The organism is Adlercreutzia shanghongiae, from assembly GCF_035830635.1.
Taxonomy (GTDB): domain Bacteria; phylum Actinomycetota; class Coriobacteriia; order Coriobacteriales; family Eggerthellaceae; genus Adlercreutzia; species Adlercreutzia shanghongiae.
In genome coordinates this window covers 1-48,950 of sequence record NZ_JAYMFI010000035.1, presented here as the reverse complement: position 1 = coordinate 48,950, position 48,950 = coordinate 1, and the positions used below count along the sequence as shown (strand labels likewise).

Below are 48,950 nucleotides of genomic sequence, written 5' to 3'. Positions count from 1 at the left end.
GGCTACGCCGAGCTACGCCGAAAGCGCCTGCGACCGTGCCTTCGAGGCCGTGTCCGACTTGACCGATTCCGTGGTGGATGCGGTGTGCGACGGCGCCTCGCTGGAGGCATCCCTCTCGGCGCTCATGGGCGACATCAACCGCGCCTGCAACAAGGGCCTCGTGGAGCGCTTCGACTCCACCATCGGTGCCGCCACGGTGCTCATGCCCTTCGGCGGCGCGCGCCAGCTCACGCCGGCGCTGGCCATGGTGGCGAAGCTGCCGGTGCTCGGCGGGAAGACCACCACGGTCTCGGGCCTGTCCTGGGGCTTCAACCCGTACCTGTCGTCGTTCGACCCCTATGCGGGCGCTTATATGGCTGTGCTCGACTCGGTGGCGAAGCTGGTGGCCACGGGCTTCGAGCGTAAGAACATGTACCTCACCTTCCAGGAGTACTTCGAGAAGCTGCGCCAGGATCCCGAGCGCTGGGGCAAGCCCATGCGCGCGGTGCTCGGCGCGCTCATGGCCCAGATCGACTTCGGCGTGGGCGCTATCGGCGGCAAGGACTCCATGTCCGGCTCCTTCGAGGACTTGGACGTGCCGCCGACGCTGGTGTCCTTCGCCACGGCCATCGGGTCGGTTGATCGCGTCACGTCGCCGGAGCTGAAGGAGGCGGGCAGCGCCCTTGTGTGGCTCACGCCCGAAGACGCGCTCGCTTCCAGCTTGTGCGCCACCTTCGACGCCGTGGAGCACCTCATCGGCGCCGGCGTGGTGCGCGCTTGCGCGAGCGGCGCCTACGGCGGCTTGGCTGAGACGCTTGTTAAGATGGCCGTGGGCAACGGCCTGGGTGTGGCTATCGCCTCCGACGAGGTGGATATGGGCGTGCTGTTCGAGCCGGCCCACGGCTCCTTCGTGCTGGAGCTGGCCGCCGGTGAGGATGCCCAGTCGGTGGTTACCCGCCTGGAGGATGCCGGGCTCGACGCGAATGTGGACGTGCTGGACTTGGGCCGCGTGACCGAGGCCTACGAGCTGACCTGCGACGGCCAGGTGGCCGATCTGGCCGTGGTGCAAGAGGCCTGGGAGCGCGGAAACGGCCTGGAGGGCGTGTTCCCCTACCGTACGTCGCCCGAGGAAGCGGCGGCTGCCGAGAAGGTGCCCGCTCTGAGCTTCGAAGGCGAACCGGCTGCGGCTTACCATGGCCCGGCGTTGCTCGGCGGCGCTTCCGGTGCCCCGCGCGTGGTCATTCCGGTGTTCCCCGGCAACAACTGCGAGTACGATTCCGCCGCCGCCTTCGAGCGCGCTGGCGCTATCCCTACGGTGTACGTGGTGAACAACCTCACGCCCGAGGCTGTGGCCGAGTCCACCCGCGAGCTGGCGCGTCTCATTCGCGCGTCGCAGATCGTCATGATTCCCGGCGGCTTCTCCGGCGGCGATGAGCCCGACGGCTCGGCGAAGTTCATCACGGCGTTCTTCCGCGCGCCGCAGGTGACCGAGGCCGTGCGTGATCTGCTGCAGGCCCGCGACGGGCTCATGCTCGGCATCTGCAACGGCTTCCAGGCCCTCGTGAAGCTGGGGCTCGTGCCCTTCGGCGACATCCGTCCCATGGACGGCGACTGTGCCACCCTCACCTTCAACAACATCGGCCGTCACCAGAGCACGCTCGTGCGCACCCGCGTGGCCAGCACGATGTCTCCCTGGATGAGCAAGATGGAGGTGGGCGACGTGCACACGGTGGCCATTAGCCACGGCGAGGGTCGCTTCGTGGCGCCGCAGCCGCTGCTGGACCAGATGATCGCGAACGGGCAAATCGCCACTCAGTACGTGGACGCGGCCGGGGTGCCCTCCATGGACCTGTCGGTGAACCCCAACGGCTCGGTGCTCGCCATCGAGGGCATCACGAGCCCCGACGGCCGCGTGCTCGGCAAGATGGGCCACACCGAGCGTTCCGGCGCGGGCCTGTACAAGAACGCCTTCGGCAACACCTACCAGCCCCTCTTCGAAGGCGGTGTGGACTACTTCCGCACGAAGTAGACGGTCGAAAACGGTGCCCGATGCTTTGCGCGAGGTAGCGGCTTCGCGCAAAGCTTTTGCGCAATAGGTCACACAACGGTATGAGCGGGGCGAGCCTGTCCATAACGGTTCTTTTTGCCACCTCGTTTTGAAAAGAGGGCAAATATGGCCGAAATGGACAGGCTCATTTCTCGTTTTGGGCCGAAATCTGTCCATAACGCCCATATTTGGCAGTTGAACGGCCTATTTTGGGCTGCGCTCGTTGGCTGGCTTGTCCATATCGGCCTTTTTTGCCCTATTTACATCTGGCTGTGCCAAATATGGTCGATATGGACAACCTGAGGGCAGCGTGAGCGTGCGAGTACGAGCGGGCACGGGCAAAGGCGCATGGGTGCGAGTGCGAGCGGTCCGAGTGGGTCCGGGCGCGTGGGTGCGAGCGGGCGCGGACGCGTGAGCGTGGATGCACGCTCACGCGCGGCTCACGAAGTGCTTAAGGTCATGGAGACTGACGGCGTGAGCGAGCATGGGCGCGTGCGGATGTGGGTGTCCGCGTGTGCCCGCGCGACTACGAGCGCGAGCGGGCACGGGCGCGGGCACGGGCACGAGCGCGCGGGGCAATTTACTGCCACAGCCTTACTTCGGGCTCCAGTTGCACGCCGGCGTCTTCCATGACGCGCTCTTGCACGAGGGCGATAAGGGCCAGCACGTCGGCGGCGGTGGCGCCTCCGGTGTTTACGACGAAGCCGGCGTGCTTGGTGGACACCTGCGCTCCACCCACGGACGTTCCTTGCAAGCCCGCCTCTTGAATGAGCTTGCCGGCGAAATAGCCCTCAGGGCGTTTGAACGTAGAGCCGGCAGAAGCCATCTCGAGGGGCTGCTTTTCCTCGCGGCGCTCGCGCAGGTCGTCCATGCGCGCAGTAATGGCCTCACGAGAATCGGGACGCAGCAGCAACGTGGCGGCCAGCACGATAAGCCCCTCGCGCATCATGCGGCTTGTGCGGTAGCCCCAGGCGGCTTCGCTTGCCGGGAGGTCAGCTAGGGCGCCGTCGGGCATAAGGCAGCGCACTTCCACGGCCACATCGGAAAACTGCCCCTCGTAGGCGCCGGCGTTCATGATGGCCGCGCCCCCAATGGTGCCGGGAATGCCGCTGGCGAATTCGTAGCCGGCCAGACCCGCATCGCGCGCCCAGGCTGCCACGGCCTCATTGGTGGCGCCAGCTTGGGCGCGCACCATCCCGCCGGGCAGCACCTCAACGCCCGCGTAGTTCTGCGCCATCAGCAACGTAACGCCGGAAAGCCCCTCATCAGGCGCCAGCACATTGGAGCCCGCGCCCAGCACGCGCAGCGGCACGTCAGCTGCGCGACACGCCGCCGCCACGGCGACAACCTCGCTTTCGCCGTGAGGCATTACCAGCCATTGCGCCGGTCCCCCGATGCGAAACGTCGTATGCCCGGCCAGCGGCTCATCGGGCATTACGTTGGTCTGACCGACGATATCCTGAAGGCTCTTTTCGAACTTCTGCGCGTCCACTGCTTGTTCCTCCTCAGCTGAGTGACGGCTTAGAGGAGACACGGGGCACCTTGACCGAGCGAGTTCCGCAGCGACTGAAACAGCCCTGTGGGCTGTTTCACAAAGCGAGGACTGTCTGAGCGAATCAAGGTGCCCCGTGTCTCCGACGGGCGACGAGCCGCAGCTCCTGCTCGTCATGCCATGTGGGTGACCGTTGATGACCCTTTTGCCCCATTGTACTAGAATACGCCCCTGACGAATTCGCTCACATACGGACGCGGGCCAGCAAGCGCGCGCCGCCTTCCCGCCGCGCGCGCGGCGCAGCTGATGCCGAAAGCGGGCCGCTAGCCTATGGCGCGCAAGCTTCCGGACATAAAACCCGCCTCTCCGTCCAAGGCCATCGCCCTGGTGCTGCTGTTTATCGCCTGTCTCATTATCGGACTGTGGACGCTCATGGCGCTCACACGCATTCTGTTCGGCTAGGGGCGCGCTATGTGGCAGCGATTTACTCTGTACGATTTGCGGGTCATCGGTCATTACCTGGGAACGCTCATCCTGTTTTTCGCCGTGCTTATGGCGCTGCCCTTCGCGACGGCGCTCGTTTTCCAGGAATGGGAGCCGGCCGCGCGCTATCTGGTGGCCATCGGCATTGCCATGGTGGCCGGCTGCTCGCTGCGATTTCTGCGCATCGAGCCGGGCCGCCTCGATCGGCGTCAGGCGCTGGCGGTCACGGGCTTCGCATGGGTGGTGCTCGCCCTGTTCGCGTCAATCCCGCTGTATTTCTCTGGCCACTACACCACGTACCTTGATGCGGTGTTCGACGGCGTGTCCGGCCTCACCACCACCGGCGCCTCGCTCATCGTCGATTTGGACCATCTCTCCTATGCCGACAACATGTTCCGCTTCGCCATGCACGCCTTAGGCGGCCTCGGCCTTATCGTGGTGGCGCTGTCGTTCGGCCTGTTCGGTCGGGGCGGCGGCGCTTCGCTGTTCTCTTCGGAAGGCCGCAGCGAGCATGTGGTGCCCAACGTAGTGCAAACGACGCAGTTCATCGCGCGCATCACATTTATCATCATCGCCATCGCCACGGTCGTTATCACCGCGCTGTGCCTGGCTATGGGCATGGAGCCCACCCGAGCCTTCCTCAATGCGCTGTGGGTTTCCACCTCGGGTTTTGTGACCGGCGGCTTTGCGCCCATGCAGCTGTCCGTCATGTACTACCACTCTTTCCCCCTCGAGGTCATTCTCATGGTGCTCATGATTTTGGGCTCCATCAGCTTCGTCATTCATTCCGAAGTGTGGAAGGGCCGCGCTAGCGCGTTCTTCAGGGATATCGAGACCAAGACCATGCTCTTGTGGCTTGCGGTCATGGCCTTCGTCTTCACGGTTACCCTGGCCTCGTCGCCCTTCAACGATATTCTGGCGATCCTGCGCCGGGGCTTGTTCATGATCATCTCGGCCTTCACCACCACGGGCTTTCAAGTGGTCACCACCAACCAGATCACCACGTCGTTCAGCAACGGCGCCTTTCTCACGCTGGCCTTCATCATGGCGGTCGGCGGCGCTTCGGGCTCTACGGCCGGCGGCATCAAGTTCTCGCGCATGGGCATCATCTTCAAGTCCATTGTGTCGAATGTGAAGGAGGCCCTTGCACCCGACTCCGCCCGCGTTGTCGTTTCCTACAATCATGTGGGCAAGCGCGTGCTGACGCCCGAGGTGGTGAAAGAGGCCATGACGGTGTTCATCCTGTTCGTCATTACCTACGTTATCGGCGCGCTGGTGGGCATCGCCCACAACGCCGAGGCCATTCCGGCCATCTTCGAGTCGGTGGCCATGACGTCCAACGGCGGCATCGTCACGTCGCTCGCCACGCCGGGCATGCCGGCCACGCTCGAGCTGTTCTACATCTTCCAAATGTGGGCCGGCCGTCTTGAATTCGTCACGCTGCTCGCGCTGGTAGTGGAAATCGTCGCCTCCGCGATTCCGCGGCCTCGTCCGAAGGACCGCTTATGAGGCGGCGGTGGATGGCGGTCGCTTTAACCGTGGCGCTGGCCGGGGCTTTGGGCGCGCCGGGCCTTGCGGCCTGGGCCGATGCTAAGGGCAAGGAAGCGGCAGCGTTGGGGGGCAGCGTAACCAACGAGGATGTTCCCACCGACGACACGGGCGTGGTGAACACCGCTGCGCGCGAGGAGTCGGCGGGCCAAGAGGCCGCGGGGAAAGACGCCGCCGCGTCCGATGGCCAAAAGCCCGCCTTGGCATCCCAGCCCGGCGACGAGGCCGAGGCTGAAGAGGGGCCCATTAACGAGGACGTGCCCACCGACGAGACCGGTGTGGTGGAGGGCGACGCCGAAGGTGCCGAAGGCGGGGAAGACGGCGAGTCCGCGCCGGCTTCCAAGCCCGCGCGCCCGGCCCTGCCCGACCCGGTGTTCGGCGAGGGCGTGAACGAGGACAACCTCGTGAACCCCCAGCAGAAGCCCGACAGCTCCTTTATCTACGACACGGCCATCTCGGCTCTGCAGGAGGCCGAGTCCTACCTGAACAACCAGACGGTGCAAGTTACCGGCGAGGTGGTGGGCGACCGCATCGTGGCCGAGTTCGATCCGGGCTTCTACTGGATCGTGCTGCAGGGCTCCGATAAGGCCCATTCCGAAATTCCCGTGTTCATGGCCGGCGACTTCACCGAGCTCATCGACACCTACGGCGCCTACGGCCGCAAGGGCACGACGTTGCAGGTGCGCGGCATCTTCCACCTGACCTGCCCCCAGCACGAGGGCCTTACCGATTTGCACGCCGATGCGGTTACCTTCGTGGAAAAGGGCTCCATCACCGAGCGGCCCTTCGACATCGGCACGTTTATGCCCGGGATTGTGCTGGTAGCGGTAGGTTTCATCATGCTCATCGTGTTCCATCGGATGCGAGAGGGCCAGCGCTAATGACCGATTCGCTCAAGCACGGGGAAGTGGTGAAACTCGACCGGGGATACCCCTTGGTGCGCCTCACCGACGGCGAGCTGTTGCGCTGCGAGCATGCCACCGCGTTGGTGAAGGGCGCTGACAAGCGGGCCGTCATCGGCGATGTGGTAGAGGTGGCTGTGCCCGATTCCCACGACAAGGGCGTCATTGTCTCCATCGCGCCGCGCACCCGCGAGTTCGTGCGCAAAGACCCCACCGAGCGCGCTCTGCCCCAGGTGCTCGCCGCCAACTTCGAGCGGGTTATCGTGGCCCAGCCTGTGGGGGAGGTGAACCTGCGCCGCCTGGAGCGCGAGCTTGTGCTCGCCTTCGAGACGGGGGCTGCGGTTGCCGTGGTGCTCACCAAGGCCGACCTGTCCGACGATGCTGCCACCGAGGCCATCTGCGAGGCGGTGCGCGCCTTGGCCGCCCCGGCTGCCGAGGTGCTCGTGGTGTCCGAGGCCGACCCCGCTTCGGTGGAGGCGGTGAGGGCGCTTTTAGTCCCCGGCACCACCACGGTGCTCATCGGACGCTCGGGCGTGGGGAAGTCGAGTTTGGTGAACATGCTCGTCGGCGCCGAGCTTTTGGATGTGGGCGCCGTGCGCGAGGGCGACGGCAAGGGCCGCCACACCACGGTGAGCCGCGAGATTGTAGAGGTGCCCGGCGCGGGCCGCATCGTGGACATGCCCGGCGTGCGCGGCTTGGGGCTGTGGGACGCCGAGGCGGGCATCGGCGCCGCCTTCCCCGACGTGGAGGAGCTGGCCGGCGCGTGCCGCTTCCGCGATTGCACCCATCACGGCGAGCCCGGTTGCGCCGTGCGCGCTGCCGTGGATTCCGGCGCGCTGGCGCCCGAGCGCTACGCTTCCTATCAGGCGTTGCAGCAGGAGATGGCCACGGTGCGCGACCGCCGCGAAGAGGCGCGCCGCATGAACAAGGAGAAGGCGAGCGACGCCAAGCGCCGCCGCGGGTCGCCGCCCAAGGGCAAGCGCCGCCGCGGCTAGGCGCGCCCGCGCGCGTTGTTACCCCTGCGTCCTGTGACGTTTTCCGCACGGTGAGCGCAGGGGTGCCCAGACGCGCTAAAATGATGTGACACCGTTCGACTGAACTCGAAAGGAACCCCATGAACCCCGTCGTTGTCATTCCCACGTTCATCTACCCCCGCCGTCACCGCGGAGGGGCCGATGTGGTGAGCACCTACGACCATCCCACCGCGCCCAATCAGGAAGGCGAGCTTGGCCGCTGTCTGGAATCGCTGGCGAAGGTGGAAGGGCTGGGGCTCGTGGTCATCCTCGTGTCCGCCGACGTGTCGCTGGAGGTGCAGGCCGCCGAGAAGGTGCAGGCTATCGCGAGCCGCCATTCCGATGTGACGACGCTCGTCATCGGCGCGGCGGAGCTTGCGCTCATCGAGCAGCGCATGGCCCAGCAGAACATTGAGCGGCTTTCCAAGGAAATCGGCCTGCAGGGCTACGGTGCCATTCGCAATTTGGGCCTGCTCGTGGCCAACGTCCTCGGTTTCGATGCGGTGGTGTTCCTCGATGACGACGAGGTCGTCGACGATCCGAAGTTTCTGCAGAAAGCCATGTACGGCCTGGGAAAACTTACGCGTCAGGGCGTGCCCATCGTGGCGAAGACGGGCTACTACCTCAACGACCAGAACTCTTATCTCTCGAAGTGGGAAGATAAGTGGTACAACCGCTTCTGGCAGCAGGGCCGCGCCTTCAACGAGTGGATCACCAAGGCCATGCGAGGCCCGCGCCTGTCCCGTTCCAACCACGTGTGCGGCGGTTGTTTGGCCATCCACAAGGAGGCCTTCCGCCGTTTGGCCTTCGACCCGTGGATTACCCGCGGCGAGGATTTGGACTACATGCTGAACCTGCGCATGTACGGCTCCGATATCTGGTTCGACAACCAGTGGGTGCTGCGCCATCTGCCCCCGCGCACCACAAGCGAGGGCACGCGCTTTCGCCAGGACATCTTCCGCTGGCTCTACGAGTACCGCAAGCTGGAGTACTCCCGCGCGCTCATCGATCTTCAGCAGGTGAAGCCAGCCTCGCTGGAACCCTACCCGGGGCCGTTTCTGGAGCCCGGGCTTTTGCGCCGCATTCGCCTGACCGCCTGGATGCGCAGCTTCGGCCGTCCCGACAAGAAGGCCTATCGCCTGGCTGCCAAGGCGGCGACGGGCGCTGCGTCGGCCTACGCCGAGGCCAATTGTGCCAAGTACTTCGAGTTCCAGTACGTGTGGCCCGAGGCCATGAGCCGTTTGGAAAGCGACCAGCTGCTCTCTGAGGCTTTGGTGCGCTCGGCGATGCTGCGGGCCCAGGACGTGGCGGCTGCGAACGCCGATGCGCCGGCGCCGACGCCGACGCCGACGGCAGCACAGAGCGCTCCCGCGGACGCAGCACCCGCAGTACCTGCGGGCGTGACGGCCGCGGCGTCTGGGGCCCCCGTCCCCGAGGGCGCACCTGGGGCCGCCCCGGCCGTGCCCTACGGCAACATCGATGCCGGCATGACCACCCAAATCCGCCTGGATATGGAGGACTAGCCCCGTGGAGGCCATGATTATCCTGTTCGTCATTTCGCTGATCGTGGGCTTCGCCATCGGCATTTTGGCAGGCCTTTTGGGCGTGGGGGGCGGCACCCTGCTCGTTCCCGCTTTCAAGTTGGGCTATGCCATGGATTCCCTCATGTGCACGGCCACCTCGCTGTTCACCATTATTCCCACATCGGTCTCCGGCGCCATTTCCCATATCCGGAACAAAACCTGCCTGCCCAAGCTCGGCTTGGCCGCCGGCCTCGGCGGGGCGTGCCTGTCGCCGGTGGGCGTGTGGCTGGCTACTATTTCCCCTGATTGGGCGGTCATGGGAGCTGCGGCGCTCATCATCGGCTACTCGGCCATCACTATGTTTCGCAAGGCCCTGAAGGCCCCGAAGGCCCCGAAGGCCCCGAAGGTTCTGAGGGCTGCTAAGGCTGCGTCGTCTTCGCGTCGCCGCGAGCACGCCGCCGCGAACGCGGAGTCGAAGGAACTCGCCGCGGAGAATCGTGCCGCCGCCGAGGACCGCGACGCTCTCGCGCGGGCGTGGAAGGAGGCCCCTGCCGTCGGCGCGCGGGAGGTGGCCATTGGCTGCGGCATCGGCCTTGTTGCCGGCCTGGCCTCCGGATACGTGGGCGTGGGAGGCGGGTTCATCATGGTGCCGCTCATGATGTCGGTGCTGCGCGTTCCCATGAAGCTCACTTCGGGCACGTCGCTCATCGCCGTGATGATCCTCGCCGTTCCCGGCGTCATCACCCAGGCGGTTCTCGGCAACATCAACTGGGTGGCCGGCATCGCCGTGGCCTGCGGGTCCATTCCCGGCGCTCAGCTGGGAGCCAGGCTCATCCCGAAGGTTCCCGAGCGCACGCTGCGCTTCACCTTCGCCGGATTCCTCGTCGTGGCCGCCGTCATGCTCGTCGTGAACCAACTCGGTCTTTGGGGCTAGCGCGCTCCTCGGCGGCTTTCGGTGCTGGCGTGCTCTAGAACCTTGGCCTGGCCGGCGCATTTGCTATACTGGCGACTGTTCTTGAGACGACCAGGGGGTGCGCCATGGCAAAGCGGGAAACGGAAGCGGCGTCGACGCGGGGCATTGGCGTGCCCAAGTTCAACCAGGAGATGATAGCGGCCACCATTGCGGCCTTGGCGGCCATCACGCTCGTGTGGACGTTCTCCCAGCCGGAATTCCCCGTGCCGGTGCTCGTAGCGGCCGGTGCGGTGTTCACCGTGTCCATCGTGGTGGTCATCCGGCTCATGATGGACCCCGATTCCGTGCGCGCCCTTCAGTCCGACGCCATGCTGCAGCTGGCCTCGTCCATGATCGACGCCATGGGCGAGGGCCTCACCGAAGAGGCCTCCCAGGAGATTTGCGAGCTGCTGCTGCCGAACACCTCGGCCATCGCCGTAGCGCTGACTGACAGGGACATCGTGCTCGGCTATGCGGGCTATCAGGAGGCCCACAACCCCGCGGGCATCCCCATCCGCACAAGTGCCACCCACGAGTGTATCCGCGAGGGGAAGACGCTCGTGCTGCTTACCCCCGAGGAAATCGGCTTGCCCGCGCCTGCGACCACCAACCGCATCAAAGCCGCCATCGTGGAGCCGCTGTTCTTGGGCGGTCGCGTGGAGGGCACGCTGAAGTTCTACTACCGCGATGCCGGCAAGATCACCGAGACCCAGCGCTCCATCGCCCACGGGTTCGCCCAGCTGCTCGCCACGCAGATGGCCGCTTTGGAGATGGAAACCCAGCGCAAGCTCGCCACCTCCATGGAGTTGAAGATGCTCCAGACCCAGATCAACCCGCACTTCCTGTTCAACACCATCAACACCATCGCCTCGTTCATCCGCACCGACCCCATGAAGGCCCGCACGCTTCTGCGCGAGTTCGCCGTGTTCTACCGCCGCACGTTGGAGGATTCCACGGAACGCATCTCACTGGCCCGCGAGCTCGATCAGGTGCAGCGCTACTTCAACTTCGAGCTGGCTCGCTTCGGCGATGCTCGCCTGGGCTTTGAGGTGGACGCGAGTCCGGCGCTGCTCGACATGATGGTGCCGCCGTTCCTCGTGCAGCCCCTGGTGGAAAACGCCATCAAGCACGCCATGCCCACCGAAGGAAAGCTCGTCATCACGGTGAAGACGGAGGCCGATGGCGATGACGTGGTCATCGTGGTGGAGGACAACGGCGTGGGCATGAGCGAGGAAACCTGCGCCAACATCACCCAGGTTGAGTCTTCCACGGGCCTTGGCATCGCCGTAAAGAACGTGCACGATCGCATGATCGGCTTCTTCGGCCCTGATGCCCAAATGGTGTACACGAGCGAGCTGGGCGTCGGCACCCAGGTGACCCTGCGCTGCCCCGGCTGCGCCAAGGCCTCGGCTTCTGCGGCGCTGCAGGACACTGTAGCGGGAGAGCCTGAAAAGGGTCCTTTCGAAGAAGTCGCGCGCAACGATGCCACTGTTGCCGAACTCGCGGAATTAGTTGCCCAGGTATCGGAGTAGCCCTGGAAGCTTCGCCGGCGTGCGATTTGCGGGCGCATTGGCGTGGGGGAGCGGTGACGCTGTGACGATAATGGCCGCTTCTTGCAGGTAAATCGCCTCTTTTCATATCGACAATAGCGAGTTGGTCGTATATCATCCCATTCATTGATTGATACGATGTTTTGGGAGGGCACGCCCGTGTTCGAGTTCTTGTCTTCACCGTTTGGCCTGGTGGCTGTTGGTCTTGGTGTGCTAGCGGTGGCAGTGCTCGCGTTGTGCCTGTGGATCACCACGCTCGATCGCCGCATGCGCGGCATGGCCGACGGTCTGGAGGCCGAGCGTCGCAAGGTGGCCGAGATGCAGATGGTGATCGGTCGTCGCAGCAATGCCGCTCGCAGCTATGGCGGGCGAGGCCGCGCGGCGGCTCCTGCCCCGGCGCCGGCTGCGGCTCCCATGGGGCAGGTGGCTCCTGTTGCAGGCGTGGCAGGTGCTCCGGGCGCTGGCGCTCCGGCCGCTACCCAGGCGGCTTATGCCGCCCAGCCGGCCGCTCGCGGTCGGGCGACGCGTCCCGCGTCGGCGCCTGGCGCCGGTTGGACGCCGAGCAGCATCCCCATGCCCGCCTCCAACGAGGTTGACGCTTGGGTTGGCGGTGCGCCGGCTCAGCAGCCCATCATCATGCCCGATCGCAAAATGTCCCGCAAGGCCCGTCGTGAGGCCGAGCGCGCCTTTGCTGCTCGGGCCGCTGCCGAGCTCGAGGCCCGTCAGGCCCGTCGCGCTCAGGAGGCCGCTTCAGTGCAGCGCGCCGCCGCCCAGCCGGGCGCTCGCGCCGGCTATGCGGCTCCCCGCGCCGCTGGCCAAGCTCCGCGCGCAGGCGCTCAGACTGGTCGCCCCGGTACGCCGGCGGCTCGCGTTGCCGCCCAGCCTGTCGGCGTTCCCGCCCAGGCGCAAGGCTTCGCGCCGGTTCAGCCCGCCTACGGGGCTGTTTCCCAAGGGGCTCGTGCCCGCCACGCCCGCTAAGGTTGCCGAGCTAGAAGAACGATGGAAGTCGCAGAGTCCGCGCCGGCCTTACGGCCGGCGCGGATTTTTCTTGTTAGTTGGCGGTGCTAGCCGCGGTAAGCCTCGCGGAAGCGCGCAATGTCGTGCGCGTAGGTGGCGAGGGCGGCATCGGGCTCTTCCAAATAGAATGGCACGGCAGCTAGCTTCGGGTGGTTGATCATGGCGGCCAAGGCTTCAAAGCCGATGAGCCCTTCGCCGATACGCGTGTGTCGGTCCACATGGCTGCCGCGCTCGTGGGCGGCGTCGTTCAGATGAACGGCGCGCAGCTTGTCCAGTCCGATGACGCGGTCAAACTGGTCCAGCACGCCGTCAAGGTCGCCCACGATGTCGTAGCCTTCGGCCCATACGCTGGCGCAATCGAGGCAAACGCCCACGTGCTCAGGGTGGTCAACCTGGTCGATGATGGCCGCCAGCTGCTCGAAGCTCGTTCCCACGTGGGTGCCCTCGCCGGCCATGGTGTCTAGCAGCACGCAGGTTTTCATGCCAGGAGTTACGACGTTGTTTAAGGCGTCGGCTACTTCGGCCAGGCCATCTTCCACGCTGGCGCTCAGGCGACTGCCCGGACGGATGAGGTAGAGCGGTCCTTCCACCTCTGCCAAGCGCGCCAGGTCCTCGGCGTACACCATGAGGGTGAAGTCGCGCTCGCTCGTCTTGTCGGTCGCCGGGTTGGCATCGTAGGGTGCGTAGGCCAGCACGTCGCGAATGCCGTGCTCTTTGGTATAGGCCAGGTAGGCAGCTACGTCCTTCTCGTCGACCTTCGCGCTCGCGCCGCCGCGCGGGTTGCGCGTGAAGTACTGAAACGTGTTCGCCTGAATGGAGACGGCTTCCTCGGCCATTTCGAGAAACCCCTTTTTGCGAGATAAGTGACAGCCGATGGTGAGCATGATGGTTCCTTCCGAACGTAAACTTATTTCCGTGGCCCCAAAAGCCTTCGAGTGAACTTTTGCTCGCGAAAAATCATAGACCTGAGGGCTTTTGATGGTCCCAAATGGGCTATTTCGTTCATGGATTCGTTGATTTAAGCGGGTATTGGCTCCTTCAGCTCAGGCTTGAGGCGTTTCAAGAGTTCATTCGGCGACTTTTGGGGCCACAAAACGAAAACGAGGCCGCCTCGCGCTCCCCGTCGCCCCATGCGTCTGCGGATGCTGCGCGTTTCACGCCGCTGGACGGTTGCGCGAAAGCGGACCGTGGTAGAATTGCCGCACCTCAAAAACGCACCCGAAATCCACTAGGAGAGGCTCGCCTTATGGCTCGATCCCCCCTCATACTCGATCGCTATCGCGTCATCGGCCAGGCCGGCTCTGGCGGCTATGGCACCGTTGTGCACGCCTTTGACACCCACCTTAAGCGCGATGTGGCCATCAAGTGCATCGAGCTTTCCGAAGATGAGCTGGCCGCGGCTCGCCTCGAGGCGCTTGAGGCCCGCATGGCGGCAGATTTAGAAGATGTTGTTGAGTCGCAGCGTGACGGCGCGCGCTCCGCAGGGCCACGGTCTGCCGTTTCGCGGGCTACTGGATCGCAACCCGTCACGTCTGAAGAAGTGCCCCCGTGGGAGGATTGGGAAGAGCCGCACGACGCTGCGACCGACGGAGCCGACGAGGGGGAGTGGGAGGACTCCATGATTCCCTGGGGCTCGGCCACGGCCGATTTTGCCGGTCGTCGACAGGGTCCGGCTCGCTTGGAGGGCCGCGTGAGCCGCAAGACGCGTCACGCCCCCGAGATTCCCTGCGAGCCCCAGGCCGTAGTGGAAGAGGCCCCCGCTGAGACGGCGGCAACCGACGCCCAATCGGTGGACGTGCGCCACTTGCGCGGCGTGCGCGCTTCCCGCACGCTTACCGACAACGCCGATGCTGAGCCCGAGCTGGACGAGACCGACCTGTTCGAGCATATACCCGGCTTGGAAGAGGCCCGCTCTGTTGCGAAGCTGTCCGATTCGAACATCGTCACGGTGTATGACTGCGCCGTGGAGGGCACCTGTGCCTACGTGATCATGGAATACGTGGAGGGCAAGACCCTCGCGCAGATTATCGATGAGGTCGACGACGACATTACCCTGGACGTTGTGGCTGCGGTGTTCGCGGCGGTCTCTCATGCGTTGGAAGTGGCCCATGGCGAGAACACGCTGCATCTGGATATCAAGCCCGAAAATGTCATCGTGAACGGCAAGGGCGTGGCCAAGGTGACTGACTTCGGCCTGGCCGCCCTCATGGACGCCACGGGCTCGGGCACCACCGGCGGCGGCACCATCGGGTACATGCCTCTGGAGCAGATGCGCCAAGAGCCGCTTGATGTGCGCACCGACGAGTGGGCCCTGGCGAGCCTTACCTACGAGATGCTCACGGGGTCGAACCCGTTTTTCGCCGACGACTTAGATACCGCCGAGGAAGCCATCGAAGAGGCCGAGCTCGTGCTGCCGTCGCTGTGTTGGGACGAGCTGGATGCCGAGGCCGACGACATCATGTTCACGGCATTGGACCCGGACATGGACGAGCGCTACGACGATATTGCCGCGTTCTTTGGGGCGCTGGCGCCGCATTTGGGCAATGCTAAGAAGGGCAAGCGCGTGCTGGCTGATATCGTCAACGGCAAGATTGACGAGCCCGTCGAGGAAGAGCCTGTGAAAGTGTGGGAGCCCTTGCCGCCTTTGGTGGATCGCTTGGGACTACGTGGTGCCGCGATTGTCGGGCGCATGCTGGCCGCCGCCGCAGTGGCGCTGCTTGCCGCTGCAGGCATGGCGAATCTGCATTTGGTTCCCGATTCGGCCATGGGGCTGGCGACCGATGCCCCCATTGCCTACGGAGTGGTTATCGCGGTGTGCGCCCTTGTGGCGTTGATCAGGCCTTCCATCGGCGCGCTGTTTGGCTATGGCGCCTTTGTGGTGGGCTTGGCCGGTGCGGGCGCCTGGGTGCCAGCGGTGCTATTCGTCGCGGCGACGGCAGCGTGGTGGTACTTCGTTGGCCGACGTGGAACGGCCCAGGCCGTGGCGGCGCTTATGCAGCCGCTGTTCGGCTCCGTCGGCTTCGCGGCGGCGTCGCCCGTGACCTGCGGCGTGCTGCTGCCCGTCTTCCAATCGGTTATCACGGCCGCCTTCGCGTTCGTCGCGGCCCTTATCATGGCCGGTTGCGGCTCGGTGGACCTCATGAACTGGGATGCCGTCATGCACCTGGGCTTCTCAAGCAACCCGACAGCGGGCGTGATGGCCGTGGCCTCCCAGCCGGCAACCTGGGTGATGGGCGCAAGCTGGATCGCGGCGGCGGGCGTTTACAGCCTGTGCTGTGTGCGGGGCACGCGCGCCTTCGATATCGCGGGCTCCGTTGCCTGTGCGGTCGTGCTCATGGTCGGGGTGTGCTCGGCGGCCCACCTCACCTCTTTCGGCGGCTCGTGGCTGCCTGCTCCTGCGGCGCTGCTCGGGGCGCTCGTGCCCGGCCTGCTCGGCATCCTCGCTGCCCTCATGAACATCCCCGACCGCGCCCGCTGGGCCGAGGAGGAATGGTACGCCGACCACGAAGAGGACGTGATTTAGCGGAGGAGACCGTCATCGACTACGTTATGCAAGTTGAGGGAGGCAGCCTGACCAAGACCTTGGAGACCTACTCTGAGGAAGACGGGGTCTTTCCGAATTGCCAGATTTATGCTCAGGGCGGTCAGGTGATCGAGGTGAACGAGGACGCGGGCGCCATCGACATGACCCAGGTCCTCGAGCCCTCCGAGCCGGTCGTGAGCGAAGAGGACGTTTACCGGGCTCTTCTGGTTCACGCCACGGACGTGTAGGTGCGCGAGGAGGGCGGCGACACGTTGTATATGGTTGCGGCCCAGGGTGAAGAGATGGGCCTGGTGAACCAGGTGGACAACGCCACCGACCTTACGGCCACGTACCGCTTTAATGGCGAGGGCGTTCTTCTGGAGACGACGGCGTCCATCAAGGGCACGACGGGCGAGGGCGCCGATGCGCTGCCCGCTTCCGAGGACTTTACGGTCGCGTATTCCGATTGGGGAGCGACTACCGTGCCCTTTGCTCCGCCCGCCACCGGCATCTATGAGGTGGGCGACGGCCTCTCCTTCGACGAGGATCTCGCTGAGGTGCTCGCGAAGATGCCGAAGAACTTTACGTGCATCATGGAGACGGCGGTCACGCTGTTTGAGGGCGATGTGTCCCTATCCCGGGATATGCGCCTCGAGACCTATGTGGACGAAAGCGACGGGTTGCGGGCCCTAGTCTATCTGGAGGCGCCCGATGGTGGCATCGATGAGATGTACACGTATTTGGACGACGGCCGCGTGACCGCTTCAGTCAATGGCGAGGTGGTCTCCGCGGACTACAACTACGAGTCGGAAGACCCCACTGGTTTGGGCCAGGCTGCCCAGCTGGTGGGCTGCGCCGAGGTTGTCGGTTGCATCACCTACGGAAATGGCGAGGTTGAGTACGTCCTGTTCACCGACCCGCAGAAGGTGAGCGACGCGGTTGATATGGATGGCTGGGGCGAGTTGGCGCTTTGCGAGGCCCATTACATGGTGAGTGCCGAGGGCGAGCTCGTGTATATGACGCTGAACGTCGAGGGCGTGCCCGAGAATGCCGATATGGCCGACTATATGGCCGCGGAGACCGTCGCCCAGTACAGCGACTTCAACAGCACCGAGGTGTTCAACCCCTTCGCCTAAACGCGCAGGGCCTGTGGCGCTGTTAGTTTTACGCCGCCTGTGAATCTTGCGTTTCTCGGGGCGGGTCATAGTATACTGACACCACTTGAAACGAACCTCTCGTCACTGCCCGTGCGGCGGTGCTTTCCGAAGAAGGCGAGACAACAACTTATGAACTTCGAAGAGCTGTACCATTTCCTGTTCGAGACCATGCCGGGCATCGGCATTCTGATTGGCGGCGGTCTCGTCATCAGCATCATCGTGTGCTTCATCCTGGAGCGCAAGACGCGCAAGCAGTTCAAGAACCACGAGAAGACCGAGGACGACTGGTCGCTGTTCGATGACGACGACGAGGACGAGGGCAACTAGCTCTCGTCCGCGCCGCCTGGAAACCGCGGGCGTTGACCCTCGCCCTTCAGCGTGCGCCACACCCAAAGACCTCCCGCCCGCGCCAGCGGGCGGTGCTATACTGGGCCGAACCCCAACACCGGCGCTGACGCCGGCGCTTTAGGCAACCAATCATTGTGAAAGAGAGCCGCCCCATGCTGGACATCAAGTACGTACGCGAGCACCTCGACGAGGTCGCCGAAACGATGAAGAACCGCCACGCCTCCTTCGATCCGGAGCAGTTCGCTTCCCTTGATGTGCAGCGCCGCGAAGTTATCGCTGAGGAAGAGGCCCTGCAGGCCGAGCGCAACAAGCTTTCCAAGGAGATCGGCGCGCTCATGGGCCAAGGCAAGACTGATGAGGCCAACGCCACCAAGGAGACGGTACGCCAGATCAACGAGAAGCTCACCGCCCTCAGCGACGCCCGCGCCGAGGCCGAGGCCGCCATGGACGCGCTCATGCTGTCCCTTCCCAACATGGTGGATGCCTCCACGCCCGTGGGCGAAGACGAGAACGACAACCCCGAGGTGCGCCGCTGGGGCACTCCGCGCGATTTCGCCGCCGAGGGCTTCGAGGCCCAGGCGCACTGGGATTTGGGCCCGGCCCTGAACATCATCGACTTCGAGCGCGGCGTGAAGCTGGCCGAGAGCCGCTTCTACGTGCTGGGCGGCGCCGGCGCCCGTCTGGAGCGCGCGCTCATCTCCTTCATGCTGGATCAGCACACTGCCCGCGGCTACAAGGAGTGGTGGGTACCGGCCATGGCCAACGCCGCCACGCTCACGGGCACCGGTCAGCTGCCGAAGTTCGAGGAAGATCTCTTCCACACCACCGAGGGGCTCTACCTCATCCCTACGGCCGAGGTGCAGCTGACGAACCTGCACGCCGGGGAAGTGCTCGACGCCGACCAGCTGCCGCTGCACTACTGCGCCTTCACCCCGTGCTTCCGCGAGGAGGCGGGAAGCGCCGGCCGTGACACCCGCGGCATCATCCGCGTGCACCAGTTCTCCAAGGTGGAGATGGTGAAGTTCGCCACGCCCGAGACCGGTTTCGCCGAGCTGGAGTCCATGGTGGAAGACGCCGAGAATATCCTGCAGAAGCTGGAGCTGCCCTACCGCGTCATCAGCCTGTGCACCGGCGACATCGGCTTCTCCTCCGCGAAGACCTATGACGTGGAGGTGTGGCTGCCCAGCTACAACGCCTACAAGGAAATCTCCTCGTGCAGCTGCTGCACCGACTTCCAGGCCCGTCGCGCGAACATCAAGTACCGTGACCCGGCCAACTTCAAGGGCACGCGCTTTGCCTATACGCTGAACGGCTCCGGTTTGGCCGTGGGCCGCACCATGGCCGCGGTTATCGAGAACTACCAGAACCCCGACGGTACCATCACGGTGCCCGAGATGCTCGTTCCCTATATGGGCGGCAAGACGGTGATTGGGCCGGAAGAGGTCTAAGGAACCATGGAAGAGCAGTCGCCGGCGGCGGGCGCGCCGTCTGGCACCGTGGGGGGCACTCGCCCTGTCGCTGAGGATGCGCATTTTGCCGCAGAGAGCCCGCGCCCTGGCGCGGAGGGCTCACGTCCTGCCGTGGAGGACTCGCGTCCTGATGCGGAGGGCTCCCGACCTGGCGCGGACAGCCCGCGTCCTGATGCGGAAGCCCCCGTTGCGGAGGTCCGAGGGGCAGCGTCTTCGGCGCCGAAGGTTCGTAAGACGCGCGCCGAGCGACCGGCACCGTCGCCGTCGAAGAAGGCGCGCCGGCGTCATCCTGCTCGCGCCGCGATTATTGCCGCGCTCGTTGCCGTGGTGCTGATTTCTGGCGCGGCGATGGGCGGCTTTTCATGGCTGCGCTGGTTCTCGGAAAACGATGCGGCTGACCTTCAGGGCACCTGGTATTTGGCAGGCACGGCCACGCCGATCGAGATTACCGAAGACCGCATCCAGCTGACCGACGATGTGTCCTATCGCTATACCCTCAACGACGGCGACAAGACCTTCGAGCTGTCTTTCGGCAATTTGAACGGCGGTGGCCGCTACCGCTTTTCCCTCGATCGCAACCAGGTGGCTCTGGTCGATGGCGACTTCTCGGGGGCCGACACGCTGGGAGATGATTTCGGCTGGACGCTTCGCGCGCTCGTCGAAGCTGCTCAGGGCCGTGTTCTGCCGCCTGAGGAGAAGGCCGCCAAGGGGGTGACACTGCTCTCGCGCACCCCAACCGGCTCCCCGGTTCGTCCCGAAGCGTCGGATGTGGCGGATAAGCCCGAAGCATCGGATGTGCCGGAAAAGCCCGAATCGGACGCCGTGCCCGAGAAGACCGATGGGCGCGCCTAGGCTCGCCGTCGAGCGCGTGACGTTCGAGCGCGACCGCATGGTGCTCCTTGTCCGTGTGCCCGAAGGCCCCGCGGCATCCCTGGGCGACGACGGCGCGGCCCGGCTGCTCGCCGCGCGGCCGTCTTTGGCCTCCCATGTCTGCCTGAATGCCGAGGGTGCTCCTTTCGGCGGCATTCTTTCGCGCACGTCGCTTCCCCATGTGCTGGAGCATCTCGTCATAGACCTTCAGGCCCAAGACCCCGCCTGCGCCCCCGACGTTACGTTTGTGGGTACAACAGAGTGGCTCGCCGCGCACGACGGCCTGGCCCGTGTTACAGTAGCCTATACCGATGACCTTATCGCCTTGGGCGCGCTAAAGGCGGCCTTGGCGCTTATGGAAGGGACGGTTGAATAACATGTCGTCTGCCCACATCACGTTCGACACCACCGGCGACAAGATCGCCCGCCGCGTGCGCAAGATGCGCTCTTCGGCCGTGCGCGACTTGTTCGCCGCCGCCACCCGCGACGATGTCATCTCGCTTTCGGGCGGCATGCCCGCCGTGTCGCTTCTTCCCGTAGAAGATGTGCGCGCCGCCACGCTGGCCGCTGTGGAAAGCCCCGAGGCCCGCGCGGTGTCGCTGCAGTACGGCCCCACCAACGGCGCCCCCGGTCTGCGCGCGGTGCTGGCCGACATGATGCGCGACCTGGGCATTCGCGTGAAGCCCGACCAAATTCTCGTCACCACGGGCGCTCAGGAGGCCCTAAGCCTCATCGCCGAGGCCTTCATCGACCCGGGCGACATCATCATCACCGAGGGCCCCACCTATCTGGGCGCCCTGCAGGCATTCTCCGCCTTCGAGCCCGACGTGCGTGCCATCCCCTTCGATGACGAGGGCATGCGCATGGATCTGTTGGAAGAGGAGCTCAAGCGCATCGGCAAGGGCAACCCGCGCCTGAAGTACTGCTACGTCATCCCGAACTTCCAGAACCCGGGCGGTGTCACCATGGTGGCCGAGCGTCGCCGCCGTTTGCTGGAGCTTGCCCGCGAGTACGACTTCATGGTGGTGGAAGACGACCCTTACGGACGCCTGCGCTACGACGGCGGCCACCAGGTGCCGCTGAAGGCCATGGACGAAAACGTCATCTACCTGGGCACTATTTCGAAGATGCTCGGCCCGGGTCTGCGCACCGGCTGGATTGCCGCGCCGGAAAGCGTGCTTGCGCGCATCAACTTGGTGAAGCAGGGCGCCGACTTGTGCGGCAGCTCCTTCGACCAGATCATCGTCGAGCACTATTTCAAAGACATCCCCTGGCAGAAGACGCTGCAGAAGTTCGTGGCCGTGTACAAGGAGCGTCGCGACACCATGCTCGCCGCCCTGGAGGAGTTCTTCCCGCCTGAGGCCACGTGGACGCATCCCGAAGGCGGCATGTTCCTCTGGATTACGCTGCCCGACTATATGGATACCGATTCGATGCTTGCCGAGGCGCTGGAGGCGGGCGTAACCTATGTGCCGGGGAACTCGTTTTTCCCCGATGGGAAGACTGGGCGCAACTCCATGCGCGTGAATTTCAGCTTCGAGACGCCCGAGTCTATCACAGAGGCCATCCGTCGTTTGGCGAAGGTCATCGAGGATCGCCTCGAGCTGTACCGCGTGTTCATCGAGGCCGGCGCGCTGCCCGGCTACGACAGAAAGGAAGCAGCCATGACTGACGAGAAGACGCCGACTCCGTGGGAGGAGGTCGTCGCCGATTCCGAGCAGAACGAGGAAGCGGTGATGCAGGCCCGCGAGGGCAACGCCGAGCAGATCGACATCGCTGAGGAGGCCGTGCGCGACGCCCAGCAAGCTGCTGCTCCGGCTGAGGAAGCTGCGGAATAGCTGGTCCGTTCGGCGCGAGGTGCGGGGCGCATCCCCGTGCTCAAGCAATGGCTCGCTCGGCGGAACAGTCCACTGGACTGTTCCGTTCGCTGCGCAACCTGCGCGCGGGGACACGCCCCGCCCCTCGCGCCTGCTCAACCATGGTTGAGTGAAGCGGAAACGGCGGGTGCCTTGACCGAGCGAGTTCCGCAGCGACTGAAACAGCCCAGTGGGCTGTTTCGCAAAGCGAGGACTGTTTGAGCGAATCAAGGTACCCGGCGGTTCCGCCCCCCAAGGATTTTCAACACGAAGGAGAACGTATGAAGGTAGCAGTGCTCATGGGAGGCAAGTCCTTCGAGCGCGAGGTGTCGCTGGCATCTGGCAAGGTGGTGTGCGCGGCGCTGGAGGAGGCGGGCCACAAGGTGGTGCCGCTGGACACGAACGCCGATTTGGTGCCCACGCTGCGCAGCGAGCGGCCCGATGTGGTCTACAACGCCCTGCACGGCAAGCACGGCGAAGACGGCACTATCCAAAGCCTGCTGGAGTTCCTCGGCATTCCGTTCGTGGGTTCGCCGGCCAGTGTCTGCCATCGCTCCTGGAACAAGGATGCGCTGCACTCGTCGCTGGCGAAGTACCGCGACATCACCGGCGAGGAAGGCTGCGCCTCGTGGCCCCAGGGCGTGTACATCACCCGCGACGCGTTCAAGGACATGGGCGCCGCCACGGCGCTCGATATGGTGGCCGACCGCGTTATCGGCGGTTATCCGGTATGCGTGAAGCCGGCTCACGGCGGAAGCGCTTTGGGCGTTCACAAGGTGGAAAGCCAGGAGGCGCTCGGCGAGGCGGTGCTGGATGCGCTGTCCTACGACGAGGCCGTGAACATCGAGCAGTGGGTCGATGGCGTGGAGCTTTCCGTGGCCATTCTCGGCACCGGCTGGGATGCCCATGCTCTGCCTCCGGTGGAAATCGTGGCCCGCGAGGGCTTCTACGATGCCGCCGCCCGCATGGCCGACGATGCCGTGGAGTTCTTCTGCCCGGTGCGCAACGAATCGCTTTCTCCCAACGAGGCCGACGCCCAGGCCATCCGTGCGGAAATCGAGCGCGCGGCGTTGGAGGTCTACCGCGCCTATGGCGTGCGCGATCTGGGCCGCATCGATCTTGTCTGGGACGGCGGCGCGGCCCGCTGCTTCGAGGTGGACGTGTCTCCGGGCATGACCGACCGCTCCCTGTTCCCCGTGGCCTGCGAGGCTGCTGGCTTGTCGCTTCCGGCCATGCTCGACTCGCTCGTGAACGAGGCCTACGCCCGCGGCGCCTGCTTCTAGGGCCGCAGAGAGGCGCGGCCGGCGCAGGTAGGCGAGGGCGTTGAAAGCGTCTTTTGTGCGTTGGGCGAACCGACTCAAGTTTTTTATGAGAGATTCGCTCATCCATGATGAATAACGGCTTGTTTACCGTAAGGTGAGCAATGAGCAGCGAGAGCCCTCACGCGAGGGCTCTCCCCATATAATGGGCCGACATTGATATTCCGTCGATAAAGGAGGCAATCATGGCCAACAAATTCGGAATGTTCCTCATTGGTGGCGTCGTGGGCGCCGTCGCCGCACTTCTGGCCGCCCCTCGCTCTGGCGTGGAGACCCGCGCTCTGGTGGCAGACAAGGCCGGCGACATGCTCGGCAATGCCCAGCAGTGGGGCGACCAAGCCGCAACGGGCGCCCAGCACATCTATCAGGAGGCCGCCACGAAGGGTGCCGAGGTCGTGAACAACGTGACCGCCCGTGGGCAGGAAATCGCCTCCGAGGCCGCCGCGCGCGGCGCTGACGTGGCCGCGTCCATCCAGGAAGCCGCCAGCAACCTCACTCCCACCATCAACGAGAAGGGCGACGAGCTGCGCGAGAAGATCGAGGCCGCCCGCCAGCGCATCGCCGATCAGGTGGCCAAGAACGCCGACGCCGATGCCGATCCGGCCGAGGCGGTCGCCGATGTCGTCGATGCCGCCAAGGAAGGTGCCCAAAAGACCGCCGAGACGGCCAAGGACGCCGCCAAGGAAACGGCCGCCGAGGTGAAGGAGGCTGCCGCCGAGGTTGCCGACGCCGCTAAGAAGGACGACAAGAAGAAGGATGAAAAGTAGTCCATGGCTAGCAAGCTGATAACTGCCTCCGAGCTGGTCGGCAAACGCGTGTTTGCCGACCGCAGCTCGGCTAAAAAGCCTGATGCCGCCAAGAAACTGGGGAAGGTGCGCTACTGCGTGTTCCACCCGACCCAGCGTCGCTGCATCGGGTTTATCGTCAAGCGACCCGATCTGCTGTGGATGTTCCACCGTAAGGATATGTTCGTGGCCCTGAACGGCTACAACATGGTGGACGGCCGCGTGCTCGTCAAGCGCGATCCCGAGGCGACGGACAAGGGTGCCTGCAAGGCGCTCGGCGTCAACTGGGACGACTGCGTGCTCTGGGAGGGGCTGCCCGTCATCGCCGAGGACGGCACCGTGTTCGGCACCGTGGGCGACGTCACCTTCGAGCGCAAGGGCGGCGAGGTGGAGTCCATCCAGGTGACCCAGGGCGCCACGGCCAACGCGCTGCTCGGCGTTCGCGAAATTCCCGGCTCCCTCATCCGCGGCTTCAAGCGCGGCATCGGCACGGCTTTGTCCGTGAGCGGCCAAGGAGGGGAGGAGCCCGTTCTCGGCGCCATTCTCGTAGCCGACGAGGCGGCTGATCTTAGCGTGGAGGGCGGCCTTGCCGCCAAGGCCGGCGAGGCCACGGCGGTAGTCGCCGACCGCGCTCGCGAGACCGTGGAATCGGTGAAGCCGGCCGTGTCCAGCGCCACCAAGGCCGCGGGCAAGGCCGTGAACAAGGGCGCTTATGCCACGGGCCGCCAAATCAAGCGCGCCAGCGGCATGTTCTCCGCCTTCAAGGAGGAATACGACAAGGCCCGCAAGGAAGACGACTAGACAGGGCGCTTTACCGGCGTCCTGCGACTTTGAGGATTATGAGCGAACACGACAACAAGCACCATTCCGAGCGTCTTCAAAAGCTGGAGGCGAAAGCCCACGCGGAGAAAGTTGTTGCAGGGCGCGAGATGCCTGCGGCCAACATCTTCAAGTTCGCGGGGCTTATTGCCTTTTTCCTCATTATGATTGTCGTGGTCGTGGCCCTGTGGCCCTACATCCACGAGCTTTTTGAGCCCGGCGGCATCGAGCGGGTCACTGCCGATGTGCGCAACGCCGGTCCCTGGGGCTTCCTCATTCTGCTGGCCATCCAGTTCCTGCAGATCGTCGTCGCCTTCATTCCCGGCGAGGTCGTGCAGGTGGCTGCCGGCATGATTTACGGCCCTTGGGTGGGCGCGCTCATCATCTGGCTCGGCTGCATCATTTCCAGCGCCTTCATCTTCGTGCTCGTCCACAAGCTGGGCGCTCCGTTCGTGCAGGCCATGGTGCCCGAGAAGTACATGAGCACCTTCCGCAAATGGGAGACTTCCGAGAAGTTCAACGCCATCGTCTTCATTCTGTTTCTCATCCCGGGTCTGCCCAAGGATGTGTTCACGTACCTCACGCCGCTCACCCATATGAGCCTGCGCAACTTCGTGATCATCTCCAACGTCGCGCGCATTCCCGGCATCGTGCTTTCCACGTACGCTGCTGCCGGCCTGGTCAGCGGCGATATTGTGCAGAGCGTCATCATCTTCGCCGTTACCGCGGTGGTGGCCATCGTGGCCCTCGTCGTCTACAGCCGCGTTACCAAGAAGAGCAAATAGCTCGCGTTCTACGGCCCCTGCAGTCAACCCTGCGACCCTCCGAGACCGCGACCCCGCGGCCCTCCAGCGCTTTCCCTGCTCTCGCCGCTTTCTTTGTGAAAGAAGGCGCGGTCACGCATGGTTTTAAGTACAATGGTGAGCGTTGATTATTTACCAAGCCAAGGAGGATACCCATGCCGAAGATCACCCGTGATCAGGTGCGCGTTCCCGCCGACGTCATGCCCGATATGCGTGACGAGTACATCTCCAACTACATGAAGGCCACGCGCGAGACGGGCCGCCTCATGCTGTTCGCCTGCGATCAGAAGATCGAGCACTTGAACAAGGACTTCTACGGCGAGGGCATCGACATCGCCGACCTCGACCCGGAGCACCTGTTCAAGATCGGCAACGAGGGCGTCTGCGGCGTGCTCGCCGGTCAGCGCGGTCTGGTGGCCCAGTACGCCGCCGACTACCCGGAGATCAACTACCTCGTGAAGATGAACTCCAAGACCAACATCGTGGGCACCAAGCAGGAGGATCCCTATTCTCCGCAGCTGTACGATCTGGATGCCGTGCTGGCCATGAAGGAGGCCGGCGTGAACGTGGTGGGCCTCGGCTACACCATCTACCTCGGCTCCGAGTACGAGGCCACCATGATGGCCGAGGCCGGCGAGCTCATCGCCCAGGCCCATGCCAACGGCCTCATCGTGGTGCTGTGGATCTATCCTCGCGGCAAGGCCGTGACCGCCGAGAAGGACCCGGACCTCATCGCCGGCGCTGCTGGCGTGGCCCTGTGCCTGGGTGCCGACTTCGTGAAGGTGAACCCGCCGAAGCCCGAGGACGGCCGCACCCCGGCCGAGGCCCTGAAGATCGCCTCCACCGCCGCCGGTCGCTGCGGCCTGGTGTGCGCGGGCGGCTCCACGGTTGATGCCGAGACCTTCCTCACCCAGCTGTACGACCAGATTCACGTGGGCGGCGCCTGCGGCAACGCCACGGGCCGCAACATCCACCAGCGCTCGCTGGACGAGGCAGTGCGCCTGACCAAGGCCATCAGCGCCATCACCCTGGCCGACTGGACGGTGGCCGACGCCCTGGCTGTGTTCAACGGCGAGAAGGACTTCACCCTGGCCGACATCTAGGCCGTGGGCAGAACGTTGACGGGAAAGGCTTCCGCGAGGGAGCCTTTCTTTATGGGAAGATGCCGGGGAGCAAGCTGTGAGGAAGAAGGAGGCGCCGATGAGCGCGCTTGAAGGATTGACGATGCGAGTTACGCGCCCGTATCGCGAGGAAGATGTGCCGGCCATGACGGAGATTTGGAACGCCGTGGTGGAGGCGGGGCGCGCTTTTCCGCAGGAGAACACCATGACGGTGGAGGAGGCGCGCGTCTTCTTCGCGGAGCAGTCCCATGCGGCCGTGGCCACAGTGAACGGGCGCGTGGCCGGACTGTACATACTGCACCCCAACAACGTGGGGCGTTGCGGTCATGTGTCGAACGCCAGCTACGCGGTGTCGTCGGAGGTACGCGGGCATGGGCTCGGCCGCCTGCTGGTGGAGGACTCGCTGCGCCAGGCGGCACGCCTCGGCTTTCGCGGGTTGCAGTTCAACGCCGTGGTGACCAGCAACGAGCGCGCCATCGCCCTCTATGAGAATCTGGGCTTCCGCCTTGTCGGCACGGTGCCCGGCGGTTTCCGCAATAAAGACGGCGTCTACGAGGACACGCGCATCTACTACCGCGAGACGGCATAAGAAGGCGATGCTCGGCTACAGGCTGAGCAGAGAGCTGAGAGCCAAGGATGTCGTGTCGCCGCGTTTGTGCTTTGGCGCGCTCGTGGCTCCGCTAGTGCAGCGTCGTGGACGCGACTTTGTTTGTCGTCGGGTTGCGTTCGAGGGGTGCTCGGCGCCGGATCTGCTCCGCGGGGCGGCCCCGGTTTGTGTACCGCCCGTTTTCGTGCAGCAAACTCCGCGAAGTAGATGCCGGCTCTTTGGAATGGTCGGCAAGAGGGGTCACGCTACGCAAACCCCCCTCTCTTTTCCCGGGTGAGCGTAGCCGCGCAGTCGGTATTTCGATGGAGCTTCGATTTCGGTATCTACTTCGCGGAGTTTGCTGCACGAAAAAGACGGTTTCGAAAACATGCGCATGCGGGGAGGGCGCGAGCGAAGATAGGAAGAACGTGCGCGTATAGAGAGTTCGCGACAACACGGGCCCGCAGAAGCTCAGGACGACAGAGATACGGCGCACGCCGCACGGCGGCACGGGCGCACAACAACACGCGCATGCGGCACAACAACACGCGTGCTTGAAAACACGAGCGAGCGTGTCATGAATGGTCGTTCCATCGGTTTCCTTCGGCATGCGGGTACAGGCGTCGTCGTTGCGGTAGTCTGCCCTCCATGAATATGTATCCCAGTCATAGGTTTGCGCTTCAGCTTTGGCGTTCCTGGTCGGAAGCCCACCCGGTAACGCTGCGCGAATTTCATCTGTCCGGTAAACGCAGGGGCTTCGAGTTGCCATCGCGTCTGCTGTCCGGATCGGCTGTGCTCAAGGCTCCCGCCTCGACACACGGGGAGATCGCCGCCATTTTCGATGAGCTTGCACAGCGATTCCCGAAGGGGGCGGGATCTTTCTGTGTCTCCTTGGTCGAGGGATCGCCACTTGAGGTGCTGGTGGGTCGCAAGCCCGGTGTGCGCTCCTCGTCGTCGGTGAAGCGGCATCAGTGCGACCGAGGCTTGCCGCGCAATGCGTTTCTCGAAATCGCACCGGGAGTTTGGAATTCGTCGCCGGAGCTGGTCTTTGCCCAAATGGCCTCACACCTCACCTACGGAGAGCTGCTTGCCTTGGGGTATGAGCTGTGCGGCAGCTATCCAATTGCCGGGCAGGATGGCTTTCTTGTGCGGCGTCCGCTTACGACCCCGGAGCGCTTGTCGGCATTTCTCGAGCAGCTTTCCGATATACGAGCTGTGAAGCTGGCCCGATCGGCGGCGGCTCAGGTTCGGCGCAAGTCCGCTTCCATTATGGAGACCGAGGTTGCCATTGTGGCGCTGACCCCGCGGCGGCGAGGTGGCCTGGGGTTGCCTGGAGGTCGCTTGAACGAGCCGTTCAATCTGAGCGAGAGGGGACGGCGCATTGCGCGCCAGAAATACGTCGTCGGTGATTTGTGCTGGTGGGAGTGTGGCGTCGTGCTTGAATACGACGGCCGCGCAGTTCATGGCAGCAACGAGGCTCGCATTCGCGATTCTCGGCGGCGGGACGCGTTGCTCGCGGAGGGCGTTGAGGTGGTGACGGTGACCTCGGCCCAGTTCGCCAATGTGTACGAGTTTTCCGAGATCGCGGCCAGCGTGTCCGAAAAGGCGGGAAAGCGCTTTCGAGGTTGGTCGTCGGAGCAGGTGGAGACGCATATGGAGCTGCGCCGGCAGGTTCGAAAGTTCCATCGGGAGCATTTTCCGCCAGACAACTGACGCGTATCCCCGGCTGGCCGTATCCTCGAGGCGAGATGCTGCGTTGGCGGCAAGGAGACCTCGGCGTTTCCGATAGCCGCGTTTTTGCGTAACAAACTCCGCGAAATAGATATTCGGATATCTAGGTTGGTTGCGCGGAGCGCCTAGCGTCGGATAGAGAAAGCGTTTTCCCTGGCGACGAGAGATGGGGTGCCCTGATCTAACGCGTGGGAAAACTGAAGAGTCTACTTCGCGGAGTTTGCTGCACGAAAACGGGCGGAAAAGAGACGGGGACGAGGTTTGGCGTCCGAAGCTGCCCAGAGCTCGCCGAAACCTGCCGGGCCGTCTGAAAGCCTTCCGGGATTTCTCGAAGCTTCCTGTAGTTGTCTCGGCAATGAAAAACGGCTCCCCATGGGGAGCCGTTGTAAGTTCGTGGTGCCCGAGGCGGGATTTGAACCCGCACACCTTTCGGCAACGGTTTTTGAGACCGTCGTGTCTGCCGTTCCACCACTCGGGCTCAAGGGCACCAGTGCAGTATAGCGGAAGGGCGCGCCAGCGTCGAGGCAGAATCGGCGACGCTGCGGGAATTCCCCGAACGGTGTCGCGCCGTCAATCTGCGAACCGCGTCTTTGCGGCGTGGCGCTACGCCAATCCGCACCACAGCATGATCTTCGGCACATATCCCATGATGAAGATGACGACGATGAGCGCCGGCAGTCCGAAGGTGAGCCAGCCGCGGGCCCAGCGGGGGAATTTCGCGCCGTTGCCCGCGTCGGCCTCGGCCAGGAAGTTGTTCCAGCCCCAGCCCTTGCGGGTCACGCAGAACATCACGTACAGCAGGCTGCCCAGGGGAAGCAGGTTGTTCGACACGATGAAGTCCTCGATGGACTGGATGTCGCCGATGCCCGGCACGGTAACACCGGCCAGCACGTTGAAGCCCAGCGCGCAGGGCAGGCTCAGCACGGTGACGAGGATGGCCGTGCGCTTGATGGCATCGCGGCGCGAGAGGTCCCACTTCTCCATGGTGAAGGTGATGAGATTCTCGAACACGGCGATGATGGTGGACAGCGCGGCGAAGCTCATGAACACGAAGAACAGCGTGCCCCACAGCTGCCCCAGCGGCATCTGCTCGAAGACGCTCGGCAGCGTGATGAACACGAGCGAGGGGCCCGAATCGGGAGCCACGGCGAAGGCGAAGCAGGCGGGGAAGATGATGAGGCCTGCCAGGATGGCCACGAGCGTGTCTAGGCCGCAGATGCGCAGTGCCTCGCCGGTGAGCGAGTTCTGCTTGCCGATGCGGCTGCCGAACACCTCCATGGCCGAGATGCCGAGCGACAGGGTGAAGAACGCCTGGCCCATGGCGGCGTACACGGCCTCGCCAAAGCCGGCCGCGCCTCCGTCGAACATCTTCCCGAAGTCGGGTACCAGGTAGAAGGCCAGGCCCTCGGCGGCGCCGGGCAGGGTGACCGAGCGCACCACGAGCAGCCCCATGACGCCGAGCAGGCAGATCATCATGATCTTGGTGATGCGCTCCACGCCCTTCTGCAGGCCGAAGCTGCATACGAAAAAGCCGATGACGATGACGGCGAGCATCCAGGCCACCATCTCGGAGGGGTTGGCCAGCATGGCGCCGAACACGCCGGCGACGCCCTCGGGATCGAGCCCCACGAAGGTGCCGGTGCCCATCTTGGCGGTGTAGGCCAGCATCCAGCCGCAGACGGTGGTGTAGAACATCATGAGCAGCATGCAGCCGATATAGCCCCACCAGCTGAACCAGTGCCAGCGGCGCGAGGGCTGCAAAATGTCGAAGGCGAGCGCGCCCGAACGCTGGGAGGCGCGGCCCACGGCGAACTCCATCACCATGACGGGCAGGCCTAAAATGACGAGGAACACCAGGTACATGAGGATAAACGCCGCACCGCCGTACTCGCCGGCAATGTAGGGGAAGCGCCATACGTTGCCGAGCCCGATGGCGCAGCCGGCCGAGATGAGGATGAAGCCGAGGCGGCTGGCGAAGTGCTCGCGGGGTGCGGCGGCGCTGCCGATGCCGGTGGGGATGTCGCTGCCGGCGGGGTTCGCGTCGAGGGCGGGTGCGGCCGCATCGCGGGCCGGAGCGGGAATGGAAGCAGGATCGGTGGCCATGGTGACTCCTGATGCCTCGGGCGCCGAGGTTGCGGGCGGGGTGCGGGTGGCTTGCGGCGCAAACTGCGGTTCCCCTGCCGAGCGGCGCGTTTGAACGAAATTGCAGGAGCCATTGTAGCGGAAGGTGACCGGCGCGGTCATGGTAAGTGTCGGGAGGGTTGGCAACGGCTTTGTGTCCGGGGGAGAGGGGAGCGGGCGGGCGCGCGTTCGGTGCGGCATAATGAAACCATGAACGATGTGCTCACATATTTGGAAGAGCAGCTGGCCCCGTTTAGCGAGGTGCCCTTCAACGCCGTGGACTCGGCGCTGCTCGCGCAGTTCTGCATGGCCCGCGGCGAGGGCGTGATGCCTCGGATGCGGGAGGTCGGCGCCGGCGACGAGGCTGCGCGGCCGGCATCCGACGGGAAGCTGGCCGCGCTGCGGGCTCGCCTCGCGCGCTGGCGCGATCGCGGGGCGCATCTCGGGCGCAGCGTTCACAGGCGCAGGAAACGCTGGGAGGCGGATGGCGAGGGGGTGTCCCGTGCGGGTATCGCGGAGCCGGCGTGCTGCGCTGGCGGTGCAGGGTCGACAGGCACCGCGGGCACCGCGGGCGCCATAGGGCCGACGAGTGGCGCGGACGCCGTGGGGCCGACGGATGGCGAGTCCGCGGCGGTCAGGACTGCCGATTTCGATGCGGGAGCCGATGCGGCCGCCGCTTCCGATGCGGCGGAGCGCGACCGACTCGAGATGGCCCAGGACGCGCAGGCGCCCACCGAGCCTGTCCGCTTCGCCGACCTTATGCGTGCCGAGCTGTTTTCCACCATGTTCTCGGGCATGCACGCGGCCCAGATGAAGCAGCAGCTCTTCCTCATGGCGGCAAGCCCCCGCTATCGCGACCTGCTCATCTACGACCATGTGGCCGCTTTCGACGAGGTGCTGAACATGCAGTTCGCCGCCACCACCTTCGTGTGCCCGGGTCAGTTCGTCTACGTGGGCTTCCGCGGCACCGACACCACGCTCACCGGCTGGCGCGAGGACTTCAACATGGCCTACATGGTGCCCGTGCCGGCCCAGGATGTGGCGGCGCGCTACCTGGCGGCGGTGGCGGCCGACGTGCGGGTGCCCGGCCCTATCATCGTGGGAGGCCATTCCAAGGGCGGCAACTTGGCCGAGTACGCGGCACTTACGGCGGCGCCCGCGGTGCAGGACCGCATCGCGCACGTGTACAACCACGACGGTCCCGGATTCATACCCGGCACGTTCTCGGCGGCCGACTACGCGCCGCTGGCGGGTCGTATGACCAAGCAGGTGCCGGAGGACTCCATGGTGGGCATCCTCATGACGTCGCAGATGCCCGCGCAGGTGGTGCGCGCGACGGGTCGCGGCTTCGAGCAGCACTCGGTCTATCGTTGGGAAGTGGCGGGTGGGGCCGCAGACGATCGCGCGGCTGCGGAAAGCGCCTTCGCCACGTTGCCCGCGCTGCCCGAGCGCACCCAGCGGCGTGCCCAGGCGCTTGGTCAATGGCTCGCCTCCATGGACGGCGAGGGGCGCAAGCGCACGGTGGACGCCCTGTTCAATGCTGTGAAAGCCGCGGGTGTTACCGATGCGGCCCAGCTGTTCGAAGGCGGTCACGAGTGGGCCATCCTGCGCGACGGCGTGATGCGGGCTCCCATGCAGGATCGCACGGCCATGCTGGAGGCCCTGCGCGGCATCACCCGCGCTTTCAGCGATGTGACCGCCGAGCGCAACAACGCCCGCCGCGCGCACAGAAAGCAGCCCATCGGGTCCGGAAGCCCTGCCAGATAGGGCCCCGTTCCCACGCAGCGGACGTCGTTGGACAATCTCGGCGTGGCGCGCCGGTTCGGGCATCTTCGCTTAATAGGAGCATCTAGATCCAGTGCACGCGCGTCTCGTCGTAGCGCGTGGGGCCTTTGGGGTCGGGCTTGTGCTCGGGGTGCCCCACGGCGACGAGGGCGAAGGGCTCGAGGCCCTTGGGGCTGCCGAGGGCAACGGAAACGGCGGCCATGCGGTCTTTTTCCGGGGCGACGGCGAGCCATACGGCGCCCAGACCGAGATGGGCCGCTTCGATGAGGATGTTTTCCACGGCCGCGCTCATGTCGTAGGCCGCATCTTGGGGCGCGCGCAGGCCTTCGGTGCGCTGGCAGGCCACGATGACGCAGGGGGCGAGCTTGGCCGGCGCAGCATAGGGGCTTGAAGCGGCAAGCGCCCTGCGGGTGGTCTCGTCCCGGGCGATGTAGAACTCCCAGGGCTGTTGGTTGGCGGCGGACGGTGCAGCCATAGCGGCGCGCATGAGCTTCTCGATGCCCTCGATGCCGACGGGCTCCTCTGAGAACTGGCGAACGCTGCTGCGCAGATAAATGGCGTTCATGGGCAAAGCCTCGATTCTAAAGAGAACAAGCGCGGGCCCGCCGTCGATGCCAAAGCGAGCCTTGGGGGATGCGCACCGAAGCAGGTACGGGGTTTCAGCGAATAAGGCTACTGTACCGAGACGAGGGGCGGAAAGGCGCTGCGTCCTTCGTCTCATTACGGAGTTGCGAACCCGTTGCAACGGAACCGAAAAGAACACGTGCGAAACGGCGAGGAGCAGGCGCGGCGCCCCCGCTGGTTTTCCGCAGAAACAAAACGGGCGGCCCGCTGAGGACCGCCCGTGCAAGTACGTGAGCCGTGCGTCTTAGATATCGCGCTGGTAAAGGTCCTCGTACGTCTCACGACGGGTGACCACGTGGGCTTCCCCATCGCGCACGAACACTACGGCCGGGCGCGGCTGGCCGTTGTAGTTCGAGGCCATGGTCATGTTGTAGGCGCCGGTGCCGAACACGCACACGATGTCGCCCAAATCGGCCTTCTGTAGGGGCATGTCCACTACCACGGCGTCGCCGCTTTCGCAGTGTTTGCCGCACAGCGTGACAATCTCGCAGCGCGGCTGACCGGCCTTGTTGGCAATGGTGGGCTCGTAGTCGGCGTGGTAGAGTGCCGTGCGGATGTTGTCGGACATCCCGCCATCTACTGCCACGTACTTGCGGATGCCGGGCAGCGTCTTCAGGATGCCCACGGTATACAGCGTCACGCCGGCCGGGGCCACCAGGCTGCGGCCCGGCTCTACGAGCAGGCGAGGCAGCGGCAGGTTGTGCAGCGCGCACAAATCGCGCACGGCCGAGCAGGAGACCTCAGCGAAGTCGTCGATGGAGGAGGGCTGGTGCTCGGCCAAATAGGCGATGCCCAAGCCGCCGCCCAGGTCGAGCTCGGTAATCTCGTGGCCGTAGGTGTCGCGGATGCGGGCCATGAACTCCACCATGACCGCCGCCGCCTCGCGGAAGGAGTGCAGTGCGAAAATCTGCGACCCGATGTGGCAGTGCAGGCCCACCAGGCGCACGTTTTCGGCGGCCAGCACGTCGGCGACGCACTTGAAGGCGAAGTCCTCGCGCATGGTGAAGCCGAACTTCGAATCTTCGCAGCCGGTGCGGATGTACTCGTGGGTGTCGGCCTCCACGCCGGGGGTGATGCGCATGTACACATCCTGCACCACGCCGAGGCGCCCGGCAATCTCGTTCACGCGCGCCAGCTCGATACGGGAATCCAGCACGATGCGGCCCACGCCGGCGGAGATGGCCTCCTCCAGCTCGCGGGGCGTTTTGTTGTTGCCGTGCACGAACACGCGCTCCATGGGGAAGTCAACCGCGCGTGCGCAGGCCAGCTCGCCGCCGCCGGACACGTCCAGGCACAGCCCCTCGGCCTCGGCGATGCGCAGCACTTCCTTGTTCAAAAAGGCTTTCGACGCGTAGATGATGTCGGAGTTCTCGTAGCGGCTGCGGAAGGACTCGCGGTAGGCCTCCATGCGGTGGCGCAGGTCGGCCTCGTCGAACACGTAGAGCGCAGTGCCTTGCTCGCGGGCCAGCTCCACCATATCGACGCCGCCGATGAACAGGTGGTCGTCGCGCACCTCGGCGGTCTCGGGCAGCACGGCGCCCAGCTCCATGGTGGTGCGCATGTCGGGCTTTTTGGTCAAGTCGGAGGCAGGCAGGGACATTTCCGCTTCCTTTCTCGTATCTCAAGAGGCGCTTTGGCGCCGACGGGTCGTCAATGAGTGGGCCTATGATAGCAGCAACGCGACGTGCGAAATATGTCTGACCCGTTAAATCGGCTTAAGAGAAATGGGGGCGGGCGGCGGGGTGAATTTGGAAAAGCGGAATGTGGCGAAGCGATCGAGGGAGTCGTGCTATTATTCTCAACGTAAGATAAATGGGCGCTCGCCGGCCGGTGCGCAGGCGGCGCGCGGGAGAAAGGCTAACCTATGGCAAAGACCGAACCTTCTGTCGATCAGTGGCTGCATGAGGCCAAGGCGGATCCTGCGGCGGCCCAGTGCGGCATGTTCCTTACCCATAACGGCGTCGTGCGCATCACGCCGAAAGCCCAGGTGCGCGAGGGCGTGGAAGGCCTCGGCGATGTGGTGGCCGTGGAGTTTTCCTACGATGCCGAGGGTCTGGCTGCGGCCGAGGCCGAGGCGCTCACCTGGCCGGGCGTCTATTACGTGCGCACGTGGCTGAACGAGGGTCGTTGCGAGGTGGGCGATTCGCTCATGTACGTGCTCATCGGCGCCGACATCCGCCCCAACTGCATTGACGCGTTGCAGAAACTTGTCGGCCACATCAAGAACGAGCTGGTGGTGGAGAAGGAGCTCTTCGCCTAGCCAGCTTCCAGCACAGGAGGGGGGCAGCTCTTATCCCGTTGTGCGCTTCCCCTTCCGAGAGCGGTAAAAGAAAGAGCGAGGATGGCACACGCATGTCGGCGCTATCCTCGCGCGCTGCTGGCCGTCCAAGCCCGTACCGTCTTCTGGTCGTCACCTCGGGCGTCGTCCTCGTGCGCCATCCTCGGGCGTTGCCAGTTGTCCAGGCCCGTATTGTCTTCTGGTTGTCGCCTCGGGCGTTGTTTTCGTGCACTGCCGGTTGTCCAAACCGCATATTTTTGGCAGCCTCTGGGAAAAACGTGGCAAATATGCGGGGTTTGGACAAAATACGCTCTTTTGCTTGAGAGCCTGATACTTGCGACCTGGGAAAACGCTGGTGAAAAGCCGGAGAGGGTCGCTGGTCGCTGTCCATATCGGTCATATTTGTCCTGTTTGAGTTTCCGCGTGGCAAATTTGAGGGATTTGGACTATTTGCGACGAGGCGGCGTGGGAAACGGCTGCGCGTTCTGCCTGGAGCAGCCAGCCCTGCGCCCAAAGAGATCGTGCCCCAGCGTCAGGACGACCCGCCCAGCTCCAGATGGCCGCCCAGCGCCAGATGGCGGCCCCTGCGCCAGGACGACCGCGTCCCAGCTTCAGATGCCGCCCCCGCGCCGGGGCGACCGCGCTTCCGCTGCGGATGGCCGGTCCAGCGCCAGGAGAATGCCCCCGAAGTGTTGGCTCTCCAATTGCGTCTGCCGCACTCTGCGCTTCGATGGCTCCCCGTTTGCGGCTGCGGGTTCCGCGAACTGGCTGGTTCGCGCCCTTCCCCATGGGGGCGCAGCAAAAAGGACGCCGTTGCCTTTATAATCGTCCAATCTTAAAGACGTTTCGCGAATCCCGAGAGGACGTACTATGGCAGTGAAGATCGGCTTGGTGGGCACCGGCACTGTTGGCGGCGGCTGCATCGATATCATCCAGAAGCATAAGGACGACTTCCTTCGCCACTTCGGCATCGACATCGAGCTGGCGCGCGTGTGCTCGCTGACGCCGGCCGAGGCCGAGGCCCACGGCGTGGGGCATCTGTTCACCGACAACTTCAACAACATCATCAATGATCCCGAGATCGACATCGTGGTGGAGCTCATCGGCGGCACCACCATCGCCCGCACCGTGGTGCTGAACGCGCTGGCCGCGGGCAAGAACGTGGTCACGGCTAACAAGGCGCTCATGGCCACCTATGGCAAGGAGGTCATGGACGCCGCCGAGGCCGCCGGCAAGGAGCTGGCCTTCGAAGCCAGCGTGGGCGGCGGCATTCCCATCATCGACCCGCTGAAGCACTCGCTCATCGCCAACGAGATTACCTCGGTCATGGGCATCGTGAACGGTACCACCAACTACATGCTCACGCGCATGGCCGACAACGGCCTGTCCTACGAGGACGCGCTGGCCGAGGCCCAGGCCAAGGGCTTCGCTGAGGCCGACCCCACCGCTGATGTGGGCGGGTTCGATGCGGCTGCGAAGATCGCCATTCTGGCCTCCATCGCCTTCAACTCGCGCGTGACCTTGGATGACGTGTACACCGACGGCATCACGAACATCTCGCCGGTGGATATCGAGGCGGCCCGCGACATGGGCTACGTCATCAAGCTTCTGGCCATCGCCCATCGTCGCGAGGGCGGGGTGGACGTGCGCGTGCACCCCACCATGATTCCGACCGACCACCAGCTGGCCACAGTGAACGGCGTGTTCAACGCCATCTACGTGGTGGGCGATTTCGTGGGCGAGACCATGTTCTTCGGCGAGGGTGCCGGCGCCGGTGCCGCGGCCAGCGCTGTCATGGGCGACGTGCTGGAGGTGGCCCGCCACATTCAGCAGGGCGTGGCTCCCATTGTGGGCTGCACCTGCACTGACGAGCTGCCCATCCTGCCCATGGACGAGCTGGTCATGCGCTACTATCTGCGCTTCTCGGTGACCGACCGTCCCGGCGTTTTGGAAACCATGGCGGGCGTGTTCGCGCGTCACAACATCTCGGTGAAGTCCATCGTGCAGCGCGGCCGTTCGGGCGCCGAGCGTGTGGACCAGGTGGTGGTCACCCACCGCTGCCGCGAGCGCGACATCCGCGAGGCGCTGGAAGAGGCCCTCGCGCTGGACAACGTGGTGCTGGACACCCCCTCGGTCATCCGCGTCGAGGAGTAGGGGAGCGCGGGAAAGCCGCTTGTTGGAAATTGCTAGGGCGGGGGCTGACCCCGCCCGTTTTGTTGGAAGGAGCAGGTTGTGGCAGATAATATCGGTGTTATCTTCGATTGCGATGGGACGCTCGTGGATTCCATGGGCGCGTGGCATGACGTGGACCGCACGCTGGCGGCTGAGGCGGGCATCGAAATCACCGAGGCCGACGCCGATGCCATTACCACCATGTCGCTGCCCGAGGCCAGCGCGTACCTGCATGAGCAGTGCGGCTTGGGGAACAGCAGCGAGGAAGTGCTGGGCATGATCTTCGAGCGCATGCGCGCCTTCTATGCCAACGAAGTGGAGGCACGTCCCGGCGCCCTGGAATTCGTGCGGGCGCTGCACGAGCAAGGTGTGCCCATGGCGGTGGCTTCCTCCACGCCGGCCGATATGCTGGCTATATGCGTGGAGCGCTGCGGGTTCGCGCCGTATATGAAGGCCGTCGTGTCGGTGGATGACCTGCAGACGAGCAAGCGCGAGCCGGCCATTTACGACCATGCTCGCAGCTTCCTCGGCACTGACCGGGCTCACACCTGGGGCTTTGAAGACGCCGCCTACGCGCTGGATACCCTGCGCGGTGCCGGCTACCGTGCCGGTGCCATCTACGACAACGACATCTCCGGCACTCGCGAAGAGCTCATCGAGCGTGCGGACTTCCTGCTTTCCAGCTGGGAAGACCTCGATTCGGACGAGTTTCTCGCCAAAGCCGACGCCTAAACGAGTAGCGGACGCCCGCCGCGGGCGCGAAAGACTGCTCTGGCTGCCCTGGGCCTAAGCGACAAAACTGTAAGATGCGTGCAACGGCGACGTAAGTCGCGCCTGCCATCATAGACTCATCGAATTGAAGGGATGCGAAATCCCTCAGGGAAAGGAGCCCATGATGATTACCGCACTTTGCGCCGCCGCTCTCCTTGCTATCGCCGTGTTCGCCCTCGCTGGCTGCATCGCCTCAGCGGCCCTGTAGACAAGGAGTCCTCCCCAAGCGCCCGTCTTCCCGGCGGGCGCTTGCCTATAAAACGTGTTCCTCGTTCGGAACACTTTTGCATCTGAAGCGACGTTAGGCCTGCTCAGTGTCTCTCTGTTAAACATCGTTGCTTGTGCTGTTTTGGGCTTGCTGTTAGGGTGAAGTGGGAAGTGCGACTTTGCGGAAGGCTGGCGGCATGCTTAAGGACAACATCAAGAAGCTGCGGATGGAAAACGGTCTCAGCCAAGACGATTTGGCCGAGCGCGTGCACGTCGTGCGCCAGACCGTCTCGAAGTGGGAGCGTGGCACTTCGATACCCGACGCGGAAGCTCTTGTCGCATTGGCGGATGCTTTCGGTGTTACCCCCAACGAGCTCTTGGGGCTGGGTTCTGCGGAGGCCGCTCAACTTCCAGAAGACCTATCTTGGAAAGCATCGCTTTTGGATGAGCGAGTCACCCACGAGACGCAGCGGACTGACCGAATCACGAGTGCGCTTCGCTGGATGCTCATAGGCGCCGCTGTCGTCTGCGTGCTCGTCCTCGTGACATGGCTGCCATCTCAGCATTTCGCGCCGGGAGCCTTGGGCGGCCCGACCGATAATCCGAATTACAATCGCATCGTATACACGTTGAATGGCGAGGAGAAGCAGTTGCGTCTTTTTCTGGACAGCGAGCACCACGATCGCGTCATTGCGCTTGCCGGGGATCACGATTTGATTGCACAGCTTGGCGCCGACAGCATATTCAACCAACCGGGTAGCTGCGATACGCTTTCTGCCCGAGCGAATGAGGAAATCGAAGAAGCCGGAGGCACCGTGCTGCGCCATGAGCTGTGGATCGAAAACGGCAACCTCAACGACGGCGACCCTTTAAACGACGATATGCCGTACGCCATCGACTTCTACGCTAGTCCCGATATCCAGGATATGCCTTGGTGGTAAATCTGCGCTTCTCATTCGTTCATGTTCCGAGGTCGCCTCTTTCAAAAAGACGGGCACCAGAAAGGCTCGACGAGTGCTATGCTAAAAGCTATGGCATTGAAGACGCAAGCAAAATGAACGATTCTCGAATTCAAAAAGGTTGATTATTGCTATCTGACTGGTTGGGCAAGATTGCGGGACGCGAATCGCAAAAGCGACGCTTTCCCACGATGTTCGGGGAGGCGACGGTGTATGCGATGCCGGCGGAGGACGGGTCGTATGTGCGCATGCTGAATGTGGGCGGGGTGCTGCAGTCGGCGACGTACTTGGACGAGCGCTGGGCGACGTGCCCTTTTGCGTACCTGCGTTCCTTCGACCATATGTTTGAGGCCGATTTGTTGGCCGTCGGGCACGTGCTCATGATTGGCGGCGCGGGCTTCGCCTATCCCAAGCAGCTGCTTGTGAACCACCCGGGCGTTAAGCTCGATGTCGTGGAAATTGACCCGGCTATGGTGGAGCTGGCGCACGGGCATTTCTTCCTCGACCGTCTAGAGGCGCAGCTTGCCGAAGAGGGAAGAGCTGGCGATTTGCGCATCTTTGTGGAAGACGGCGAGTGCTTTCTTGCCGGCGAAGTGGACGGCGGCTCGGCCTCGCATTCGGAGGTTTCCCGCCAGAAGGCCGGCTGTGGTACCTGCTACGACGCCATCATCATCGATGCCTTCGTCGGGCGCAATGCCGTCCCGTTCTTCGCGAGCGACGAAGGCATAGCCGCCGCCAAACGCCGCCTCGCGTCGGGCGGGCTGCTCATGGCCAACTGCGTCGCGGAGTACGCGGGGGATGCCATGTATCGTCTCTTCGCCCAGGTGGAACGTTTGCGCGAGCGCTTTGCCAACGTGTACGTTATCGACGCCTCCGACGAGGAATTCGGCGGCGCCGACAACTATCTTCTCATCGCCACCGACGGCTCCTATCCCTTCACGGGGGTTATTCCCTATGGCGACTAGCCGCTCGCTCCGAGGCGGCAGGTGAGGTCGGCGCGGCGGTTGATGCCGAGCTTCCGGTAGAGGTTGCGCACGTGGGTCTTCACGGTGTTGGGCGAGACGACGAGTTCCTCGGCGATTTGCGGTGCCGTGCGGCCTTCGATGAGCAGGCGCAGTACGTCCTCTTCGCGACGGGTGAGGTCGTAGGTGCGGGCAGCCTTGGCGCACAGCGCCTCGTAGTCCGGCTCGGTTGAGGCGGGGTCCGCCAGCTCGCTGTTCGCGGTTCGGTGCAGGCGCGCAGCCTCGCGCTGCATGGCGTTCTCGCGCCATCGCCGGCCGAGGAAGAAGCTGCCGCAAAAGGCGGCAAGAAGCGTTGCCGCCGACGCGACGGCGGCAACCGGCGAGGCTTGAAAGCTGTCCAGCGACGGAAGGGCGATGACGAGCGTCGCGCAAGCAGCCGCCCAGAAAAGGGCGATGCGCATGCTGACACTGTCGTTTTGCCGGCTGAAGCACGCCTCGCCAATGGCAAGGCAAGCTGCCCCTAAGCTCGCAAGGGCGCATAGGACGACGATGAAACTGCCGAGAGGAATCACGGGGGACATCCTTTCCAAAGAGAGTGGCTTTACTTTATCGCATCAGGCTGACAAGCCCCAGGGTGAAAAACATCACCATTGCCCGCAAGCGTGGGGCCGTGTTAGCGTTGGGCTCGCAAACCACGTTCGGCAGCAAGGTAAGGGGTGCGCTATGGAAGAGTTCGAAACTGTCGCAGAGGCAACGAGTCGGGTGCCGAACCGCTTTGCGCGCACGGCGGCCGGCATCGCGGCAATCGCGGTGCTCATACTCGCTTTCTGCTGGATGATTCCGCATTTCATCGCGCAACCGGAGAGCGCTTCGCTGAAAACCCCGACGCCGAGGGGCATGGCGTCGGGCTTCGCCCCGCACGTTGCCATCGAGCAAGTCGAAGAGGTGCCCTACGGTGATACGGCCGTGCTTGACGACCTTACGGCGGGCGCGAAATACGACTTTGACACCAGTCCCAGCTTGCAAGAGCAGTGGGAGGCAATGAGCGAAGACGCGAAACGCGCGTATACCGAAGACGAGGGCTGGGATTATGAGATAGCGCCCTTTTCGGCTCGCGTCGTTGGGTGCAGCATGGTGTCCGAGGAGGCGTTCACGGAGTGGTACCCTCTCTATTTCCAAACGAATCAATCAGAGGAGCTTTATGCCGAAGAGGACGTGCGCGTGGTGGTGATTGATGTCGAGCTCGCCAATCTGAGCACGGAGCCTTTGGTGCCCCCGGTGCCCGTGTTGCGCGGCAGCGCCTTTGCGAGCCCGCAGGATATGCTGGACGGCGGCATGCTGCCCGACCCTTACGCGCAGGCAGCCCTCTATCCATCAGATGCCGGCGACGGAGCGATTGCTCTCCAGGGAGAGTATGCGTCGCTGATGCCCGGCGAGGCGCGCATCGTTCGCTACCCGTTCCTCGTTTACCGTAACAGCTTTTCTGCAGAAGACGGCATCGATACCGCTGACCTTTCGGATATGGAGATCGCCTATCTTGACTACGATCCGTTCAGGGTGGTTGCCCTGAAGCTCGCCAATGCCCACGATGCCGCGCAAGTGGGCGTGCGCAATGCCTACGTCGATGCGATTGTTTCGGGTGAGCTGTCGGAAGACGTGCCGGTTTCGTGAAATCGCGGCCGCGCGCGCAACAAAACCGGGCGCTGAAACGTCTAACAGGTAGAGAGTTCGCTTGGCGCGAGGAGAGTACCGTGAACAAAATCAGCGACATCATGGCCGTCATGGGGTTGGCTATCGTTTTCGTGGCCATCGCCATGCTCATTGCCTGCTGGGGATAGGGGCTGCGCGGCTTCTGGCGGCGGGGGTTCTGCGGCTGCCGATGCCGGGGCTGCGCGGCTTCTGGCGGCGGGCATTCAACCGCTGCATAACAGGGGATTATCGGGTTGGCAGACGTTGCGTCAAATGGTCAGGAATAGCCCTGCCGCCTTTCTATACTGAATGCTGGAATCAAGGCATTTTGTGAGAAAGGAGGCCGGTCATGGGCGAGGAGAAACACTACGAGCGCGCCAAAACGCCAAAGCCGGCTGAAGCGGAGCGCCACGACGATGGCCACGGCCGCGACGATGGCCGCCTGCGCGATATTGAGCACCGTGTTGGGGACGACCTTAAAAAAGCCGTGGAATACGAGAGGGCCGATATCGCCGAGACGGGCCGCGAGTGGCGCGATCAGTTGCACAACGACGGTGCCGAGCTTGCGGCCGACCTTGAGCGCGACAAGGAGAAACTCCGCCAGGCGGCCGATGATGCGCGCCATCCCGAGCGCGTTGCCGAAGCGGCCGAAGAAAAGCTCGCGCACGTGGCCGACGAGACGCTCGAGGTCGCCCATGCGGTGGAGCACCCCAGCGTCATCGTGGCCGATGCCAAACAGGTTGTGGCCGAGAAAAAGCACGCCCTCGATGCCACCGCAGCCACCATTGCCGCTGAGTTCACAAGCCCCGCTGACGAGAAGCGCCTGCCAGTGGTGCTGCGCGCGTTCGGCGTGCTGCTCATCGTGGGCTCGGGGGCTGCGCTTCCGGGCATTGCCAAATCTATCTATCACGCCGTCGCGCTGTTCGGCTCCGGCGGCATGACCGGCGAGGGCACCTCCACGATTGTGGTGAACTTCCTGCATTTGGCGGTGCTGGTCGCCTTGGCCATCACCTTTATCGTGTTCGGTGTGCGCCTCATTCGCAACCAGCGGCGCTGGGCGGCGCTTATGTCCTATGCGCTGTACGTGCTCATCGTTGCGGGAGGCCTGTGCTCCATCATGCTCGACGGAATCAGCTACGACCTCGTCTTCTACCTGGTGGTGCTTATCATCACCATTGCGTTGCAGAGCTATCTGGACCCCACGCTTCTGGAAGAGCGCCGCGCCCACCGCAAGGCGCGCGAGGCCGAGGAGCGCAAGGAAGGCGAGGCGGGCACGCTCGGCCGCGACCCGTCGGGCAAAGGCTACATCACGCTGAACTTCTTCAACCTGTTCTGGATTTTCGTGGTGGCCAGCATCCTTGGCCTGTTCATGGAAGAGATTGTGCATTTCCTGTTCGTGGTGCCGGGTCAGTGGCAAGACCGCGCAGGACTTTTGTTCGGGCCGTTCTCGCCCATCTACGGTTGCGGCGCCGTGCTCATGACGCTGTTTTTGAACCGCTTCCATAAGAGCAACTGGCTCATCATCTTCTTGGTGGCGGCGGTTATCGGCGGCGCCTTCGAAGCCTTGACCAGCCTGTTCATGCAATACGCGTTCGGCGCGGTGGCTTGGGACTACTCCAACATGCCCGGCTCGCTGTTCGGCGGGCGCACGAGTTTGCCGTTCATGGGTTGCTGGGGCCTGCTCGGCGTGGTGTGGATCAAGCTGCTTTTGCCCTTCATGCTGCGCGTGGTGAACTTCATCCCTTGGAACTGGCGCTACGTGCTCACCACCGTGGCGGCGTGCTTCATTTTGGTGGATGCCGTTATGACGCTGCAGTCCCTCGATTGCTGGTACGAGCGCCTCTCGGGCGATCCGGTGGATACCCCCATCCAGCAGTTCTACGACCACGAGTTCAACGACACCTACATGGCCGACCGTTTCCAGTCCATGACGATCCATCCGTCGGACGCCGTGCGTGGAAAGTAGGGCTCGCGCCGATTCGTTAAATCTGCCTGGGGTTTCGCGCTCGACGATGGCGGTGGGGCAGAAGTTCCTATGGCGCATGGCCGATGCGAGGGCTTGGCGCGACGGAGGGGTTCTTATAATGAGCAGGCCATAAAACAAGGTTAAGAACAGCAAAGGAGCCCTCATGAGCGAGCGTATTGGAACCACCTGCGTACAGGGCGGCTGGCGGCCCGGCGATGGCGAGCCGCGCCAAGTGCCGATTTATCAGAACACCACCTGGAAATACGACACGAGCGAGCACATGGGCCGTCTGTTCGACCTGGAAGAGTCGGGCTACTTCTACACGCGCCTGGCGAACCCTACCAACGATGCGGTGGCCGCGAAGATCGCCGAGCTGGAAGGCGGCACGGCTGCCATGCTCACCTCGTCGGGCCAGGCGGCGAACTTCTTCGCCGTGTTCAACATCGCCGGCGCGGGCGATCACGTGGTGGCGTCGTCGGCCATCTACGGCGGCACCTACAACCTGCTCGCCCACACGATGCGCCGCATGGGGCTGGAGTGCACCTTCGTGGACCCGCACTGCACCGACGAGGAGCTGGCGGCGGCCTTCCGCCCGAATACGAAGTGCGTCTTCGGCGAGACCATCGCGAACCCGGCCCTTGCGGTGCTCGACATCGAGCGCTTCGCGGCGGCGGCTCACGCCCACGGCGTGCCGCTCATCGTGGACAACACGTTCCCCACGCCGGTACTCTGCCGACCCATCGAGTGGGGCGCCGATATTGTGACCCACTCCACTACCAAGTACATGGACGGCCACGGCGCCTCCGTGGGCGGCGTCATCGTGGATTCCGGGCGCTTCGACTGGACGGCGCACGCTGACAAGTTCCCGGGCCTCACCGAGCCCGACGAGAGCTATCACGGCGTCGTGTACACCGAGCGCTTCGGCCTGCAAGGCGCCTACATCACCAAGGCGACGGCCCAGCTCATGCGCGATCTGGGCTCTATTCAGTCGCCGCAGAACGCGTTCCTCATCAACCTGGGGCTGGAAAGCCTGCATCTGCGCATGGCGCGCCACGCCGAAAACGGCCGTGCTATCGCTGAGCATCTGGCGGCCCATCCGAAGGTGGCCTGGGTGCGCCATCCCTCGCTTGCGGGTGACGCCGAGTTCGAGCTGGCGGCAAAGTACCTGCCCGACGGCTCCTGCGGCGTGGTGAGCTTCGGCGTGGCGGGCGGTCGCGCGGCGGCCGAGACGTTCATGAAGAACCTGCGCCTGGCCCAGATTGCCACCCACGTGGCCGACGCTCGCACCTGCGTGCTGCATCCGGCCAACGCCACCCACCGCCAGATGAACGATGCGGAGCTTGAGGCGGCAGGCATTAGCGCCGACCTCATCCGCCTCTCCTGCGGTATTGAGGACGCCGCCGACCTCATTGCCGACATCGACCAAGCCCTAGCTGCTGTCGAATAGCCGCGGCGTTGCTGAAAGGAACGATTCATGCCCATTCGGATTCCCGATGCGCTGCCGGCCACGGCGGCGCTTGAGAGCGAGAACATCTTCGTCATGACGGAGCATCGCGCCATGCACCAGGACATTCGTCCTCTGCGCGTGTTGCTGCTGAACCTCATGCCCACGAAAATCACCACTGAGACGCAGATTCTGCGCAAGCTCTCCAACACGCCCATTCAGGTGGAAGTGGAGCTGCTGCAAACGGCGAGCCACGATTCGAAGAACACCGCGGCCGAGCACCTCGAGGCTTTCTACACTACCTTCGATGAGGTGCGCGACCAGCATTTCGACGGCCTTATCATCACCGGTGCGCCGGTGGAACGGCTCGAATTCGAGGATGTGGACTACTGGCCGGAGCTGTGCGAGATTATGGAATGGTCGAAGACCCACGTGCATTCCACGCTGCATATCTGCTGGGGCGCCCAGGCGGGCATCTACTACCATTACGGCGTGCCCAAGTACGAGCTGCCGGCGAAGATGTTCGGCGTGTTCCCGCATGAGGTGGTCAAGCGCACCTCGCCGCTCGTGCGCGGGTTCGATGATGAGTTCTTCGCGCCGCACTCGCGTTTCACCGAGGTGCGGGCCGCCGACATCGAGGCCCATCCCGACCTTGAGATTATCGCGGTGTCCGATGAGGCGGGCGTCTATGTGGCGAAATCGACCGACTCGCAGAACTTCTTCGTGTTCGGGCACCCCGAGTACGACCGCGAGACGCTTGCGGTCGAGTACGACCGCGATATCGCCAAGGGCATGGACATGGCCGTGCCGGCCCATTACTTCCCCGACGATGATCCGACGCGCGAGCCGGTGAGCAGCTGGTTCTCTCACGCCCAGCTGCTCTATACCAACTGGCTGAACTACTACGTGTACCAGACAACCCCCTACGACATCACCCGCGCCGGCGACAGGGAGGGGGAGTAGCCGTGGGTCTCGATCCGAAAAGCGATCCGAACGCCCGCATTGTGGTGAAGCTGCTGCCGAGTCAGCTCAAAAAGCAGCAGGAAGAGCGGCGGGCCTCCAAGCCCGCCAACGACCCGTTCATCCGTGCGGAAAACGAAGACGACGACGGCTACGACCCCTACTCCGACCGCCCCGCCGAACGCGAGCCGTTGTTCTCGGAAGACCCCTGGAACTAACAGAAGGGGCCCCGGTTGCAACACCAGGGCCCCTTCTGCGTGGGTGCGGGGCCGAACGGACGTTAGCTCGCGTACATGGCCGCATGGGGGCGGCTGGAGGCGGGGCGCAAAGCGACAAACTCATCGACGCTCGCCTGCTCGTGGGGCTCAGTGCCGAAGCAGCCGTCGCGTACGATGAGCTCGCCGCCGCGAAGTAGCGTCAGGTGTCCGGCGGGTTCTTGATGGCGGCCATCGGCTCGGTGAGGATGCGCTCCTATTTCTCGCTCATGAAGTAGGTGCCTGGATAGGCCTCGGTTTCCCGCTGGGCCACCTCTGTCTCGTGCATGATGCGGAAGGCGTACAGGTCTGCGTGCTCCGGGTAGATGCCGTAGGCCGCGAAGTCGCTGCCCAAGCCGTTGGACCGGTCGTACATGAGCGCGATGGAGCGCAGGATGTCGCTCCCGTTGTGGCGCGCGCCGCTTTTGTCCATGATGGCCGCGATGGCGCACCCGGCCAGAATGCGCACGTCGCCCTCGCGGGGCGCGTTTCGCGGTCGGTCGAAGTCGTACATGGCGTTTTCCTTGTGCATTGTGCGGAATGCCCCGCCCATCCGAGTCGCTGCGCGTTGCGACTCCCTAGAGAGGATGGGCTGCCGCGGCGCTGCGGGCGACTCGTCTAGGCGAGCAACCTTAGAATAGGAGAGCAATGTTTCGCGAAACCGACCCCGGTGTTTCGCCTTTACTAAGCCTTGGGGTGAGGGTTATGAAGCGGAAGCGTTAGTTGTCAGCTTCGTCTTCTAAATTGATCACGAAGACGCCCTTCTCGGGATGTTCGGCCTCTTCGTCGGTGATGCGAATGAGGATGTCTCCAGGGGCGCAGTCCAAGCGATCGCAGATAGCAAACAGGGTGGAGAACCGCACCGAGCGGATCTTCCCCTGTCGCAAGCGCGAAATATTGGCCGGAGTGTGCCCGGTAAGCTCAACGAGATCGGTGCCGCGCACACCGCGTTCCTTCATGAGCTTACCGAGCTGGATTGCGTATTTCATGGCCGTGATTTTACACTAGATCGTCGGTTTCCTGCTCAAGGGTGGCGCCATAGCTAAAAATAAATGAGAGCGCGAAGCACACTATAGAGATCATGAAGCTTGTTGCGTCAACGTGAATCGAATCGCTTGCAGACGCGTCGCTTTCGATGAGCATATGGGCATCCCCATTGACGGCGCCAACATCTGCACCGGGGGTAATGAAGAAGCCGCAAATCGCTGTAGCTAAAAAGAGGAAACCTAACGCTCTGATTTGCCGAACGCGTAATGGCGTGAAAGGGGAGGCGTTGCACCCGATTTCACGGAAAATGCGCCAGAGCAAGAAAACGGTGAAACCGCCTGATATAGAGGGAATAATGAAAGGCGAGATACCCGCAAGCGTCGAAGGACCGAGATAAGAAAATCCGTCGGGCAATAGAGCCGTATAAAGAAAAACCGCGACATGAGCAGCGCAGTACAGAATGAAAATAGTCAAGAAGATGGTGGCGAGTCCACGACTTGTTGAGACGAGCTTGCCTCGCGTTGTCTTGATTGCGGCTAATTGCTTATCCACTGTTGGGCTCTATCTCCTGTCTTGCGGCTATTGTTCGGGGGAGTCATCTGGAGCCGGGGCGACGATTCCGATCTGAACGCAATGACCTGTGGGGCCTATGCCTAGGCAAGTGGCGGCGAATACGTTGTCGCTAAAGAACAGCATGAGGACTCCTCTCGTGAAATTATTGTTCGATAATAAACATAGTAGACTATGAACCAATGATGGTCTAGGGGAATTCTAAAACAATGTTAGCGCCAGGCAAGAATGGCCCCCTAAAGTCAGACCAATTTAGCCAAATCCAAGTCAAGAAAAAACAGCCACTGCGCCGCCGTCGGCCCTACACT

At 63.9% G+C, this 48,950-nt stretch carries 44 protein-coding genes and 1 tRNA gene; 35 read left to right on the top strand and 10 right to left on the bottom strand.

The genetic code is table 11. The features are described 5' to 3' along the window. Positions 1-2,008 (top strand): phosphoribosylformylglycinamidine synthase subunit PurQ (locus tag VJ923_RS11745; RefSeq protein WP_326441702.1); only part of this gene is annotated, 2,008 nt, incomplete at its 5' end. Positions 2,009-2,606: 598 nt separating this feature from the next. Here the strand turns inward: VJ923_RS11745 and murB are convergent. After that, positions 2,607-3,518 (bottom strand): UDP-N-acetylmuramate dehydrogenase, encoded by a 912-nt coding sequence (murB, locus tag VJ923_RS11740; RefSeq protein ID WP_326441700.1) that lies wholly within the window; start codon positions 3,516-3,518, stop codon positions 2,607-2,609. A 330-nt stretch (positions 3,519-3,848) separates the two neighbouring features. Here murB and VJ923_RS11735 point away from each other — a divergent pair, with 330 nt between their 5' ends. From VJ923_RS11735 to VJ923_RS11700, 8 genes are all read left to right on the top strand, one after another. Then, positions 3,849-3,980 (top strand): hypothetical protein, encoded by a 132-nt coding sequence (locus tag VJ923_RS11735; RefSeq protein ID WP_326441698.1) that lies wholly within the window; start codon positions 3,849-3,851, stop codon positions 3,978-3,980. A gap of 9 nt (positions 3,981-3,989) precedes the next feature. Further along, positions 3,990-5,510, top strand: coding sequence for a TrkH family potassium uptake protein (locus tag VJ923_RS11730; protein WP_326441696.1), 1,521 nt, complete (start codon positions 3,990-3,992; stop codon positions 5,508-5,510). An 11-nt stretch (positions 5,511-5,521) separates the two neighbouring features. Further along, positions 5,522-6,430, top strand: coding sequence for a hypothetical protein (locus VJ923_RS11725; RefSeq protein WP_326441694.1), 909 nt, complete (start codon positions 5,522-5,524; stop codon positions 6,428-6,430). Then, positions 6,430-7,446 carry a ribosome small subunit-dependent GTPase A gene (rsgA, locus tag VJ923_RS11720; RefSeq protein ID WP_326441692.1) on the top strand — a complete coding sequence of 339 codons (1,017 nt, stop codon included), beginning with the start codon at positions 6,430-6,432 and terminating at the stop codon, positions 7,444-7,446. The genes VJ923_RS11725 and rsgA overlap by 1 nt, the downstream gene beginning before the upstream one ends. Positions 7,447-7,565: 119 nt before the next feature. Further along, a complete protein-coding gene (locus VJ923_RS11715; RefSeq protein ID WP_326441690.1) occupies positions 7,566-8,987 on the top strand; it encodes a glycosyltransferase in 1,422 nt (473 codons plus the stop codon). A 13-nt stretch (positions 8,988-9,000) separates the two neighbouring features. Beyond that, positions 9,001-9,921, top strand: coding sequence for a sulfite exporter TauE/SafE family protein (locus VJ923_RS11710; protein WP_326441706.1), 921 nt, complete (start codon positions 9,001-9,003; stop codon positions 9,919-9,921). A gap of 104 nt (positions 9,922-10,025) precedes the next feature. Beyond that, on the top strand, positions 10,026-11,471 hold the full coding sequence (locus tag VJ923_RS11705) for a GAF domain-containing sensor histidine kinase (protein WP_326441688.1): 1,446 nt from the start codon (positions 10,026-10,028) through the stop codon (positions 11,469-11,471). A gap of 177 nt (positions 11,472-11,648) precedes the next feature. After that, positions 11,649-12,467, top strand: coding sequence for a hypothetical protein (locus tag VJ923_RS11700; RefSeq protein WP_326441686.1), 819 nt, complete (start codon positions 11,649-11,651; stop codon positions 12,465-12,467). 86 nt (positions 12,468-12,553) lie between these two features. On the opposite strand, the gene VJ923_RS11695 is transcribed toward VJ923_RS11700, so the two are convergent. After that, positions 12,554-13,390, bottom strand: a complete 837-nt coding sequence (locus VJ923_RS11695) for a deoxyribonuclease IV (RefSeq protein ID WP_326441684.1) — start codon at positions 13,388-13,390, stop codon at positions 12,554-12,556. A gap of 362 nt (positions 13,391-13,752) precedes the next feature. Between VJ923_RS11695 and VJ923_RS11690 the strand changes: the two genes are divergently transcribed. The 15 genes from VJ923_RS11690 (at position 13,753) to VJ923_RS11620 (ending at position 28,875) form a co-directional block, all read left to right on the top strand. Beyond that, complete coding sequence (locus tag VJ923_RS11690; protein ID WP_326441682.1) at positions 13,753-16,029, top strand: bifunctional serine/threonine protein kinase/MFS transporter; 2,277 nt, start codon at positions 13,753-13,755, stop codon at positions 16,027-16,029. After that, entirely contained in the window at positions 15,996-16,277 is a 282-nt protein-coding gene (locus VJ923_RS11685; RefSeq protein ID WP_326441680.1) for a hypothetical protein, read from the top strand. Before VJ923_RS11690 ends, VJ923_RS11685 begins: the two co-directional genes overlap by 34 nt. Continuing rightward, positions 16,278-17,165, top strand: coding sequence for a hypothetical protein (locus VJ923_RS11680; protein WP_326441678.1), 888 nt, complete (start codon positions 16,278-16,280; stop codon positions 17,163-17,165). 150 nt (positions 17,166-17,315) lie between these two features. Further along, positions 17,316-17,513 carry a DUF6724 family protein gene (locus VJ923_RS11675; protein ID WP_326441676.1) on the top strand — a complete coding sequence of 66 codons (198 nt, stop codon included), beginning with the start codon at positions 17,316-17,318 and terminating at the stop codon, positions 17,511-17,513. Positions 17,514-17,686: 173 nt separating this feature from the next. Next, positions 17,687-18,982, top strand: coding sequence for a serine--tRNA ligase (serS, locus tag VJ923_RS11670; protein ID WP_326441674.1), 1,296 nt, complete (start codon positions 17,687-17,689; stop codon positions 18,980-18,982). Positions 18,983-18,988: 6 nt separating this feature from the next. After that, on the top strand, positions 18,989-19,855 hold the full coding sequence (locus VJ923_RS11665; protein WP_326441672.1) for a hypothetical protein: 867 nt from the start codon (positions 18,989-18,991) through the stop codon (positions 19,853-19,855). Then, positions 19,842-20,249, top strand: a complete 408-nt coding sequence (locus VJ923_RS11660) for a cyanophycin synthetase family protein (RefSeq protein WP_326441670.1) — start codon at positions 19,842-19,844, stop codon at positions 20,247-20,249. Before VJ923_RS11665 ends, VJ923_RS11660 begins: the two co-directional genes overlap by 14 nt. A 1-nt stretch (position 20,250) precedes the next feature. Continuing rightward, positions 20,251-21,711 (top strand): aminotransferase-like domain-containing protein, encoded by a 1,461-nt coding sequence (locus VJ923_RS11655; RefSeq protein ID WP_326441668.1) that lies wholly within the window; start codon positions 20,251-20,253, stop codon positions 21,709-21,711. A 299-nt stretch (positions 21,712-22,010) separates the two neighbouring features. Continuing rightward, complete coding sequence (locus VJ923_RS11650) at positions 22,011-23,012, top strand: D-alanine--D-alanine ligase family protein (protein ID WP_326441666.1); 1,002 nt, start codon at positions 22,011-22,013, stop codon at positions 23,010-23,012. Between the two features lie 221 nt (positions 23,013-23,233). Next, the gene (locus VJ923_RS11645; RefSeq protein WP_326441664.1) at positions 23,234-23,815 is read left to right on the top strand and encodes a YtxH domain-containing protein; all 582 of its coding nucleotides are present in this window, start codon (positions 23,234-23,236) and stop codon (positions 23,813-23,815) included. Positions 23,816-23,818: 3 nt separating this feature from the next. Beyond that, complete coding sequence (locus VJ923_RS11640; protein ID WP_326441662.1) at positions 23,819-24,634, top strand: PRC-barrel domain-containing protein; 816 nt, start codon at positions 23,819-23,821, stop codon at positions 24,632-24,634. A gap of 38 nt (positions 24,635-24,672) precedes the next feature. Further along, on the top strand, positions 24,673-25,437 hold the full coding sequence (locus tag VJ923_RS11635) for a TVP38/TMEM64 family protein (protein ID WP_326441660.1): 765 nt from the start codon (positions 24,673-24,675) through the stop codon (positions 25,435-25,437). Between the two features lie 173 nt (positions 25,438-25,610). After that, positions 25,611-26,558 carry a beta/alpha barrel domain-containing protein gene (locus VJ923_RS11630; RefSeq protein ID WP_326441658.1) on the top strand — a complete coding sequence of 316 codons (948 nt, stop codon included), beginning with the start codon at positions 25,611-25,613 and terminating at the stop codon, positions 26,556-26,558. Between the two features lie 97 nt (positions 26,559-26,655). After that, a complete protein-coding gene (locus VJ923_RS11625) occupies positions 26,656-27,165 on the top strand; it encodes a GNAT family N-acetyltransferase (protein ID WP_326441656.1) in 510 nt (169 codons plus the stop codon). A 645-nt stretch (positions 27,166-27,810) separates the two neighbouring features. Beyond that, entirely contained in the window at positions 27,811-28,875 is a 1,065-nt protein-coding gene (locus VJ923_RS11620) for a hypothetical protein (RefSeq protein WP_326441654.1), read from the top strand. Positions 28,876-29,287: 412 nt separating this feature from the next. Here the strand turns inward: VJ923_RS11620 and VJ923_RS11615 are convergent. Both VJ923_RS11615 and VJ923_RS11610 read right to left on the bottom strand, forming a co-directional pair. Then, positions 29,288-29,371, bottom strand: a tRNA-Leu gene (locus VJ923_RS11615). A gap of 125 nt (positions 29,372-29,496) precedes the next feature. Beyond that, positions 29,497-30,996, bottom strand: coding sequence for a sodium-dependent transporter (locus tag VJ923_RS11610; RefSeq protein WP_326441652.1), 1,500 nt, complete (start codon positions 30,994-30,996; stop codon positions 29,497-29,499). 228 nt (positions 30,997-31,224) lie between these two features. Here VJ923_RS11610 and VJ923_RS11605 point away from each other — a divergent pair, with 228 nt between their 5' ends. Beyond that, entirely contained in the window at positions 31,225-32,781 is a 1,557-nt protein-coding gene (locus VJ923_RS11605; RefSeq protein ID WP_326441650.1) for an Mbeg1-like protein, read from the top strand. A gap of 82 nt (positions 32,782-32,863) precedes the next feature. Here the strand turns inward: VJ923_RS11605 and VJ923_RS11600 are convergent, their stop codons facing one another. After that, on the bottom strand, positions 32,864-33,364 hold the full coding sequence (locus tag VJ923_RS11600) for a nitroreductase family protein (protein ID WP_326441648.1): 501 nt from the start codon (positions 33,362-33,364) through the stop codon (positions 32,864-32,866). Positions 33,365-33,667: 303 nt separating this feature from the next. Next, a complete protein-coding gene (gene lysA, locus VJ923_RS11595) occupies positions 33,668-35,023 on the bottom strand; it encodes a diaminopimelate decarboxylase (protein WP_326441646.1) in 1,356 nt (451 codons plus the stop codon). Positions 35,024-35,287: 264 nt separating this feature from the next. On the opposite strand from lysA, the gene VJ923_RS11590 reads away from it, so the two are divergent. From VJ923_RS11590 to VJ923_RS11570, 5 genes are all read left to right on the top strand, one after another. Then, positions 35,288-35,683: a molybdenum cofactor biosynthesis protein MoaE gene (locus VJ923_RS11590; protein WP_326441644.1), complete on the top strand. Its 396-nt coding sequence runs from the start codon at positions 35,288-35,290 to the stop codon at positions 35,681-35,683. A gap of 888 nt (positions 35,684-36,571) precedes the next feature. Continuing rightward, complete coding sequence (locus tag VJ923_RS11585) at positions 36,572-37,855, top strand: homoserine dehydrogenase (RefSeq protein ID WP_326441642.1); 1,284 nt, start codon at positions 36,572-36,574, stop codon at positions 37,853-37,855. A gap of 78 nt (positions 37,856-37,933) precedes the next feature. Next, the gene (locus tag VJ923_RS11580) at positions 37,934-38,605 is read left to right on the top strand and encodes an HAD family hydrolase (protein ID WP_326441640.1); all 672 of its coding nucleotides are present in this window, start codon (positions 37,934-37,936) and stop codon (positions 38,603-38,605) included. Between the two features lie 443 nt (positions 38,606-39,048). Next, positions 39,049-39,792 carry a helix-turn-helix transcriptional regulator gene (locus VJ923_RS11575; RefSeq protein ID WP_326441638.1) on the top strand — a complete coding sequence of 248 codons (744 nt, stop codon included), beginning with the start codon at positions 39,049-39,051 and terminating at the stop codon, positions 39,790-39,792. Positions 39,793-40,001: 209 nt separating this feature from the next. Then, entirely contained in the window at positions 40,002-40,775 is a 774-nt protein-coding gene (locus VJ923_RS11570) for a spermidine synthase (protein ID WP_326441636.1), read from the top strand. On the opposite strand, the gene VJ923_RS11565 is transcribed toward VJ923_RS11570, so the two are convergent. After that, a complete protein-coding gene (locus tag VJ923_RS11565; protein WP_326441634.1) occupies positions 40,772-41,233 on the bottom strand; it encodes a response regulator transcription factor in 462 nt (153 codons plus the stop codon). The genes VJ923_RS11570 and VJ923_RS11565 overlap by 4 nt on opposite strands. A gap of 262 nt (positions 41,234-41,495) precedes the next feature. Here VJ923_RS11565 and VJ923_RS11560 point away from each other — a divergent pair, with 262 nt between their 5' ends. The 5 genes from VJ923_RS11560 (at position 41,496) to VJ923_RS11540 (ending at position 47,049) form a co-directional block, all read left to right on the top strand. Beyond that, positions 41,496-42,443, top strand: a complete 948-nt coding sequence (locus tag VJ923_RS11560; RefSeq protein WP_326441632.1) for a hypothetical protein — start codon at positions 41,496-41,498, stop codon at positions 42,441-42,443. A gap of 367 nt (positions 42,444-42,810) precedes the next feature. After that, positions 42,811-44,427 carry a putative ABC transporter permease gene (locus VJ923_RS11555; protein WP_326441630.1) on the top strand — a complete coding sequence of 539 codons (1,617 nt, stop codon included), beginning with the start codon at positions 42,811-42,813 and terminating at the stop codon, positions 44,425-44,427. 163 nt (positions 44,428-44,590) lie between these two features. Beyond that, positions 44,591-45,874: an O-acetylhomoserine aminocarboxypropyltransferase/cysteine synthase family protein gene (locus tag VJ923_RS11550; protein WP_326441628.1), complete on the top strand. Its 1,284-nt coding sequence runs from the start codon at positions 44,591-44,593 to the stop codon at positions 45,872-45,874. A gap of 27 nt (positions 45,875-45,901) precedes the next feature. After that, positions 45,902-46,834, top strand: a complete 933-nt coding sequence (gene metA / locus VJ923_RS11545; RefSeq protein ID WP_326441626.1) for a homoserine O-acetyltransferase MetA — start codon at positions 45,902-45,904, stop codon at positions 46,832-46,834. Positions 46,835-46,836: 2 nt separating this feature from the next. Then, positions 46,837-47,049 carry a hypothetical protein gene (locus VJ923_RS11540; RefSeq protein WP_326441624.1) on the top strand — a complete coding sequence of 71 codons (213 nt, stop codon included), beginning with the start codon at positions 46,837-46,839 and terminating at the stop codon, positions 47,047-47,049. A gap of 253 nt (positions 47,050-47,302) precedes the next feature. Here VJ923_RS11540 and VJ923_RS11535 read toward each other — a convergent pair whose 3' ends face one another. From VJ923_RS11535 to VJ923_RS11525, 3 genes are all read right to left on the bottom strand, one after another. Continuing rightward, on the bottom strand, positions 47,303-47,599 hold the full coding sequence (locus VJ923_RS11535) for a hypothetical protein (RefSeq protein ID WP_326441622.1): 297 nt from the start codon (positions 47,597-47,599) through the stop codon (positions 47,303-47,305). 205 nt (positions 47,600-47,804) lie between these two features. Next, positions 47,805-48,044 (bottom strand): helix-turn-helix domain-containing protein, encoded by a 240-nt coding sequence (locus tag VJ923_RS11530; protein ID WP_326441704.1) that lies wholly within the window; start codon positions 48,042-48,044, stop codon positions 47,805-47,807. Positions 48,045-48,084: 40 nt separating this feature from the next. Continuing rightward, positions 48,085-48,624: a hypothetical protein gene (locus VJ923_RS11525; RefSeq protein WP_326441621.1), complete on the bottom strand. Its 540-nt coding sequence runs from the start codon at positions 48,622-48,624 to the stop codon at positions 48,085-48,087. Between the last annotated feature and the right edge of the window lie 326 nt (positions 48,625-48,950).

Excerpts from the sequence above, each read along its gene's own strand:
- VJ923_RS11610 (WP_326441652.1), bottom strand. The coding sequence starts at position 30,996 with ATGGCCACCGATCCTGCTTCCATTCCCGCTCCGGCCCGCGATGCGGCC.
- VJ923_RS11530 (WP_326441704.1), bottom strand. The coding sequence starts at position 48,044 with ATGAAGGAACGCGGTGTGCGCGGCACCGATCTCGTTGAGCTTACCGGG.
- VJ923_RS11585 (WP_326441642.1), top strand. The coding sequence starts at position 36,572 with ATGGCAGTGAAGATCGGCTTGGTGGGCACCGGCACTGTTGGCGGCGGC.
- VJ923_RS11555 (WP_326441630.1), top strand. The coding sequence starts at position 42,811 with ATGGGCGAGGAGAAACACTACGAGCGCGCCAAAACGCCAAAGCCGGCT.
- VJ923_RS11690 (WP_326441682.1), top strand. The coding sequence starts at position 13,753 with ATGGCTCGATCCCCCCTCATACTCGATCGCTATCGCGTCATCGGCCAG.
- VJ923_RS11635 (WP_326441660.1), top strand. The coding sequence starts at position 24,673 with ATGAGCGAACACGACAACAAGCACCATTCCGAGCGTCTTCAAAAGCTG.
- VJ923_RS11625 (WP_326441656.1), top strand. The coding sequence starts at position 26,656 with ATGAGCGCGCTTGAAGGATTGACGATGCGAGTTACGCGCCCGTATCGC.
- VJ923_RS11640 (WP_326441662.1), top strand. The coding sequence starts at position 23,819 with ATGGCTAGCAAGCTGATAACTGCCTCCGAGCTGGTCGGCAAACGCGTG.
- VJ923_RS11620 (WP_326441654.1), top strand. The coding sequence starts at position 27,811 with ATGAATATGTATCCCAGTCATAGGTTTGCGCTTCAGCTTTGGCGTTCC.
- VJ923_RS11675 (WP_326441676.1), top strand. The coding sequence starts at position 17,316 with ATGAACTTCGAAGAGCTGTACCATTTCCTGTTCGAGACCATGCCGGGC.
- VJ923_RS11570 (WP_326441636.1), top strand. The coding sequence starts at position 40,002 with ATGTTCGGGGAGGCGACGGTGTATGCGATGCCGGCGGAGGACGGGTCG.
- VJ923_RS11600 (WP_326441648.1), bottom strand. The coding sequence starts at position 33,364 with ATGAACGCCATTTATCTGCGCAGCAGCGTTCGCCAGTTCTCAGAGGAG.
- VJ923_RS11560 (WP_326441632.1), top strand. The coding sequence starts at position 41,496 with ATGGAAGAGTTCGAAACTGTCGCAGAGGCAACGAGTCGGGTGCCGAAC.
- lysA (WP_326441646.1), bottom strand. The coding sequence starts at position 35,023 with ATGTCCCTGCCTGCCTCCGACTTGACCAAAAAGCCCGACATGCGCACC.
- VJ923_RS11550 (WP_326441628.1), top strand. The coding sequence starts at position 44,591 with ATGAGCGAGCGTATTGGAACCACCTGCGTACAGGGCGGCTGGCGGCCC.
- VJ923_RS11565 (WP_326441634.1), bottom strand. The coding sequence starts at position 41,233 with ATGCGCATCGCCCTTTTCTGGGCGGCTGCTTGCGCGACGCTCGTCATC.
- rsgA (WP_326441692.1), top strand. The coding sequence starts at position 6,430 with ATGACCGATTCGCTCAAGCACGGGGAAGTGGTGAAACTCGACCGGGGA.
- VJ923_RS11645 (WP_326441664.1), top strand. The coding sequence starts at position 23,234 with ATGGCCAACAAATTCGGAATGTTCCTCATTGGTGGCGTCGTGGGCGCC.
- VJ923_RS11695 (WP_326441684.1), bottom strand. The coding sequence starts at position 13,390 with ATGCTCACCATCGGCTGTCACTTATCTCGCAAAAAGGGGTTTCTCGAA.
- VJ923_RS11685 (WP_326441680.1), top strand. The coding sequence starts at position 15,996 with ATGGTACGCCGACCACGAAGAGGACGTGATTTAGCGGAGGAGACCGTC.
- VJ923_RS11660 (WP_326441670.1), top strand. The coding sequence starts at position 19,842 with ATGGGCGCGCCTAGGCTCGCCGTCGAGCGCGTGACGTTCGAGCGCGAC.
- VJ923_RS11575 (WP_326441638.1), top strand. The coding sequence starts at position 39,049 with ATGCTTAAGGACAACATCAAGAAGCTGCGGATGGAAAACGGTCTCAGC.
- VJ923_RS11725 (WP_326441694.1), top strand. The coding sequence starts at position 5,522 with ATGGCGGTCGCTTTAACCGTGGCGCTGGCCGGGGCTTTGGGCGCGCCG.
- metA (WP_326441626.1), top strand. The coding sequence starts at position 45,902 with ATGCCCATTCGGATTCCCGATGCGCTGCCGGCCACGGCGGCGCTTGAG.
- VJ923_RS11535 (WP_326441622.1), bottom strand. The coding sequence starts at position 47,599 with ATGTACGACTTCGACCGACCGCGAAACGCGCCCCGCGAGGGCGACGTG.
- VJ923_RS11655 (WP_326441668.1), top strand. The coding sequence starts at position 20,251 with ATGTCGTCTGCCCACATCACGTTCGACACCACCGGCGACAAGATCGCC.
- VJ923_RS11605 (WP_326441650.1), top strand. The coding sequence starts at position 31,225 with ATGAACGATGTGCTCACATATTTGGAAGAGCAGCTGGCCCCGTTTAGC.
- VJ923_RS11730 (WP_326441696.1), top strand. The coding sequence starts at position 3,990 with ATGTGGCAGCGATTTACTCTGTACGATTTGCGGGTCATCGGTCATTAC.
- VJ923_RS11665 (WP_326441672.1), top strand. The coding sequence starts at position 18,989 with ATGGAAGAGCAGTCGCCGGCGGCGGGCGCGCCGTCTGGCACCGTGGGG.
- VJ923_RS11650 (WP_326441666.1), top strand. The coding sequence starts at position 22,011 with ATGAAGGTAGCAGTGCTCATGGGAGGCAAGTCCTTCGAGCGCGAGGTG.
- VJ923_RS11630 (WP_326441658.1), top strand. The coding sequence starts at position 25,611 with ATGCCGAAGATCACCCGTGATCAGGTGCGCGTTCCCGCCGACGTCATG.
- VJ923_RS11710 (WP_326441706.1), top strand. The coding sequence starts at position 9,001 with ATGATTATCCTGTTCGTCATTTCGCTGATCGTGGGCTTCGCCATCGGC.
- VJ923_RS11705 (WP_326441688.1), top strand. The coding sequence starts at position 10,026 with ATGGCAAAGCGGGAAACGGAAGCGGCGTCGACGCGGGGCATTGGCGTG.
- VJ923_RS11735 (WP_326441698.1), top strand. The coding sequence starts at position 3,849 with ATGGCGCGCAAGCTTCCGGACATAAAACCCGCCTCTCCGTCCAAGGCC.
- serS (WP_326441674.1), top strand. The coding sequence starts at position 17,687 with ATGCTGGACATCAAGTACGTACGCGAGCACCTCGACGAGGTCGCCGAA.
- VJ923_RS11715 (WP_326441690.1), top strand. The coding sequence starts at position 7,566 with ATGAACCCCGTCGTTGTCATTCCCACGTTCATCTACCCCCGCCGTCAC.
- VJ923_RS11590 (WP_326441644.1), top strand. The coding sequence starts at position 35,288 with ATGGCAAAGACCGAACCTTCTGTCGATCAGTGGCTGCATGAGGCCAAG.